The organism is Megasphaera sp., from assembly GCF_047831605.1.
GTDB lineage: Bacteria > Bacillota > Negativicutes > Veillonellales > Megasphaeraceae > Megasphaera > Megasphaera intestinihominis.
In genome coordinates, this window is record NZ_CP181255.1 from 574,542 (window position 1) to 630,689 (window position 56,148).

A 56,148-nucleotide genomic window follows, 5' to 3' on the forward strand; every position below is an offset into this window, starting at 1 on the left:
TACTATACGCCTTTGTCTGTCCATTGTCAATAGAGTATCCACGTGTTTGTCCATTATAAAGAGACTCATGTTTACTGAACCAGAAATCATCATTGCTTATTTTGCATAAGCTGGCATCGAACGATGCGAAAGGAAGAAGCTTCCTTTATGGCAGTTTCTTCGTGACTCGTAATCAGCAGTCAGCCGTTAGCAGTCAGCCATTAGTAGCTCGCAAGCGCTTTACTAACTACGAACTATAAAAGGGACTGTCACACGAAGGCTTATGCCATCATGCGAAGTCCCTTTGCTTCAGAGTTTGTAGTACAGAATTTATGGTTTGCAGAGAAGACCTTTAAATTTAAAGCCATCCGCTAACCCCTAACAACTAGCCACTAACAACTAAAAAAGGCTTGTCGTCGTACGACAAGCCTTTTTTATATGGTGACCCCTACGGGATTTGAACCCATGTTCTCGCCGTGAAAGGGCGATGTCTTAGACCGCTTGACCAAGGGGCCATGGCTCCTCAAGTAGGACTCGAACCTACGACAAATCGGTTAACAGCCGATTGCTCTACCAACTGAGCTATTGAGGAATATCACTTCAAGCTCGTTCCGAATCGGAACAATTAATATTATACTTGAAGAGATAGAAAAATGCAAGTCTTTTTTACGAATTTTTTTGATGACTTTCTCCGGCCCTGCCCAGGAAATGGAAATAGGCCGTAAAGCAATACACGGCAGCGACTAAGCCGATGGCTGCGCCGGCATAGCCGATATACGGTAGCAGGCCATGGGCCGTGACCTGCCCGCCAATCCAGGTCCCGCCGCCGATACCGACGTTGAAGATGCCTGAAAAGATGGACATGGCCACCGGGGCTGCCCCCATCGGGACGTGGCGGATGAGTTCGGCCTGGAAGGTGACGTTGAACAGCGTCGACGCACAGCCGACGACCAGGCAGGCGGCGACCATCGTCCCTGCCCTGCCCGCAGCGGCCTGCCACAGGAGGAACGGGATGACCAGGCCCAACAGACCAGCCCGGATGACGCCATAGCGGAAATGATTGTAAAACCGGGAAAAGACGAAACTCCCCAGGAGGCCGCTGACGCCAAGGAGCATGAGCGTCGACGTGATGCCCTGGTCGCTAAAGGCAGCAACGGTCTTGAGAAAGGGCTCGATATAGCTGTACGCTGTAAAATAGGCCGTCGCGAACAGGACGGACAGGATATAGACGCTGATGACGACGGGATTCTTGAGCAGCTTGGGCAATTCGTCGCGGGAAAAAGAGGCGTCGCTGGCCAGCTTGGGAAAGACAAAGGCCAAATAGATGAGCACGGCTAAGGCCGTTACCGTAATGACCAGAAAAGTCATGCGCCAGCCGGCATAGAGGCCGATGACCCGTCCCAGGGGCAGGCCGAAGATCATGGCGACAGCCGAGCCAGTGACGATCATGCTCAAGGCCAGGGGCCGATGAGTCCGCGTGACCAGGCGCGTCGCCATCGGGGCCGCAATGGACCAGAAAATAGAATGGGCGCAGGCGACGCCGATGCGGGCTGCCATGAGCATGGGAAAATTCAGGGCCAGCCCCGATGCCAGCTGTCCCAGGACAAAGAGCCCCATCGTCCCCAGCAGGAGGCGCCGCATCTCCATCTGGCAGACGAGGAGCATGAGCGGCAGGGACAGCAGGGCCACGACCCAGGCGTAGACAGTGATCATAATGCCCGTCTGGGACTCGGTCATCGCGAAGGACTGAGAAATGTCCATGAGCAGGCCGATAGGCATGAATTCCGACGTATTGAAGATGAACGCCGACACAGTCAGGCCCAGGAGGGGCAATACATATTTCAGAGGAATAGCGCGAAACATGATTCATTCTTCCTTTGCATAGATTTAGAACGATTCCATCGTACGCTGTCCCCGGGAAAAAGTCAAGAGGGCAAAAAAAAGGCTTGTCGTTATACGACAAGCCTTTTTAAGTTGTTAGTGGTTAGCAGATGGCTTTAAATTTAAAGGCCGTCTCTGCAAACTACACACTACAACCTAATCTTACATCATGCCGGGCATACCGCCGCCCATGCCAGCCGGGGCTGCCGGAGCCGGTTCCGGTTTGTCAGTGACCAGGGTTTCCGTCGTGAGGACGAGGGCTGCGATGGAAGCTGCGTTCTGGAGAGCTGTACGGGTTACTTTAGCCGGGTCGACGATACCTGCTTTGACCATGTCAACGTATTCTTCTTTGAGGGCGTTGAAGCCTACGCCGTCTTCGGAAGCTTTGACTTTAGCGACGATGACCGAGCCTTCGAGGCCAGCGTTTTCAGCGATCTGGCGGAGCGGAGCTTCAATAGCGCGTTTAACCAGGTTGATACCGGTCTGTACGTCGCCGTCTTCATCGAATTCGTCGAGAGCCGGGAGGATGTCGATGAGGGTCGTGCCGCCGCCGGCTACAATACCTTCTTCAACAGCTGCACGCGTAGCGTTGAGGGCATCTTCGAGACGATATTTCTTATCTTTCAATTCGACTTCCGTAGCAGCGCCGACTTCGATGACAGCTACGCCGCCGGACATCTTAGCCAAACGTTCCTGCAATTTTTCTTTATCGAAATCAGACGTCGTTTCCGCAATCTGAGCTTTGATCTGAGCGACACGGTCTTTGATGGCCTGGGGATCGCCGTGGCCTTCGACGATAGTCGTTTCACCTTTGGTTACGCGGACCTGACGGGCAGTGCCGAGGTCTTCCATGGTAACGCTGTCGAGTTTACGGCCGACATCTTCCGTGATGACCGTAGCACCCGTGAGGGTTGCGATATCCTGGAGCATTGCTTTGCGGCGGTCGCCGAAGCCCGGAGCTTTGACAGCGACGGCTTTGAAGGTGCCACGGAGTTTGTTGACGACCAAGGTAGCCAATGCTTCGCCTTCGACATCTTCAGCGATGATGAGGAGTTCTTTACCAGCCTGGACGACTTTTTCCAGGACCGGGAGCATTTCCTGGATAGAAGCGATCTTGCGGTCCGTAATGAGGATGTACGGTTCGCTCATGACGGCTTCCATTTTATCCGGGTCCGTTACCATGTATGGGGAAATGTAGCCGCGGTCGAACTGCATGCCTTCGACGACAGAGAGCTGTGTGCCCATGGTCTTCGATTCTTCGACAGTGATGACACCATCTTTGCCGACTTTTTCCATAGCGTCAGCGATGAGGCCGCCGACTTCTTCGTCACCTGCCGAAATGGAAGCGACCTGAGCGATGGAAGCCTTGTCGGATACGGCGATGGAACGTTTCTTGATTTCTTCGACGAGTTTAGCGACGGCTTTTTCGATACCGCGTTTGAGGATCATCGGGTTAGCGCCGGCTGCGACGTTGCGCATGCCTTCCTGAATCATGGCCTGGGCCAGGATAGTAGCTGTCGTCGTGCCGTCACCAGCGACGTCGTTGGTCTTGGTTGCGACTTCTTTGACGAGCTGAGCGCCCATGTTTTCAAAGGGATCTTCCAATTCGATATCGCGGGCAATGGTGACACCATCGTTGGTGATGGTCGGAGCGCCGAATTTCTTGTCGAGAACGACGTTGCGGCCTTTAGGCCCTAAGGTAACTTTTACGGCATTTGCCAAAGCGTCTACGCCTTTGCCGAGAGCGCGGCGTGCATCTTCATTGAACAAAATCTGTTTAGCCATGTTGAACACACTCCTATGTGAAAGTTAAGTATTTTTTAGTTTGATTCGAAATGATTTATTAGATGATAGCCAAGATGTCGCGTTCGCTGACGATCAAATATTTAGTGCCTTCGAACTTGACTTCTGTGCCGGCATATTTGGAGAAAATAATCTTGTCGCCTACTTTGACATCCAAAGCAACGCGTTTACCGTCGTCCTGCAGTTTGCCCGGACCTACGGCTACGACTTCACCCTGGCTCGGTTTTTCTTTAGCAGTGTCCGGTAAAAAAATACCGCTTGCAGTTTTTTCTTCCTGTTCCAATACACGGATAACTACGCGATCTCCTAACGGTTTTAACATTTTACATTCCTCCTTAAAAGTAAGTTGCTACTCTTTATTAGCACTCCATACTTCCGAGTGCTAACTTACAATATATATATTAGCCATTAAAGGTAAAAAAGTCAAGGCTTTCACCCTGACTTTTTCATCAAACGTTTTATTTTTTTTTGACTTTTTATCTTTTCCGCACTGGCAATGACCGCCTCGGACACGGCTTTCAAGGATTTCCGGTTCTTCATGCTGTACTGCTGCAGCCGTCGGTAGGCTTCGTGTTCCGGTATATGATAAAGGTCCATGAGGCAGCCCTTGGCCCGGTCGACGGCTTTGCGCGTCTCGATGCGTTCGTTCATGTCATCGAGCTGCTGTGCCACTTCGCGCTGGTGGCGGAACTGGGAAATGGCGATTTCGATGGCCGGGAAGAGGTTGACCGGACTGACCGGTTTGACCAGGTAGCCCAGGACGCCGGAGTCCTTGGCCTTGTCGACGATATCCTGCTGACTGTACGCCGTGAGCAGCAGGACCGGTGCCAGCCCTTCGTGGCCGATCATGCGGGCCGCGTGGATGCCGTCCAGGCGGGGCATCTTGATGTCCAGGAGGACGATGTCCGGCTTTTCTTTGCGCACTAAATCGAGGGCCTCGACGCCATCAGCGGCTTCTCCGACGACGGTGTGGCCGGCATCTTCCAGCATTTCACATAAATCCATACGGATGATCGATTCGTCATCCCCTATTACAACGCGATATCCCATTGGTTATTCTCCCCTCTCTGGTAACGGAAAACGGATGGTGACGACGGTCCCTTCAGGCACGCCGTCATCGAAATCAATCGTCCCCTGCAGATCTTTTTCAATGAGCGTGCGCACGATGGCCATGCCCAGATGTTTGCGCCCCGTATCGACGGGTGCGTGGGACATGCCGACGCCGTCATCACAGACGATGATGACCCCGTCCGGCCCGTCGCGGCGGATGGTGACGGCCAGGAGGCCTTCCCGTCGGCCTTCAAAGCCGTGGATGATGGCATTGGTGATGAGTTCGTTCAGGACCAGAGCCAGGGATGTCGCCGCATCAGACGGCATGGGCAGGGTGTCGCCGGAAAACTTCGTCTCCACGTGGCAATCCTTGCTGACCAGGCTGTGCGCCAGGAGGCCCAGCAGTTTCTGGGCGACGTCGGAAATGTCGATGTTCTCTTCATCGTGATGGGACAACGTCTCGTGGACCAGGGAAATGCTGAGGATCCGGTTCAGGCTCTCGTTGAGGACATCCCGCGCTTCGTCGCTCGTCGTGCGCCGCATCTGCATGCGCAGGAGGCTGGCAATGGTCTGCAGGTTGTTCTTGACGCGGTGGTGGATTTCCTTGATGACCGACGTCTTGACCATGAGTTCTTCTTCCTTGCGATGCAGTTCCGTCCGCTCAGTCAGGATGGAAATGACCCGGCGCACTTTGCCGCGCTGCAGAATAGGGATGACCCGGCGGGAAACGACAGCATCGCCTAAGGTCACGTCATCGGCCAATCCCTCGGCCTGGGACAGGGCTTTCTTGGCACCGGTCAGGTCGAGGCGGGTATTATAGATATTGGTACCCGTAATGGCCCCGCGCTGGCCGCACATGTGCAGGATGCTGTCGGCCATATCGTCGGCATAGATGACGACGCCGTTGCAGTTAACCAGGACGACGCCATCCTGGATGGACAGGGGCCGGTACATGGAATGGAAATCCATGGGCACCTGCAAAGATAAGAAGGCTGTTTCCGTCAAAATCTCCCGATTGTCTTCGACTGTGCCGACAAAGGAAATGACGGCAATCGTCCCGCCGCCGTTATCGACGAAGGGATAAGCCACGATGGGCGCCATGCGGCCGTATTCGATTTCTTTCTCACCGCTCATGGCCGTTCCCGCCTGAAAGACCTGATAATTAAGCGGTTCTTCATAACGGGAAAAGGCAGCGCCAGGATCAGTCGTTTCCGTCTGCCTCCCCTTCTGCAGGAGCGGCGTCCGGTGCGCGGCCAGGACCAGCGTCCCCGCTTCCCGCCCGGGCACATAGACGAAGAGTTCCCGGTGCGACAAGTCGCTGGCGAACTGCAAGAGTTCTTCACTGTTCTGTAAAATATGGATCTGCACGGGCGACAAGGTGCTCCTTGTCCGGCAGACCGCTTCGAGTGTAGCCATAGAAGATTCCCCCATCTCTTCTCAGGATTAGTCCGATGTAATCGGCAGGGCCGGCTTGGCGTTGAGGGTCAAGTCGGCAAAGCGGCCGTCCAGGGCCATATAATATGCCCGGCAGCCGATCATGGCGCCGTTGTCGGTGCAGAGTATCGGTTCCGGCCGGTAGAAGGCATAGCCCTTGTCGGCACAGGCCGCACTCATGGCCGCAGCCAGGCCGCTGTTGGCCGAGACGCCGCCGGCGACGGCGATTTTCCTGGCTCCGCAGTAGGCCGCGGCATCCATGGTCTTTTCGACGAGCGTTTCGACGACGGTCTTCTGGAAGCTGGCCGCCACGTCGGCGGCATTATAGGACTGGCCCCGCTGTTCCTGTGTGTGCAGGTAGTTGAGGACTGCCGATTTGAGGCCGCTGAAGCTGAACTCGAAATTGTGCTTTTCATGGAGGGCCTTGGGAAAGGCGATGGCGTCGGGATCGCCTTCTTTGGCCAGTTTGTCGATCTGCGGACCGCCCGGATAGGGATAGCCCATGACGCGGGCGATCTTGTCGAAAGCTTCGCCGGCGGCATCGTCGCGGGTCTGGCCCATGAGTCTGAACGAATTATAGCCATTGATCTGGACCAGCTGGGTATGGCCGCCGGATACGACGAGGGCCAGGAACGGCGGTTCCAAATCGGGATGGCTGAGGAAGTTGGCAAAGATATGGCCTTCCATGTGGTTGACGCCGACCAGGGGCTTATCGGCAGCAAAGCTGATAGCCTTGGCCGCTGCGACGCCGACCAGCAGGGCCCCGACCAGGCCGGGACCGTAAGTGACGCCGATATGGTCGATATCTGCCAAGGTGACGCCAGCCGTATCAAGGGCTTCCTTGATGATGGGCATGACGTATTCGATGTGCTGGCGCGACGCGATTTCCGGTACGACGCCGCCGAATTTCCGGTGGATCGGCACCTGTGTCGATATGATGTTGGAGCAGATGTGGCGGCCATCTTTGAGGACAGCAGCCGACGTTTCGTCACAACTCGTTTCTAAAGCTAAGGTATACATAGATTTCATCCTTTTTTCTATAGTGAATGGCCGAGCCATTGATACTTCTCTTTTTGACAATGCATGATGCACGCATCTTCCACAGGCTGGGAATAATAGTCCTTGCGGACAGCAAGGGCTTCATAGCCCAGCTTGCGGTACAGTCCCTGGGCCGGCGCGTTGGATTGGCGGACTTCCAGGAAGAAACTCGTGCAGCCTTCCCGGAAGAGGGCTTCCATGGCCGTTCGCAGGAGAATCTCGCCATAGCCCAGGCCCCGTGCTGACGGATGGATGGCGATGTTGGCCAGCTGGCCTTCATCGGCGATGAGCCAGACGTCGGCATAACCGGCGACGCTCCCGTCTTCCTTTTCCAGGACATAATAACGGGCTACGGGATTGTCCAGTTCCGCTGCCAGGGACTGATGGGACCAGGGCACGGAAAAGGACGCCTCTTCGATGGCGATGATATCCGGCAGGTCCTCCCGACAGGCCTGACGGACCGTTACTGACATGGGACACCGCCGTGGCGTTTTTCCCAGAGCACTTCGGCTTCGCTGCGGCGCAGGTACGACGGCGTCAGGGTCATGCAGTCATCGTAGTCACCGGCGGCAAAACGGACATTGGCTGCCAGGGCGACGCTGCCGGCACGGGGAATGACCATCGTCGGCGGCGCCATGCGGAACAAGGGGCTCCGGCCTTCGATATCCCGGCGCCCTTTGAGGGAGCCGTCACCGCAGAAGACGACGGGCTGGCCTTCCCTTTCCAGGGTATCCAGGACTTCCGTCCGCGGCGCGATGTAGATTTCTTTTTCCGTCGTCAGCGTCGTCCGGTCCCAGCGATAGACACCGGCATAGACATTGCCTTTCTGGGCGTCGATGAGGGTGCAGATGCGGTCAGAGACGCCGACGAAGTTCCAGGCCAGGCTGACCGGCGTCGTGACGCCGACGATAGGCACGTTCCAGGCAAAGGACAGGCCTTTGGCCGTGGCCAGGCCGATGCGCAGGCCCGTAAAGGAACCGGGGCCGACGGCAACGGCGACGCCGTCGATCTGGCTTTTCTTGACCGACGCCTTGTCGAGCATGTCGGCAATATGGGGCATGAGCTGTTCCGAATGGGTCAGCCGTGCCTGGATGGTGAGTTCAGCCCGCAGCGTGTCGTCATGGAGCAAGGCGACACTCGATACGAGGCTCGATGTTTCAATGGCTAAGAGCATATTTTTTTACCTCATTTTCTACAGCTTGCCAACGGCTGCCGTGGAAGTCAAAATGGAACAGGCGGTCCGTGGGACTCGTCTTTTCGATGGTGACGACAGCCGCATCGTCAGGCAGGCGGTCCGGGAATTTTTCCGACCATTCGATGACGGTCACGCCGCTTTCGAGATAGTCGTCGAATCCCAGATCGTCTAATTCATATTCCTCTTCCAAGCGATAAAAGTCGAAATGCTGGAGAGGAATGGTATTTTCATAATAATTCAGGATGGTAAAGGTCGGACTGACGACGACGTCGTCAATGCCCATGCCCTGGGCGATGCCCTGGACGAAATGGGTCTTGCCGGCGCCGAGGTCGCCGCGCAGGGCCAGGACATCGCCGTCGCTGAGGACCGGCCCCAGGGCTTTGCCCAAAGCGATGGTGTCCGCTTCTGAATGAGTTGCTACATCAAAGCTCATGATATCCTCCTCCTAAAAATGGGTCCAGCCCGTCGGCGGCAGGACCTGTTCGCCCCCATCGTGGCGGAGCAGGACCCGGCCCGGCCCCTGGCGGACTGTCCCGATAGGCGTCACAGCCGGATAGACGGCCTGCAAAGCCTGGAAATCGTCCGGCGCCATGGTAAAGACCAGTTCATAGTCTTCGCCGCCGTTAAAGACGAATTTCCAAATATCCTTGCCCGATGCCGCAGCCCAGGCTTTCAGCTCAGCGCTCGTCGGAACCTGGTCCCGGTCGATGACCAGTTCGACGCCGCTGGCCTTGGCAATTTCATTGGATTCACTAGCCAGGCCGTCGCTGATGTCGTTCAGGCTGTGGCAATGATGCTGTACCAGTAAGCGTCCCAGGGAAATCTGCGGTTCCGGATACTGGTGGGCTTTCTTCAAATGTTCATATCCGTCCTGTCCGGCCAGGAGGACGTCGAGGCCGCCTGCCGAATCGCCGATCGTATGGGATACGGCGATGACGTCGCCGGCCTGGGCTCCGCTGCGCAGCAGGGCCTTTCCGGCTTCGATTTCGCCAAAGGCAGCGACAGTGATGACGACGCCTTCTTTGGACATGACCGTATCGCCGCCGAGGATATTGACTTCATACGTGCGGCAAATATCCTTGATGCCGCGGTACATGTCAATGACGTCATCGACGTCCATCTGCGGTGCCAGGGCTGTCGACAGGACGATATGGGTCGGCACGGCCCCCATGGCGGCGATGTCGCTGAGGTTCGAGGCTACGGCCTTGAAGCCGACGTCATGCCAGGTCGCCGTCTGACCGATGATGAAATGACTGTTCTGGACCATCGTGTCGATGACAGCTACCTGCTGCCAGCCCGGCGTCGTCGTGTAGACAGCACCGTCATCGCCGATGCCGACGGCGACGTTTTCCGGATGGAAGAGGGTATGATCTTTAATAGCATCGATGAATCCGAATTCACCGATATCTGAAATCTTCGTCATCTCCGAGCTCCCCTATTCTTCATAATCAATGTGGTTGTCTTCACACCACTTCTTAGCGATCTTGCGGAATTCCATGCGCTGGAAGGTATACCAGAACTGGACCAGGCCCATGTCCTTCAATTCCCGTTCCAGCTGGGAAACGGTCTTGCCCGCTTCGATGGACTGCTGAAAAGCCGCCCGCTGCTTCGGGTCTTTCATCATGGGGACGAAGCCCTTGATCATTTCCGGCAGATCCAGGTCGGCCTGGGTCGGCAGCTTGATATACGCATCGGGATTGGCTGTGACTTCATTTTCCGCCTTGTCGTCACCGGGGATTTCCGTGACCAAGGCCATATGGCCGTCATTTTTATTTAAATAGAACTTGAGATAGGGATTATTCAGTTCAAAGGCTTTCAATAATTCTTCGAGCTGTACTGTCATAGCTTACACTTCCTTTTCACAATTTGCGATGTCTCTATTATAGCATGGATAGGGCCGGGCCTAAAGTAGGCAAAAGAGGCTGTCTTCGTGCGACAGCCTCTTTTGGGATTTTAAGTTTACAGTTTGTAGTTTGTAGTGAAGGTTTTTAAATTTAAAGCCACCTTCTACAAACTCCGTACTACAAACTATAAAAAAGCTCACGCAAAATGCGTGAGCTTTTTCCTATGGTGACCCGGTAGGGATTCGAACCCTAGACCTACTGATTCGTAGTCAGTCACTCTATCCAGCTGAGCTACCGAGTCATGTGGGAATGAAGGCGGACCTTCATTCCGTTTTTTCTGGCAGGGGCAGAAGGAATCGAACCCTCAACCAATGGTTTTGGAGACCACTACTCTACCAGTTGAGCTATGCCCCTACAAAAATCAGCGGCTTCCTATCCTCCCAGGGGGCCTCCCCCCAAGTACTTTCGGCGTTTGCGGGCTTAACTGCTGTGTTCGGCATGGGAACAGGTGGATCCCCGCAGCTATCGCCACTGAATTATGTTATTCAGGCGTCGGACAAGTCCGACATAAGCGATTCACACAGTTTTGCGTGTCGTCTCCGACTCCTTCAAAACTGGTTCTCTGCTTATCGTATCCTGACAACTGCATAAAAATGTTTCATACATCCAACGAACTATCAAGAATCTTTCCGCTCGTCTCCGAATCGTCGTTCTCTCTGTGTATCTGTTTCCAAATTCACAGCCTCCTGAGATTCGGAGTAAGCGATTCGCACATGTTTGTGCGTCGCCTTTCGGCTCCTTCAAACATGGCTCTCTGCTTAAGTCAAGTCCTCGGTCTATTAGTACCGGTCCGCTCCGTACATCGCTGTACTTCCACTCCCGGCCTATCAACCACATCGTCTTTGTGGGACCTTACTTACTAATGTAACGAGAAACCTCATCTCTAGGCTGGTTTCACGCTTAGATGCTTTCAGCGTTTATCCGTCCCCGACGTAGCTACCCAGCTGCACGGCTGGCGCCATGACTGGTACACCATTGGTCGGTCCACTCCGGTCCTCTCGTACTAGGAGCAGCCCCTTTCAAGTTTCTTACGCCCGCGATGGATAGGGACCGAACTGTCTCACGACGTTCTGAACCCAGCTCGCGTACCACTTTAATGGGCGAACAGCCCAACCCTTGGGACCTACTTCAGCCCCAGGATGTGATGAGCCGACATCGAGGTGCCAAACCTCCCCGTCGATATGGACTCTTGGGAGAGATAAGCCTGTTATCCCCAGGGTAGCTTTTATCCGTTGAGCGATGGCAATTCCACTCTCTACCACCGGATCACTAAGCCCGACTTTCGTCCCTGCTCGACCTGTCCGTCTCGCAGTCAAGCTCCCTTCTGCCTTTGCACTCTTCGCGCGGTTTCCGTCCGCGCTGAGGGAACCTTTGGGCGCCTCCGTTACTCTTTCGGAGGCGACCGCCCCAGTCAAACTGCCCGCCTGAGACTGTCCGCAAGCTCGTTACGCTTCTCGTTAGAATTCCAATAAAACAAGGTTGGTATCCCACCAGCGGCTCCGTGAATACTGGCGTACTCACTTCTCTGCCTCCCAACTATCCTGTACATCTCTTACCGGAATCCAATCTCAGGTTACAGTAAAGCTCCATGGGGTCTTTCTGTCCAGTCGCGGGTAACCTGCATCTTCACAGGTACTTCAATTTCACCGGGTCCCTCGTTGAGACAGTGCCCAAATCGTTACACCTTTCGTGCGGGTCGGAACTTACCCGACAAGGAATTTCGCTACCTTAGGACCGTTATAGTTACGGCCGCCGTTTACTGGGGCTTCAATTCACTGCTTCGCTTGCGCTAACACTTCCTCTTAACCTTCCAGCACCGGGCAGGTGTCAGCATCTATACATCAGCTTTCGCTTTAGCAGACGCCTGTGTTTGTGGTAAACAGTCGCTTGGGCCTCTCTTCTGCCACCCATCTCCGCTCCATGCGTTTCTGCACTTCACGTACGCTGGGTTATCCTTTTCCCGAAGTTACGGATATATTTTGCCGAGTTCCTTAACGAGGGTTTTCCCGCGCACCTTAGAATTCTCATCCTGCCTACCTGTGTCGGTTTCGGTACGGGTGCCTGAGTCCTCACTAGAAGCTTTTCTCGACAGTTTAGTGCCAGCCCCTTCGCTTCTGTCTCCAGAAGCTCCCCATCGCATCTCGGCCTTACGGGAAACGGATTTGCCTGTCTCCCGACCTACCTGCTTGGACGTGCTCTTCCATTCGCACGCGCGCCTTCCTTCCTGTGTCACTCCTTCGCTCAAACGGCCTCAGCCAGTACAGGAATTTCAACCTGTTGTCCATCTCCTACGCGTCTCCGCCTCGGATTAGGTCCCGACTTACCCTGGGACGACGATCGTTGCCCAGGAACCCTTAGGCTTTCGGTGGAAGGGATTCTCACCCTTCTTTTCGCTACTCATACCGGCATTCTCTCTTCCTGCCTGTCCACCTGTCCTTCCGGTCAGGCTTCTCCCATGCAGGAACGCTCCCCTACCCAATTAACTTATGTTAATTGCCAAAGCTTCGGTTCCGTACTTTAGCCCCGGACATCTTCGGCGCAGAGTCTCTCGACCAGTGAGCTATTACGCACTCTTTTAATGGTGGCTGCTTCTGAGCCAACATCCTGGTTGTTTTCGAAATTCCACATCCTTCGCCACTTAGTACGGCATTGGGGACCTTAGCTGTTGGTCTGGGCTGTTTCCCTCTTGACTATGGGCCTTATTACTCACAGTCTGACTCCCATGGATAAGTACAGCCATTCGCAGTTTGATTAGGTTCAGTAGCCGGATAGGCCCCTACCCCGTTCAGTGCTCTACCGCCTGTACTCTCGCCATGAGGCTAGCCCTAAAGCTATTTCGGGGAGAACCAGCTATCTCCACGTTCGATTGGCATTTCACCCCTACCCACATCTCATCCAAAAGCTTTTCAACGCTCACTGGTTCGGTCCTCCACACATTTTTACCTGTGCTTCAACCTGGACATGGGTAGATCACTGTGGTTTCGGGTCTACTCCAACTAACTATACGCCCTGTTCAGACTCGCTTTCGCTGCGGCTCCGCATTTCCTGCTTAACCTCGCTAGCTGAAGTAACTCGCCGGTTCATTCTTCAATAGGCACGCCGTCGCACCTAAAAAGTGCTTCGACTGCTTGTAGACATACGGTTTCAGGTTCTCTTTCATTCCCCTCCCGGGGTTCTTTTCACCTTTCCCTCACGGTACTATGCGCTATCGGTCCATATCAGTGTTTCGCCTTGGAGGGTGGTCCCCCCAGCTTCCCACAGGGTTTCTCGTGTCCCGTGGTACTCCGGATCCTGCTCCATGCATTCGCTTACGCCTACGAGGCTCTCACTCTCTCTGGCTGAGCTTCCCAGCTCATTCTGCTTCACTCATGCATTTGATAGCAGTCCACAACCCCGGATTGGTTTCCCATCCCGGTTTGGGCTCTGCCCCGTTCGCTCGCCGCTACTAGGGGTATCTCTGTTGATTCCTTTTCCTCCGGCTACTTAGATGTTTCAGTTCACCGGGTGCCCTTCCTCATAGAGGATGACAGCACTACTGCTGCCGGGTTTCCCCATTCGGAGATCTGCGGGTCAAAGGTTACTTGCACCTCACCGCAGCTTATCGCAGCTTATCGCGTCCTTCTTCGGCTGATATGGCCAAGGCATCCGCCGTACGCCCTTACTTACTTGACTATTTTTTCATGTATCACGCCATCCACACGGGATGTCATGATGAACAAGAATTCAAGGTTCGTTAAGATCTCTTTTTAAAAAGAGGTATTTTCTAACATTTTTATGCAGTTGTCAAGGTACGATGATAAAAAAGTTTGGTGGAGATGAGGAGAATCGAACTCCTGACCCCCTGCTTGCAAGGCAGGTGCTCTCCCAGCTGAGCTACACCCCCACTGATGCATGGCTTCCTCTCATAGAAAGAGGTGTGTCGATGCAATCTGGAATGGCTCGCCGATTGTCCGTACTCTACAGCGTATTTCGGGTATATCGGTTTGCCCTGGTGGGCCTAGGTGGACTCGAACCACCGACCTCACGCTTATCAGGCGTGCGCTCTAACCAGCTGAGCTATAGGCCCATGTATGGGATTGAGAGGATGACCTCTCAAAACTGAACAATGAATGAATTGCCTCCGTGCCGACTTCTTAGGTTTTCCCTAGAAAGGAGGTGATCCAGCCGCACCTTCCGATACGGCTACCTTGTTACGACTTCACCCCAATCATCACCCCCACCTTCGACGGCTGGCTCCTTGCGGTTACCTCACCGGCTTCGGGTGTGAATGACTTTCGTGGTGTGACGGGCGGTGTGTACAAGGCCCGGGAACGTATTCACCGCAGTATGCTGACCTGCGATTACTAGCGATTCCTGCTTCATGCAGGCGGGTTGCAGCCTGCAATCCGAACTGGGACTCTGTTTTTGGGGTTTGCTCCGGATCGCTCCTTCGCTTCCCTCTATTAAGAGCCATTGTAGTACGTGTGTAGCCCAAGCCATAAGGGGCATGATGACTTGACGTCATCCCCGCCTTCCTCCGCATTGTCTGCGGCAGTCTCTCCTGAGTCCCCGGCCGAACCGCTGGTAACAGAAGATAGGGGTTGCGCTCGTTGCGGGACTTAACCCAACATCTCACGACACGAGCTGACGACAGCCGTGCACCACCTGTTTTCTTGTCCTCCGAAGAGGAACAGGGTATCTCTACCCTTAGCAATCAATGTCAAGGCTTGGTAAGGTTCTTCGCGTTGCGTCGAATTAAACCACATACTCCACCGCTTGTGCGGGCCCCCGTCAATTCCTTTGAGTTTCAGCCTTGCGGCCGTACTCCCCAGGCGGGATACTTATTGCGTTAACTCCGGCACAGAAGGGGTCGATACCTCCTACACCTAGTATCCATCGTTTACGGCCAGGACTACCGGGGTATCTAATCCCGTTTGCTCCCCTGGCTTTCGCGCCTCAGCGTCAGTTGTCGTCCAGAAAGCCGCTTTCGCCACTGGTGTTCCTCCTAATATCTACGCATTTCACCGCTACACTAGGAATTCCGCTTTCCTCTCCGATACTCTAGCATCGCAGTTTCGGTCCCCTCACGGGGTTAAGCCCCGCACTTTTAAGACCGACTTACGACGCCGCCTGCGCGCCCTTTACGCCCAATAATTCCGGACAACGCTTGCCACCTACGTATTACCGCGGCTGCTGGCACGTAGTTAGCCGTGGCTTTCTCTTACGGTACCGTCACTTACGACGGGTATTGGCCGTCGTACCATTCGTCCCGTATAACAGAACTTTACAACCCGAAGGCCGTCATCGTTCACGCGGCGTTGCTCCGTCAGACTTTCGTCCATTGCGGAAGATTCCCCACTGCTGCCTCCCGTAGGAGTCTGGGCCGTGTCTCAGTCCCAATGTGGCCGTTCATCCTCTCAGACCGGCTACTGATCGTCGCCTTGGTGGGCCGTTACCCCTCCAACTAGCTAATCAGACGCAAGCCCCTCCTCCAGCGAAAGCTCCGAAGAGCCTCCCTTTCTTCCTTCTGCCATGCGACAGAAAGAACGTATTCGGTATTAGCAGCCGTTTCCAGCTGTTGTCCCCATCTAGAGGGCAGGTTGCTTACGCGTTACTCACCCGTTTGCCACTCGAATCGATAAGAAGCAAGCTTCTCATCTCTTCTCGTTCGACTTGCATGTGTTAAGCACGCCGCCAGCGTTCGTCCTGAGCCAGGATCAAACTCTCCATGATATATGGAAGAGCGTTTGGCTCTTGTTTATTGATTGGTATTACTCATTGTTTGACGTTCTATACAATAGAACCTCGCACGTTGGCGTTCATTCAGTTCATTGTTCAGTTTTCAAAGGTCATCGCCATCACCGCTTGTCGCGGCGACTTGCTTATTTTAACAAACTCAGAAGAGCTTGTCAAGGATGTTTTTTGAACTTTTTCAAAGCTCAATCCCATCCTCAAGTGCCAAGGCCTTCGCCCTAACAGCTTGTTTAGTATATCACATTATGTCGTTTTGTCAAGAACTAAATTTTAAATCCTATAAAACTTAAAACTTCATTTCCGAGCATTTCCGAACTCATGCGACATAAAGTATTTTATCATTGAAAAAAAAAGCTGTCAAGCAAATTTTGACAGCTTTTTACATTTTTTTCGAGATTACCTTACTTGGCTTTGACCAGTCCTTCGCTGATGCTTTCCAAGTCCTTCTGCTTGCTTTCGACGCCGAGGCTCAAGACGATGACGGCAACGGCTACGAAGACCAAGGCGAACATGTAGAAGACACTGCCGAAACCGAAGTTCCGGGCCAACAGGGCTCCGACCATCATGGGCGCAGCCATGCCGCCAAAGCGGCCGAAGCCGGCAGCCCAGCCGCTTCCCAAGGCTCGGATAGCCGTCGGATACTGTTCCGGCGTATACGTATAGAGGACGCCCCAGGCACCGAGGTTGAAGAAAGACATGACGGAGCCCCACATCATGAGGGTCGCTGCCGTCGACGCATGGCCGAAGAAGTAGCTGGCGACGCCGCTGAACAAGAGGAACGTCGACAGGGTATACTTGCGGCCGATCTTATCGACGAGCCAGGCCGCGCAGTAATAGCCCGGCAGCTGGGCCAGGGTCATGATGAGGACGTATTCAAAGGTCTTGACGACGGTAAAGCCCTGCTGGAAGACCAGCGAAGGCAGCCACATGAAGATGCCGTAGTAGCTGAAGTTGATGCCGAACCAGACCAGCCAGAGCATGATCGTCCGCGACGCAAAGGGCTTTTTCCACAATTCCCGGAACGAAGCCTTGGCGACGACCGGCACGGTTTCCTTTTCGCTGACGAAGGGCGCTACGGGTACGTGCAGCTGCCGCTCCAGGGAGACGACGATCTGCCGGGCTTCGCCGACGCGGCCATGAGCCAGCAGGTAGCGGACCGATTCGGGCATATGCAGGCGGATCAGGCAGACATAGAGTGCCGGCAGGGCGCCGATGAGGAAGGCCATGCGCCAGCCATAAAGGGGAATGAAGAAATAGGCGATGCAGGCTGCTGCAATCCAGCCGAGGCCCCAGAAACTTTCCAAGAGGACAATGAAGCGGCCCCGTACGCGGGACGGCGCATATTCGGAAACGAGCGTCGCCGCTACGGGCAGTTCTCCACCCAGGCCGAAGCCGACGAGGAAGCGGAAGACGAGCAGGGATTGATAATTCCAGGACAAGGCGCAGAAGGCCGAAGCAATGCTGTACAATAAGACCGTAATGGTGAAGACCTTCTTGCGGCCTATGCGGTCGGCGATGGTGCCGGACACGACGGCGCCCAGGGCCATGCCGATGAGGCCGATGCTGCCGATGAGGCCCATCTGCCCCGGTGCCAGGCCCCATTCTTTGGCCAGTACAGGCAGGATAAAGGCGATGAGCCCTGTATCCATCGAGTCGAAGAGCCAGCCAAGGCCCGTGACCAGCAGCAGTTTATAGTGGAAACGGCCCAGGGGCAGCGCTTCCAGTCGTTCTAATACCATAACAACAGTTCCTCCTATCTGTACATATGTCATGACAGTTATATTTACATGGTCTTATTGTACCGATATAGAGGGGAAATGTCAATCCTTATATAAGACGCCGACGTCGCGCAGGGCCTGGCCGATGGCATCGAGTTCTTCTTCCGTCGCCGCTTCGACGAGATGCGTATGGATGCCGCCGCTGATGGTACTGAGCATTTCCGCATGGGAATCATGCATGCGCTTGATATACTGCTGGATATCCCGGCGGGAATGAAGGTTCAAGGTCCCTTCCAGGTTGCCATAGACGTCGTGTTCGATGACGACGTTGTGGACGATGCCGCCATTATCGACGATGGCATTGAGCTCTGCTTCCATCAAATCGCTGCCATGGCAGCAGACGAAGACCCGCGTACAGCCCGGTGCGGCCGGTGTGACCAGCTGATAGCCCCGGGGCGTCGAGATGATGGCAATCCCCTGGGCGCGCAAAATAGCCACGTCGCCGACGATGATCTGCCGGCTGACGTTGCAGGCTTTCGATAAGGCCGTCCCGGTGACGGCCGACGACGATTCTTGAAGAATCTGAAGAATCTTTTCTCTCCGTGCACTACTATCCATAAACAAAGTCCCTCCTAAATATCTTTATAGACCTGCTGTCCCCGCGTGGGAATATCGAACAGCATGGCCAATCCCCGTCCCCACAGCCAGCCCATGCCGATGCCCGGCGCAAAGCCCAGGACCTCGTTGAACAGCCACGAATGGGTGATGAAGGGCATGTGGTAGGCCACGGCCTGGAACGAGGCGAAAATCAGGCAGAAAAAGAGATTCACCGGCAGGGCCGTCCGCAAGGGCGGACAACGAAGGCTGTGCTGCTTGCGGCAATAGGTCAGTTCCGGCAGGCCCTTCTTGAACCACAGGCCCAGACCCAGGCCCAGGAAAAAGGCCATGAGGAAACAGAGGGTCGTCAAAAAAGGATATTCCGTATAATAATATAATACAGCCGCTGCCCAGATGGCAACCAGGACGCAGGGGCCTGCGAACCACCACAGGCGGCACATGCGGCTCTTCCGGAAGTAAATGCCATAGGCGATCATGGCCATAGCCATGCAGAGTTGTATCCCCGTCAGGATATCATAGGCGCTCATCACGGTCGGCTCCCCCTTTCTGTTCCTCTTTGAACGATGAGATGATGTATGTTCAGTATATAGGGTAAAGATTAAAAGGAGATTAAAATTCAAAAAAATTTTACAATAAAAAAAGGGTATCCCATGAAAATTTTTAATTCATGAGATGCCCTTCATTCATATTCGATTATAAATCAGAGAAATTAAGGGTAGCGAAGAGGTCGTCTAGTGTTTCAGCCCGGCGGATCTGGGTGACGCTGCCATCAGCATGGAGCAGGAGTTCAGCCGAACGGAGCTTGCCGTTGTAGTTGAAGCCCATGGAATGGCCGTGTGCGCCTGTGTCGTGGATGACCAGGATGTCGCCGTCGTCGATTTCCGGCAGGCTGCGGTCGATGGCGAATTTATCGCAGTTTTCGCAGAGCGAACCGGCGACGTCATAGACGTGGTCTTTCGGTGCATTTTCCTTGCCCATGACCGTGATGTGATGGTACGAACCGTACATGCCCGGACGCATGAGGTTGGCCATGCAGGCATCGACGCCGATGTATTCCTTCCAGATGTGCTTGTGATGGATAGCCGTCGTGACCAGGTAGCCGTAAGGGCCGGTGATGGCACGGCCACATTCAAAGGAGATGCGGCATTTGCCGAGGCCAGCCGGTTCCATGATTTCTTCAAAGTGTTTCTTGATGCCCGCACTGAGTTCGTCATAGTCGATGAACGATTCTTCCGGACGGTAAGGAAGGCCGATGCCGCCGCCGAAGTCGAGGAATTCGATATTGATACCCAGCATGTTCTGTACTTCGACAGCCAGTTCAAACATCATCTTGGCCGTGTTGATCAGGCCGTTGACGTGGAGTTCGTTGGAGACGACCATGGTGTGCAGGCCGAAGTGTTTGACGCCTTTATCCTTGAGGATGCGGAAGGCATCGATGATCTGTTCGCGGGTCATGCCGTATTTGGCTTCTTCCGGCGTGCCGATGATGTCGTTGCCGCCTTTGAGGAGCGGGCCCGGATTGTAGCGGGCGCAAATCCATTCAGGCAGGGGTCCGCGTTCTTCCATGAATTCGATCATGGAAATATCGTCGAGGTTGACCAGGGCGCCCAGTTCCATGGCCCGCTTGAATTCAGCATAGGGCGTGTCATTGGACGAGAAGACGATGTCATGGCCTTTGATGCCGACTTTGTCGCACAGTTCCAGTTCTGCCAGGGAACTGCAGTCTGCACCGACGCCTTCTTTCTGCAAGAGGCGCATGATATACGGGTTCGGCGTAGCCTTGACGGCAAAATATTCTTTGAAGTCATAAGCCCAGTCAAAGGCTTTGATCAATTTACGGACATTATCGACGATGGCTTTTTCGTCGTAGATATGGAACGGTGTCGGGTGTTCGGCAATGATAGAACGGATTTGTTCTTCGTTAAAGGGGACAGTTTTTTTGTTCATCCTATTTCAGCTCCAGTTTCTTGTAATTGAATTCATTGTTTCTCTACATGGGTTATTATATAATACAAGTAGACAATTTGTGAAATAGATTATTTTAATTTATTTCATTCGATAATCAAATTAAATCAAATTATCTGAAGGAGGTCCGGCCATGGACACAACGACACTCCGGACGTTCATCGCCCTGGCACAAATCAAGAACTTCACCAAAACGGCACAACAGCTCTTCGTCGCACAATCGACGGTCACCAACCGCATCCGCGACCTGGAAATGGAACTGGGCGTGCCCTTATTCATCCGAAGCCACAAGCAAGTCGACCTGACACCGTCGGGCCAGAAATTCCTGGACTATGCCCAGCGCTTCGTCTCACTGGAACTGGCAGCCCTGCAGGACATCCAGTCGTCACCGACGTATGCCCAGAAAATCAGCATCGGCACGACCAACACCATTTACGAATGTCACCTCCAGCGCCGCATCCGCAGCTTCCTCAAAGAGAAGAAGGACCTGTCCCTGCACGTCACCATCGGCCATACGACGGCCATGATGCACCAGCTCCAGGACGGGACGCTGGACGCGATCTTTTCCTTCAGCGCCATGTTCCGCGACGGCTATATCTGCCGCCCCTACCGGACGGACTCGCTGGTCCTGGTCTGCCAGGCAGCCAATACGGAATATGCCAACGGTATTTCCAAGGACGACCTGCAGAAAATCGACTACCTCTTCTGCAATTTCGCCCTCCAGGGCGTGGGCCTCTACATCCAGGACCTGTTCCCACGCCATCACCGCTTCCCCCTGGAAATCGACAACAGCACCAAGCTGCCCCAGTACGTGGCCGACGGCATCGGCTATACCTTCCTGCCCAAGAGCCTCATCGAGGAGGACCTGGCCGAAAAGCGCCTGCGGGCCATTCCCCTCCTCGATTTCGAGCCGCCAAAAGTCGACAGCTACTACATCACGCGCAGCCCATCGACGATTCCGGCCGACCTGGAAGAAGAATTACTGGCCGACTGCTCATACGGACTGCAGGGCGATGATCATGGCCGACATGACGACGATGGACAAGAGGATATAAAATGAGCTGATGCAGGCAGCCACTTCGATTTTGAGCTTCATCTTGGCCGTGTAGTAGCAGGCCATGCCGGCGACCGGTGCAAAGACCAGGACCATGATGACTTTCTTGATGGCCATGGGATAATCGAGGGCAAAATAGACGAAGGCCGCTATAACGACGGATGCCAGCAGGCGCAGGCCACATCGGTATAGATGAGATGCAGGTATTCCTTTTTCAAGGACAAGCCCAGGGCGACGCCGATCATGAGCATGGACAAGAAAGTATTGGCCGACGCCGGGATCTTGGCCCAGTCGATGACGACCTGGGGCAGGGAGAAACCGGCCAGGGACAAGGCGATCATGGTGATATACGATAAGACCGGGATGGACGAAAAAATCGTCTTGGCCAGGATCATGACGATGCTCTCCCCTTTCTCACCGCGCACACAGCGGGCCAGGCCATAGGCCCCGCCGAGGCACATGAGGGAGTTGCCGGCATCGAAGATGCAGACGATGAGGACGGCGGCGCTGTCGAAGAAGTAGGACACGAAAGGCAGGGCGAAATTGCCGATGTTGTAGCCGTTCATGTTGAGCATGTAAAAGGCTTTTTCGTCCTTCGTCCGGCCGGCGGCATAGCCCATGGCGACCATGACCAGGTTGAAGATAATGGCCAGGAGACTGATAAGCAGATAGCGCGTGTCGAAATGGATGCCATTGAGGTTGACGACGATGACCGACGGCAGGGTGATGTTGAAGACGATCGTCGAAATGGTATTAAAAGTGCTGCGCCCGAAAAGGCGCAGCTGTTTTAAGGTATAGCCGCAAAAGATAAAGGATACGAGGATGGCGGCTTTGATAATCGTTTCTTCCATGGCCTATGGTTTGACGATGCGGTTGGCCGTGCGCATCATTTCGACGATACGGAACATGTTGGTAATGGAGCCGACGGCGACCTTGTCGGTCAGGCCATAGTAGTTGAGGCAGGCTCCGCAGGCGTAGATTTCGACGCCCTGGGCTTCGAGGTTCTTCAAATCTTCCAGCGATTCCGAACCTTCCGTGACCAAGGGGACACCGCCGTTGTAGAAGATGACCCGTTTCGGCAGGACATCCTGTTCGGTCAGGGTGTAGATGAAGGTCTTGAGCAGGTTCTTGCCCAGCTGGTCGTCGCCGACGCCCATGACAGGTGCATTGATGACGACCGTGTAGTCCGAGCCCGACGTGACCGGCCCTTCGTCTTCGCTGACATCGGCCCCTTCCTTGACCAGGCGGACCGTGTAATGCGTATCCGATTCCTGGCTCATCGTATAGGAGCAGTTCATTTCCTGGGATAAATTCTTTAGGTTTTCCGTAGCGATTTCGTTGTCGACAATGATTTCGACAGCATCGTGGTCCTTCAAAGCCTTGTGGGCTTCAATGACCGGGAGCGGGCAGGCTTTGCCCAAAGCATTGATCTTAAACATCGTGATTCCTCCTTGTTTTAAGAGTTAGGGGTTCGTGGCTCGTGGCTCGTGGCTCGTGGTTCGTGGCGGGCCGCCCTTTGGGACGGCCCCCACAATATTAAAACCATCCACTAACTGCTAACCACTTAAAAAGGGCTGTCGTACATGCGACAGCTCCTTTTTATGCTATTCTTCTGTTTCTGCCGGTTCGGTTTCTATGGCTTTCGGGCCGCGTTTATGAGAGGTATGGTTCTTCCATACGACCCACAGGGACGTATCAACGCAGATGGACGAATAAGCCCCGCTGATGAAGCCGATGAGCATGACCAGGGAGAAGTTCTTCGTCGAATCGCCGCCAAAGAAGTGCAGGGCACCGCAGGCGAAGAGTACTGTCGTCAGGGTATAGATACTGCGATGGATACTCTGGGCGATACTGTCATGGGCCAGTTTTTCATACGAGTCCGTCCGGCGGTGGGTCCGCGTGTTTTCACGGACGCGGTCGAAGATGACGACGGCTTCGTTCATGGAGTAGCCGACGACCGTCAGGATGGCCGCCAGGAAGGACGCGTCGATTTCCAGATGGAAGAACGAGAAGAAGCCCAGGACCATGATCAAGTCGTGCAGGATCGACACTAAGGCCGAAATGGCAATCTTATATTCAAAGCGGAAGGAAATGTACGCAGCCAGGGCGATAAAGGCTACGGCCAGGCTGGTAATGGCATTTTTCGTGACTTCCGAGCCGATGACGGCGCCGACCGATTCGGTCCGCTTGATTTCAGCGCCACCTAAAGAATCGCTCAGTTTATCTGAGACGGCCTTGCTTTCGTCACTGGACAGGTTGCGCATGCGCAGCATGACGTCAGTCGACGAATCCTGGTCGGTGACGCCCGTCAGCTGGATGACCGTGTTGCCCAGATCCATGTCGGCATTGTCGATGACCTGGCGGACTTCCGAAACGGTGACGGCTTTATTGAACTGCATATCGAGGATGGTGCCGCCCGTATAGTCGATGCCGAAGTTGAAGCCATTGACAAAGATGGATATCAAACTGGCAATGACGAGGACAGACGATAAGGTGAACCACCATACGCGATGTTTGACAATATCAAAACTCATTTCTGTCCCCCCTTTTTCAACATATGTTCAGGCGGTTTGCGGTTCAGGCCGTAGAACCAGGGATTGGTGATGAGGCCTGTATTGATGAACCACGTGAGCAGGGACCGGCTGACGACGATGGCCGTGAACATGCTGACCACAAGGCCCAAGGCCAGGTTGACGGCAAAGCCTTTGACCGTGCCGCTGCCCATGACGATGAGGACGATGGCGGCGATCATGACCGACACGTTGGCATCGAGGATGGTATTGAAGGCCCGGCGGAACCCGGCTTCCATGGACGTCCTCAGGCTCTTGCCGATGAGGACTTCTTCCTTGAACCGTTCAAAGATAAGGATGTTGGCATCGACGGCGAAGCCCATGGACAAGATGATACCGGCAATACCCGGCAGGGTCAGCGTCGCGTCGAGGTATTTCAGGATGCCCAGCAGGATGAGGACGTAGACCAGCAAGGCGACGTTGGCTACGACGCCGGACATACGGTAAATGACGATCAAGAAGATCATGATCAGGACGATGCCGATGGCAAAGGCCTTTTCACTTTTGATCTTGGAGTCGAGGCCCAGGCTCGGGCCGATGGTGCGGACTTCCATGACTTTCAATTTGACAGGCAGGGCACCGGAACGCAGGAGGATAGCCAGGTTCTTGGCGTCTTCCAGAGTCTGGCTGCCGGTGATGACAGCTTTACCGCCGGTAATCGGTTCGTTGACGACCGGATTGGTGAGCAATTCACCGTCGAGGTAGATGCCGATTTTATGGCCTACATTGGACGCCGTCAGGTCGGCGAACTTCTTCGCCCCTTCGTCGGTAAATTCAATGGCGACGACATTCTTATGGCCCTGGTCAATCTGTTCTTTGGCAGTCTTCAGATCATTCCCGGTCATACGGGTCGTGCCGCTTTCATCCTTGAACTCCATGACAGCCGTTTTCCCGATTGTCTCGATGGCTTTTTCCGGATTCTTTTCACCGGGCAGCTCGACGATGATACGGCGGGCGCCTTCCTTCTGGACAAGCGGTTCGGTCAGGCCCATTTCATTGATACGGCGTTCGACGATGGTGACGGCACGGCTCAAGGAGTCTTCCGTGACCGGAGCGTCCGGCGTATCTTCGGCTTCCAAGACGATATGCGTACCGCCCTGTAAGTCCAGGCCCTGTTTGATGGAGTTGGCAAGCGGATAAATCAAGGTAACAAAGGCGGCCAGGATGATGATGACTGCCCCGAAAAATTTTATCATGTTACGAGTCCGCAACAATACTCCCCCCTCTGGGTAATCTTCAATAGTTTTTTATGGATGGATAATGAGATGCTGTTTGTCCGTGACGATATCGGTCATGATGACGTCATGGGCTTCGACGGGCACGTCGGGGATGATCTGGACATCCCAGGCCGCAGCAATCGCGGCTGCTCCGCCCTTTCCGGCCAGGAAGCGGTCATAATAGGACGCCCCATGGCCCAGTCGGTGGCCCTTGGCGTCAAAAGCCAGGCCGGGCACGAAAATGACATCGAGCTCATCGGCTTCGATGCGCGGATTGTCCGGCGGTGCCGTCCGGATGCCGTAGGCGCCGCAGACAGCCTGTTCCAGCGTATACAGGCGCCGCCCTTCGATATGCTGTTTATCGACGCAGACAGGGACGTAGACTTCCTTGCCGGCAGCCAGGGCGTCCTTGATCAGGGCATCGAGGCTGACTTCGTCGGGCATATGGAGAAAAGCCATGATACTGCTGGCCTGCCGATACTGCGGCAGGGCGGCCAGACGGGCGCAGACAGCGGCACTGGCCGCTGCCTTTTCTTCCGCCGTCAGCCCGTGGAGGCGGGCATTCATGGCTTTGCGCAGTTCTTTTTTACTGGCCATCTTTGGCTTCGGCTTCCTTCGTTTCACCAACGGCTTCGCTCTTGGCTTCAGCCGGAGCTTCTGCTTTGGTTACAGCGGCTTTTTCGGCAGCTTTTTCAGCCTTTTCCGCTTTTTTGGCTGCTTTCTTGCCTTCGGCCTTGCCCAGGACCTGGGCTACAGCAGCGCGGGTGACTTTGATTTCGACGCGGTCAGCAATGCGGACGACGAGGTAATCGTCGTGCAGGGAAACGATATTCCCCATGACACCGCCGACGGTGACGATCTTAGCACCGGGCTTCAAGCTTTCCAGCATTTCCTGCCGTTTTTTCTGCTGTTTCTTCTGCGGACGCCATAAGAGAAAGTAGAAAATGACGACCATGAGGATAATGGGCCAAAAAGCATTGAGCTGTTCCATAATATCCATGTCTTACACCTCCGTGAAATAAAAAAATAGTCTATATGCAAGCGCTTACGCGTCTTGATAACGTTTCCAGAAATCCTGGCGGAACTGGCGGAACGTGCCGTCGAAGATGGACTGGCGCATATCCCGCATGAACTGCAGCAGGAAGTACAGGTTGTGGATGCTGACCAGGCGGTATGCCAGGAGTTCCTCGGCCTTGAAGAGATGCCGGATATAGGCGCGCGAATAATTGCGGCACGTATAACACTGACAGCCTTCTTCAATGGGATGGAAGTCGTGGGCATACTTGGCGTTGCGCACGGTCAGGCGGCCCGTATGGGTCATGGCCATGCCGTTGCGGGCAACGCGCGTCGGGAAGACGCAGTCAAACATATCGACGCCGCGGGCGACGCCTTCGAGCAGGCAGTCCGGCGTGCCGACGCCCATGAGATAGCGGGCTTTATCCTTCGGCAGGTACGGTGTCGTATGCTCTAATATATCATACATTATATCCTTAGATTCGCCAACACTCAAGCCGCCAATGCCATAGCCGTCGAAATCCATGTCGACCAGGTCCTGGCAGCTCTGCTTGCGCAGGTCCTTGTACATGCCGCCCTGGACGATGCCGAACAGGCCCTGCGTATCGCTGTGATGGTGGTCCAGGCAGCGCGCAGCCCAGCGGCTGGTCCGTTCCGTCGACATCTGGGTGTATTCATAGTCCGACGGGTAAGGGATACATTCGTCGAAGGCCATGGCGATGTCCGAATCGAGGGCCATCTGGATATCCATGGAAACTTCCGGCGACAGGAATTTCTTCGACCCGTCCAGGTGGGACCGGAAGGTGACGCCTTCTTCGGTGATCTTGCGCATCTGGCCCAGGCTGAAGACCTGGAAGCCGCCGCTGTCGGTCAGGATGGCCTGTTTCCAGTTCATGAATTTATGCAGGCCCCCCGCTTCCTGGACCAGGTCGTGGCCGGGCCGCAGGAACAAGTGGTACGTATTGCTGAGAATGACCTGGGCGCCCATATCGTAGAGTTCTTCCGGCGTCAGCGTCTTGACCGTCGCCTGCGTGCCGACAGGCATGAACATGGGCGTCTTGAAGGTGCCGTGCGGCGTGCGCAGTATCCCGGCGCGGGCGCCGTCACATTCGGCCTGCTGTTCGTAGGTAATGACCATATAGCTTTTCCTCCCTTAGTGAATGAACATGGCGTCGCCGAAACTGAAGAAACGGTATTTTTCCTGGACGGCGATTTCATAGGCTTTCAAGATTTTTTCCCGCGTCGACAAGGCGCTGATGAGCATGAGCAGCGTCGATTCGGGAAGATGGAAATTAGTGACCAGGGCATCGACGATGTGGAAGGTGAAGCCCGGATAGATGAAGATATTCGTCCAGCCCGAACCGGCCTGCAGGGTCCCTGTCGTGCCGGCGCTTTCCAGAGTGCGGATGCTCGTCGTGCCGACGGCGATGACCCGGCGGCCTTCGGCCTTGGCCTTGTTGATCTTGGCCGCCGCTTCGGGCGTGATGCTGTAGAATTCACTGTGCATCTGGTGGTCTTCGATGTTTTCTTCTTCGACCGGCCGGAACGTCCCCAGGCCGACGTGGAGAGTGACGAAGACTTCTTCTACGCCTTTATCGCGGATCTTCTGGAGCAGCTCTTCCGTAAAGTGCAGGCCTGCCGTCGGAGCCGCTGCGCTGCCGCGTTCGTTGGCATAGACCGTCTGGTATTCATTGGGGTCTTCCATCTTTTCGTGGATATACGGCGGGAGCGGCATTTCACCGATCTTGTCGATGATGTCGTCGAAATTGCCCTGGTAGGCGAACTTGATGATACGGCCGCCGAAATCGGTCCGGTCTTCGACGGTCCCCGTCAGGCCTTCGGGAAACTCGATGGTCGTCCCCGGCAGGGCCTTCTTGCCCGGTTTGACCAGGACTTCCCAGCGGTCGTCGCCGACAGGCGTCAAGAGCAGGACTTCGACCTTGCCGCCAGTCGGCACCCGTTTGCCGTGGAGCCGGGCCGGGATGACGCGGGAATCGTTGAAGACCAGGACGTCGCCTGGGTGCAGTTCGTCGACGAGGTCGTAGAAATACTTGTGTTCCACGGCGCCGGTCTGACGGTCATAGAGCATGAGGCGGGCGTGGTCCCGCGGTTCGGCCGGATGCTGGGCAATGAGTTCTTTCGGTAAATCGTAGTAAAAATCTGTCAGTTTCAAAATAATCTTCCTCTTTTTAGCTTAATATAATTTTTCAATCTTCGTCCCCGTATAGTAATGGGTCAGGATGTTGCGGTAATAATCCTTTTCACTGGCATGGCTGCGCGCCATCTGATAGGCGCCGTACTGGCTCATGCCCAGGCCGTGGCCCCAGCCGAAACCGTAAATCGTCACGGGCTGGCCGGCTTTGACCTTGAAATCGGCCTTGCGGGCGACAGCTCCGGAATCGGGATCCGGCGCCGTACCGCGGCCGCTGTAAAAATCGAAGAGCGTACTGCGCAGGCCAAAGATGGACTGGAAGGCCGAACCCTTGACGGTGACGCTGCCCTTCGTCCCCTTGACGACCATGGACTGGACCCGGCCGGAAACGCCGCGGTCGGCCGTCGTCATGGGCCGCTTGGCCAGGGGCGACAACTCGATGGCCTGGATGCGGCCGACGCCCTTGCCGGCAGCACTCAGTTTGGCCGCCATCTGTTCCGGCGTCGTCGTCACAGCCCAGCGATAACCCGGCATCTCATCGCTGGCATCGCTGACACCGCGCAGATACGGGATATGGGAGCCCCAGACATTTTCACTGTTTTCCGTCCAACCGCCGGCAGTGGAGCAGAAAAAGGCGTCGATAGGCCGGCCCTGATAAGTGATTATCTCCCCTTTTGTCGCATTGACGGCCTTGATGATCGACGGCGATTCGCCATTGATGCCGGCATAGACCTGGCTCGACGTATCGTCGGTAAGGTCGAAGCCGCGCTGGCTGAAGCGGCTCTTATGGGCAATGGCATAGGTCCGGGCGGCGACGGCCTGGGCCTTCAGGGCCTCTTCGCTCCACGACGGCGACATTTCCTTGCCGACGACGCCGTAGAGATACTGTTCCACCGGCAGGACGTTGACGACGGTCAGGCCCCAGCGGCCGGGAGATTTCATCATTTCCAGGGCGCCGCGGTAGGCGTAGCCGTCAGTGATCTTGACGGAGCCGCCGTGGACCAGGGACCGGACCTGGACCGGTACGGTACTGATGTCGCCGTTGACGGTCAGGTTCGTCCCCGACAGGGCAATGGTGACGGGCACGTTGGCCGCCGCTTTCTTCCAGAGCATGTCGCCGCGATAGACGCCCAGACCCTGCGGCCCGGTGACGGCCACACTGCCCCGGCCTTCGCGGATGCCGATGCGCAGGGTAGCGCTATCGTGGACGGCTTGTTTATGTGTATATCCAGCCGGCGCCTTGGCCGTCTGCCGCACCGCTTTGACGGGCTGGCGGGGATGGCTTTTGGCCTTGGCCTTGGTCGGCGACGCAAAGACACTCGTCGTCACCAGGGCACAGAGGGCCGTGCATAAGGCCAGGCGGGCTATCTTTTTTTTATACATAAAAATCCTCCTCACAGGCGAAAGAAGAGATTGAGGACAATCGTAAGGACTGCACTGATGATGAGGCAGGTCACGATGGGAAAATGGAAGGACGTGTTACCTTTGGTAAAGGAAATATCGCCAGGCAGATGGCCCAGGAAATTCCCCAGTCCCAGGGAATCACCGGCCATCCATAAAAGGCCGGCGACGATGAAAAAGAGACCCGTAAGGATGAGTAATTTCGCCATAATCGTCCCTCCTATCCTTCTGATGGCGCAGGCAGGCCCAGATGGCGGTAAGCGGCGTCGGTGACGACGCGGCCCCGGGGCGTGCGGTTCAAAAAGCCCTGCTGCATCAGGAACGGTTCGTACACGTCTTCGACGGCATCGACGGATTCACTGATGGCGGCGGCAATGGTGTCGAGGCCGACGGGACCGCCGCCGAATTTATCGATGATGACCTGCAGGACCCGGCGGTCCGTCCGGTCGAGGCCGCACGAATCGACTTCCAGCCGGTTCAGGGCATCGTTGGCCAGGGACGCCGTAATCGTCGCGGCTTCGGCGACCTGGGCGAAGTCGCGGACGCGCTTCAGGAGGCGGTTGGCAATACGTGGTGTCCCCCGCGAGCGGCGGGCGATTTCCAAGGCGCCGTCGTCATCGATGGCCATGTCGAGGATATCTGCCGTCCGCTTGATGATGAGGACCAGGTCCTCCGGTTTATAGAATTCCAGGCGGCAGATGACGCCGAAGCGGTCGCGCAGAGGCGGTGCCAGGCGGCCGACCTGGGTCGTCGCCCCGACCAGGGTGAACGGCGGCAGGTCGATGCGCACCGACCGGGCACTGGGGCCCTTGCCGATGACGATATCCAGAGCATAGTCTTCCATGGCCGCATAGAGGACTTCTTCGACACTGTGCGACAGGCGGTGGATTTCGTCGATGAACAACAGGTCCCGTTCCTGAAGATTCGTCAGGAGGGCGGCCAGGTCGCCAGGCCGTTCGATGGCCGGCCCCGACGTGATGCGCAGGTTGACGCCCAGTTCGTTGGCGATGATGCCGGCCATGGTCGTCTTGCCCAGGCCCGGCGGGCCGTACAAGAGGACGTGGTCCAGGGCTTCCTTGCGCAGTTTGGCCGCCTTGATGAAAACTTCCAGATTGTCTTTGACCTTATCCTGACCAATATATTCGCGTAAATAATGAGGACGCAGGCTATACTGCCAGGAATCGCCCGGCAGGTCTGTCGTCTCGATGATGCGATTTTCTTCCATGGCTTACCTCCCACTCCCCAAGGCCTTCAGCGTCTCTTTCAGCAGTTGTTCCACTGTCGTACAGCCGGCCAGGTGCGATTCGGCGACGGGCAGGACTTCCTGTTCGCTGTAGCCGAGACTGGTCAGGGCTGCCAGCGTTTCTGCCAGGATGCCCGACAGGCCCGGCGCGGCCGAACCGCCCAGGTCCGCAGCCCCGGCGTCTTCACTGGCGACGGGACCGATTTTATCCTGCAATTCCAGGACGATGCGTTCAGCCGTTTTCTTGCCGATACCGGGCATCTTGGTCAGGCCCTTGATGTCCTTCTGATGGACGGCCAGGCGGAAACTGTCGGCCGTGCCGGCGCTGAGGATGCCCAGGGCCACTTTGGGTCCGACGCCGTTGACGCCGATGAGGAGCATGAACAAATCGTATTCATCCTGCGTGGCAAAGCCATACAAGACGATGGCGTCTTCGCGGACGCTCATATAAGTATAGAGCATGGCTTCCTGGCCGACACAGAGCGTGTCCAGCGTCGAAGCCGGTGCATAGGTCCGGTAGCCGACGCCGTGGACGTCGATGAAACAGGAATTGACGAAGATGTGGCTGATCACGCCTTTCAGATAACCGATCATAACTGCACCTCCCTTTTCAGACTCATAGAATGACTGGAATAAATCGCGTAAATGGCCATGGCCAGGCCGTCGGCCGCATCGTCGGGCTTGATTTTCTGGCGGATGCCGAGAAGGCGCATGGTCATGTCGATGACCTGTTCCTTCGTCGCCCGGCCGTAGCCGGTGACACCCTGCTTGACCTGGAGCGGTGAAAATTCCAGGATAGGGATGCCCGCCTGCTGGGCCGTCAGGAGGATGATGCCCCGCGCCTGGCCGACGGTAATGGCCGTCGTGACGTTGCGGTTAAAAAAGAGCTGCTCGACGCCGATGACGTCGGGCTTATATTTCCGATAGAGTTCATTGAGGCCGTCAAAGAGCATGACCAGCCGTTCGGCATCGGTATGGTCCGGCGTCGTCTGGATGGTCCCATAAGTCACCGGTTTCAGACGGCTGCCGTCGGCGTCGATGACACCAAAACCGCAGATAGCCGTCCCCGGATCGATTCCCATTGCCCGCATCTTCACTGCCTCCCTTGTCTTCCATACATACCATAAAATAGAAATAAATAGACTAACGTTCATTATATCATGAAAGAGGCCGTTGCACAAAGATTTTCCCTTGGGCTTCGACCTCTTTTGACTCAATTTTTACACTAAGACGACCTGTTTCCCGTAAAAGGCGATACCGTATTTCAGGACTTTCGTAATGCCCCGGTCCTTGAAATCGGTTTCATAGCCCTTTTCATCAATCTGACGGCGGGTTTTCCATGGTCGTCATCAGATACGACGTCGTCCGTCCAGGGCTCAGGCGGCTCGCCGGTGGGATACGATTTTCAAATACCCTGCCAGCACGAGAATCGTATTGAACCTCTCCCGCTTATAGAAGCGGGAGATTCTTGAGAAGACTGCTGTTTAAGTTCCCTCCTGAAATCAGGATAGCCTTATTCTCAAAGGGCTGTCCAAAAGCCCCTTACACAGTCCCTCGAAATCGAAGTTCTGCTTACTTTTACGGAGTATGTTGGCGGCGCCGTTGATGTCGGCATTAGCCGTCCTGCCGTTGGCGAAACGGTACAGGCCGCGCTGGACTCGTTTCCCGCTGAACGTTCCTGTATAGGGGGCATCCGGCTGGTATACGGGAATGTCGTCCAAATCCAGGCAGCTGGCCTGAGAGGTATACGATTCTTCCTGTTCCAGATAGGTTATCCCATAGCGTTCACACAGCTGTTTCAAGGTACTACGCAGATAGCTCAGGCTGATTTGGGTGAAATGTTGATTCGTCACTTTGCCCAGTTTTAGTCCTCGTTTGAAATCTCGATTATAACCGCAAACAAGGGTCCCTATCTGATGGTCAATGCAGAAATTAACAATGTAACGGGCTGTCTTGCGGAGGATGTCCTGCATCCGGAAATGGCGTTTCTTCGCTAACTGACAGAGCTAGAAACTGTGATAAACAAAAAAAATGCCGATAGTTATTACAACTATCGACATCTTTCGTCTACATCTCTTCGCTATATAGTTATGACTTCACAATGCAAAAAGTCTGGAATGTTTTCCAGTGTTTAACCAATAATATCATGAATTGGGATTTCATTCCAAAGTTAAGTTCAGTTTTCTTCCTTCTCTTCATCCTCATCGACAATGACGCTGAGGATGTTGGCTTTGGTATCGATGATGCGGCTCAGGGAGCGGTCGTATTTCCGGACGGCCAGAGCCGAGACGATGAGTCCGGCGATGCCGCCGACGACGGCACCGGCAGTATGGCCTATGATGAGATAGCCTAAAAGGGCCGTGATGAGCAGCATGGCGACGGGCAGGATGAAGCAGACAAAGGCACCGGAAATGAGGTGCGAGTCATCGACTTCATAGCGGACGTGGTCGCCTTCGGCAGCGCCGATGGAATTATAGGCCAGAAGCTTGACGTGATCCGCTGCGGCGCAGACACTGCAGGCCACATAAAGCGAATCGCGGCTGACCCGTACTTTCGCCAAGCCATTATCCTTGATTTCTTCGACAAAACCTTCACCAAAACGCATATCTTATGCCCCCTTCCGAATTAGTAATCAATAATAATTATTTGTTAATTTGATTATATCATAATATACGTTATTAATCAAGTGTAGGCTGATTGCATCTCATCACTTGAGGAGTTAGCAGTTAGTGGTTCGTAGCTAGGGGCTAGGGGCTAGGGGTTAGGGGCTAGGGGCTAGGGGTTAGGAGTTAGGGGTTAGAGGCTAGCGGCTAGCGGCTGGAGGCTAGTAGCTGGCGGCTGGTAGCTGGCGGCTGGTGGCTAACGGCTACCGCTCACTCAGCAGGCCCCGGACGATGTGCTTGCGGCAGGACTGGTAGACGAAGGTCAGGACAATGGCCGTGACCAGCCAGCTGGCCGGGTAGGCCGCCATGAGGACCAGGAAGTCGCGGTGAGCGGCAAATACGGTGTACAGCCAGGTGATGCGGACGCCGCAGATACCGACCAGGACGACGACAGCCGGCGGCAGGGAATATCCATAGCCGCGCAGGGATCCGGAGACGATGTCGATGATGCCATTGAGGTAGAACGTCCCGGCTACGTAAAAGAGGCGCTTCGTCCCCAAGACGACGACGTTCGGGTCGCCGTTGAACAGGCGGATGAGTTCCGGCGAAAAGAAGAGGACCGGCACGGTGACGACCAGGAGGAACGCCGCTTCGACGCCAAAGGCGATTTTGGTGATGCGGAAGCAGCGGCGCAGGTTGCGGGCGCCGTAGTTCTGGCCGACGAAGGTCGTCGTCGCCTGGCTGAAGCCGTTGACGAAACAGTAGATATTGCCTTCGATGATGAAGGCCGCAGCCGACGCTGCCATGGCTTCCGTCCCCAGGCTGTTCAGGGCCGACTGGATGAGGACGTTGGACAAGGCAAAGACCATGCCCTGGATGCCGGCAGGCAGGCCGATGCGGATGATGTGATGCAGTTCTTCCCGGGAAAAGCGCATGTGATGGCGTTCCAGGCGGATGCGGTCCGTCGTCCGGCACAGCAGGACCAGGAGGATGAGCGAATTGACGGCAAAGGCGATGACCGTCGCCCAGACGACGCCGGCCAGGCCGAAATCAAAGACCAGGACCGACAGCAGGTCGAGGACGATATTGACGATATTGGCTGCGACCAGGCTGTACAGCGGCGTCTTGCCATCGCCGCAGCTGCGGAAGATGGCCGCCTCGAAGTTATACAGCGACAAAAAAGGCAGGCCCAGCAGGAAGATGCGCAGATACTGTTCGGCCATATCGTAGACGTCTGGCGGCACTTCCAGGACCCAGAAGGCCGGATAGACGATGAGTTCGCCGATGACGGCCAGCAAGGCCCCCAGTCCAAAAGACATCAAAATAGCCGTCTGGACCGTCCGTTCCACTTTATCGTCGCGGCGGGCACCGAGATACTGGGCAATGGTGACATTAGCCCCCAGGGAAATCCCCATGAGCAGCATGACCAGGATGCCGATGACAGGCATATTGTTGCCGACAGCAGCCATGGCGCTCTTGCCGACAAAACGTCCCAAAATAAAGACGTCGGCACTGTTGAAGAGCTGTTCAAATAAGCCCATGAGGCCGATCGGCATGGCAAAAAAGAACAACTTGTCGGCAATAGAGCCGTGCAGCATATCCATGCCGCGGCGGCCCTTATTTTGTGTATTTTCCATAATTATGATTACCTCTCGTTCTCGTGAAGGATGCTTTCTTCCCTTAGTATAGCATAAAAGAGCTTGCCGCACATGCGATAAGCCCTTTTAAGTGGTTAGTGGCTAGTGGTTAGTGGTTAGCGGATGGCTAAAAATTTGAAATCATCTTCTACAAACTCCGTACTACAAACTATATATGTCAATCGTGGCGGATGAGGAGCTGGATGTTTTCTTTTTTATAGGTCGTATAGATGCTTTTGATGAACTGGTGCTTGAGGACGGCTTCGTCGACGATGTTGCGGATACGCAGGACGACTTTGAAGGAAATGCCGTATTCCCCCATCTGGTCATAGCGGACGAGGGGCTCGAAGCCGGTGACGCCGTATTCACTGTGGTCGAGGATGTGCCGGGCCACGCCGAGGGTGACGTCTTCGACACGCTGCAGGTCATTGTCATAGGTAATGGTCAAGGGAATGGAAATGGTACATTCTGCCAAAGGCTGTTCGTCGTTGGTCAGCGTCGCCGTGGCAATGCTCTTGTTGGGGACGATGACCATATTCCCCGTCGCCGTGCGAATCGTCGTATTACGCCAGTTCATATCGACGACGCGGCCGGCTTCGCCGCTGGACAGGCGGATGTAATCGCCCATGTGGACCTGTTTCGATACCAGCGTCGTAATGCCGGAAAAGAGGTTGGCCAGTGTATCCTGCAAGGCCAGGGCCGATGCCAGGCCGCCGGCGCCGAGAGCTGTCAGGAGCGGCGAAATGGAAATGCCATAGGAACTGAGGATGAAAAGGATGCCCATCAGAGTCGGCATGAAACGGAAGATATTGCGCCAGCTGTCGCGCGGGATTTTCGTCACGCGGCTCAGCACTTCGATGACGATCCGGAAGACGCCGTGCAGGATGACAATGCCAATGAAGATGAATAAAAAAAAGCTAGGAAATGAACGTGCGGCCCGCCATATTCCATTTCATAGGAAAAAGTATTCACAATGGATTCCATAAAAAAAGCCTCCTCCGAAGCAATAAATCTAAAATAATAATGATTTATTATACTCCGGAGAAGGTACTACCACCATATGGCAACGGTTACAGTTTCATGTCATTTTGGGCATGAAACCTTTGTTGTAAGGCCCTTTCAAAAGTCGTATACTAAAGAAAACCCATACCCTAGGAGGAAACCCATGGAAATACGGACACTGCAATACTTCCTGGCCGTCGCCAGGGAACAGAATATGACCGGTGCAGCCAATATGCTGCATATCACACAGCCGACGTTGTCCCGGCAGATGGCCGATCTGGAAAAGGAATTGGGCAAGCAGCTTTTCATCCGGACCAACCGCAGTACACTGCTCACGGAAGAAGGCATCCGCCTGCGCCAGCGGGCCGAGGAAATCGTGTCCCTCGTCCAGCAGACGAAAGCTGAAATCAGCGACGACCAGCCGGAACTGACGGGCTGTATCCGCATCGGTGCCGGCGAAACACCAGTCATGCACTTCCTAACCGACACCTTTGCCAAACTGCAGCGGAAACATCCGGGCATTACGTGTGAACTCTTTACGGGTAACGCCGATACGGTCGAAGAGAAACTCTCCCGCGGCCTCATCGACTTCGCCCTCTTCATCGAGCCTTTCAATCCGGAAAAATACGAATTCCTGCGTCTGCCTGAAAGCAACCGGGTCGGCATCATCACCCGCAGCGATACGCCCTGGGCCCGGCTGCCAGCCATCACGGCCGACACTCTGAGCCAGATTCCCCTGCTCGTCTCGTCACGGACTGCTACGGCAACCTTCGATATCCGTCAGTGGTCGCAAGGAAGCGTAACGGCCGAAGACTTGAAGGTCGTCGGAAAATTCGACCTCATCGCCAATGCGGCCCAGCTCATCCGGACGGGCATTACCAGTGCCCTCGGCATCGACGAGCTCTTCCAGCTCCATACGCCGGACCTGGCCTTCGTCCCCCTGAAACCAGCCGTCACCTTCTCGTGTCTCGTGGCCTGGAAAAAATACCAACTCCTGTCACCGGCGTGCGAAGCCTTTTTGAAGGGCCTGAAAGAAGAAATCCATTGGCAAGGAAAGGACTGATTCGGATGTTAGATTTACGGGTACTCAATTATTTCCTCACCGTCGCCCGCGAAGAAAGTATCACCCATGCTGCCGAGGCACTGCACCTATCCCAGCCGACGCTGTCGCGGCAGCTGCGCGACATGGAAGAGATGCTGGGAAAAGAACTGATGATTCGCGGCCCCCGGCGCATTACGCTCACCGAAGAAGGCTTATTCCTGAAAAAGCGGGCTGAAGAAATCCTCTCCCTGGCCAGTCATACGGAAGAGGAACTGCGCAGCGACGACACCGAACTGAACGGGACCATCCGCATCGGCTCGGCCGAATCGGACAGCGTCCGCTTCCTCATGCACGCCGCCCATGACATCCAGGCCAGGTATCCCCACCTGCATTTCCATATCACCAGCGGCGATGGTCAGCAGATGATGGAACTCCTCGACAAGAGCCTCATCGACATGGCTGTCGTCTATGGCCACGTCGATATGGATAAATACGAAGTCCTCCCCTGCCCAACTGTCGACCGCTGGGGCCTCCTCCTGCGCCGCGATAACCCGCTCTCGCAAAAAGAAAAAATCACCCCGCAGGACCTGTGGGATGAAAAACTCATCGTATCCAATCAGGTCCTGCAGGATGACAATCAGGCAGACAGGCTGCGAGTCTGGCTGAAAAAGCCCTTCGCTGACCTGCATATCAGCGCCACGTACAACCTGGCCTATAATGCGTCCCTCATGGTCCGCGAAGGGCTGGGGTCCTGCATCATGCTGGAAAAGATCATCCGTGTCCCGGAAGACGATGATACCCTCTGTTTCCGCCTCCTGGACCCGCCCCTTTCGGACAGGCTGCTCATCGCCTGGAAGCGTTTTCAGCTGTTCTCCAAAGGGACGCAGCAATTCATCCAGCTTTTAAAGCAGGAAAAGGATGCGCTGGAACCTATAGATTGAGGCTCTGGACCCACTGCTGGACCGTACTTTCCGACACATTGGACGGGAAGCGTTTACCTTCCAGCCAGTTGCCCGTACCAGCCATCTGCTGCAGCTGTCTGCCGCTGTCGCCGAGGCCGGAGCTGGCCGACGTGGCAAAGGGGATGACCGTCTTGCCACTGAAGTCATTGTGTTTGACGAAAGTATCTACCGGCCAGGCAGCGATCCCCCACCAGATAGGATATCCGATAAAGACCGTATCGTAGCCTTCCCAGTTGTCTGCCTTATCCTTGACCAGAGGGATGTCACGCAGGCTGGCATCGTCGCGTTCGCGCGAAGTCCGGCTGTCTTTATTGTTGTAATCCATGTCGGCTTCGGTATATTCCTGGACCGGCTTCAATTCCATGACGTCGCCGTTGGTCGCTTTGGCAATGTAGTTGGCTACATTCTTGGTATGGCCGCCGGCCGAAAAGTAAACGACCAGCGTTTTGCCATTGCCCTTGACCGGGGCCTGGGCCGCCGTATCCGTCTTTTTTGAGGCGCTGGAAGACGCATCGGCGCCGTTCGTATTGCCACAGGCAGCCAGGCCCAGGACCATGAGGCTGCTCAGGGCAAGCATTAAAACTTTCTTCATCATCTGATTTTTACCTCCTGATTATTTCAAATAGAGACATTTACTCCCCGTACACTTCCTTGGCATAACCGAAGGCCGCCCAGGCCTTGGGCCAGCCGCTGTAAAAGGGGAGAAATCCGATTCCCGCCAGGACCATGAGCCCGGCCGCTAAGAAGTGCTTACGGAAGGGCATCATAATCGGCCTCCGCTACGGCTTCACACCATTCCGTACTCGTATCAGTCCCGTCGACTTCAATGGCCAGATGCTGGAAGGCACTGTCCTTGGCAGCACCGTGCCAATGCTTGACGTTGGCCGGGATGTGGACGACATCACCGGCGAGGAGGGCCTGGGCCGGTTTCCCCCATTCCTGATACCAGCCACGGCCGGCCGTGACTAACAGCATCTGACCGCCGCCCTGGCTGGCATGGTGGATGTGCCAATGATTGCGGCAGGCCGGTTCAAAAGTGACATTGCCGACGACGACCTGTTTTAGGGACAACATGTTCAAATAACTGGTGCCATCAAAATACTGGGCATAGTCGACGTTTTCTCCGCCCATGGCAAAGGGGCTCGTCTGCTTGATTTCTTCTAAAGTCATTTTCTTTCGTCTCCTCTTTTTCGTAACACATATAAGAAATAATCCAGCCGGTCCAGCTGAAGCTGTTTGTCATGAATAGCATCGAGCAAGTACCGGCGATGGCGCTGCAGGCACGACAACTGCTCTTCCTCGGGCAGGGCCTCATACTGTTCGATAAAAGCCGCCGAACAACCGGCATCGATCAAATTCTGCCAAACCTTCCCTTCCATCATCGACCTCCTCTCTCCTTGCTTACTACGCCTTTATCTTAACAGACGGCCAGGGGAATGTAAAACGCTTATATTTCATGTCTGGATATGTGTTTTTCGTATGGCAATGTAGGGGCCGTCCCAAAGGGCGGCCCGCGTGGCTCGTGGCTTGTGGCTCGTGGCTAGGGGCTAGTGGCTCCTCCACGAAGGTTTATGCCATCATGCGAGATTCCTTTGGCTCTATAGTTTGTAGTACGGAGTTTGTAGTTTGTAGATGATGGCTTTAAATTAAAAAACATTCACTAAAAACTGCAAACTTAGTACTCAAAAAAGAGCTATCGCCTAAGCGATATCTCTTTTTTATGTACAACTCTTATTCAGCTGTTGTGTTGTTGACAACCTGTTTGCCTTTATAGTAGCCGCAAGTCGGGCATACATGATGAGGCATCATTGCTTCGTGGCACTGCGGGCATTCTACGTAGCCCGGTGCGGTCAATTTCCAGTTTGCGCGACGCATCTTCTGACGAGTCTGGGATAATCTGTTCTTCGGTACTGCCATGTTCTGCACCTCCTTAAATCACATGGTACGTTATTTCTAGCGCTTTTCTTTGGATCGCAACAATTGAGCCAGGCCTTCGAGTCTTGGGTCAATCTTGTCGGTAGGACAACTACAGGGTCCGTCGTTCAGGTTTGCACCGCACTGCGGACAGAGTCCTTTGCAGTCTGGCCGGCACAAAACCCTCATTGGCTCGCTGAGGATCAACGTTTCTCTAATTGTCTCCGTCAAATCGATGTACTCCCCATTATAGGGCAATACGTCCTCGGGAAGCTCTGCTTCCGTACCATAGACTTCAGACAGTGTTTCCTTCCGATCCACCGATACCGGTGACAGGCAGCGGCTGCAGGTGTATTTGCCAGAGGTCTGTATGGTTCCCTGTACCACCATGTGGTTACCATCGAACCAATAAGCCCCATCCACAACTACTGTGGCGTCCTTCCAAGGAAGGTCCTCCACTTCACCTAGCTCGGCAGCCGGACATTCAAAAGAAAAGGGGAAAGACTTCCCGGCTTCTTTTAGTGCTTCTTCGACTTGTAGTTTCATATTTCTACCTCGACTATACTATTATATCTATCTACTTGGGCTTTGTCAATCATTTTTTCCGGTCTGGCCCGATGAATTCCCGCAACAGCGAATTGGGCGGTACGACGGACGAGTCGATGCCCTTGAAGGGCTTGAGGAACCGCAGGAGCCGCCGGGCTTCGGCGTAATGGACGCTGCCCTTGTCGATAGATTCCAGGAGCGGTTCGGCATAGGGCTTGAGGACAGACAGTTCATAAGGCAAAGCCGTGTTGAAAATCGTATCGGCATCTTCCTGATAGGGATAGATGTTCTTTTCTTCGCCGCGGCGGACGTCAGTCCAGATATCCATGGTCGCCATGGGCCCGCGGTCGCGGAACTGCTGGTCCCGGACCATGCGGCGGATGATGCGCGTATCCGACGTGGAAATGCGGTTGTGGTCGTTAATGCGTATCTGCGTCAGGACGCCCAGGGAAATCTTGACCTTTTCATAGCGCGGCAGCATGTAGGTCAGGGAATCGTTCAAGGCGTGGAGGCCTTCGACGACGATGGGCTGGCCTTTTTCCAGGACTGTCGGCTTGTCGTCGAAATGGCGGTGGCCTGTGACGAAATCGAAGCGGGCCAGGTGGACTTCCTTGCCCTGGTTGAGGTCATCGATCTGCTGGTTGAAGAGCGGTACGTCGATAGCCCGCAGGGACTCGAAGTCATAGCTGCCGTCGGGATTCTTCGGCGTATCTTCGCGGTTATAGAAGTAATCGTCCAAGGAAATGCCGATAGGCCGCAGGCCGTTGACGCGGAGCTGCGTCGTCAGGCGCTTGCAGAACGTCGTCTTGCCTGCCGACGACGGGCCGGCGATGAGGACGACCTTGACCTTCGGCCGGCGGCTGACGATATAGTCGGCCAGCTGGCCCAGCTTCTTTTCCTGCAGGGCTTCGGCCATGTCGACCATATCCTGTATGGTCCCGTTCTCGATGTAATGATTCAAGTCATAGACGTATTCGCAGCGGACGATGCGCCCCCATTCTTCAGCATCCAGGAAGAGGCGGGCCATCTTGGGGATTTCCTTGTATTCCGGCAATTCATTGGGATTGTCGACGGTCGGCGTTTCCAGGATGACGCCGGGCGCATAGGACCGCAGGTTGAAGCAGGTCACATAGCCCATGCTGGGCAGGAGAGGCCCCATATAGTAGTCAAAGGTCTGGCCGCACTGATAGGCCATGATATGGGTGACGTCGACGTGGCGCAGGAGTTCCGCTTCCCGCATCATATGGCGGTTGCGGCACATTTCCATAGCCGTTTCGGCGCTGGCGATGACCTGGGAAATGGGTTCATCTTGTTCGACGATTTCGTGCATGCGCTTCTTGATGATGTCCACGTCGTGGACGGTGACGGTGTGGCCGATTTCCAGTTCGCAGTACAAGGCCTTGCGCAGGGCATGCTTGACCAGGACCTTGCCGTCGGGATAGAGGTCGCTGACGGCGCGGACCAGGAGGAAGATGGCCGTGCGGATGATGCACTGATTGCCTTCCATGGTATTGATGGGCAGCCAGTCTACGTCGCCGCTCTGGCCGACCTTGGTCTGGAGGCCGACACATTCGTTATTGTATAAGGCCGCTGCAATGGGCATGTCGTCGTGCTGGCAATACTGTTCACAGACCTGCTGCAGCGTCACTCCTTCCTTGACTTCATAGGAATTCCCTGATTTCACATCGTGTAAAGTAATCACAGGAATCACGCTCCTTTTCTTTCGGTAATAGCATATTCATTATACCATATTTTTGCAGCCTGCGGCAGATGCGCCGAAAGGCTGAACGCCTAACGCAGACTGTGGTATAATAAGAAAAATAGGATTTCGTGTAGTAAGGAAGGATAATCTATGAGAAAAAGAGTGCTTACCTTATGGGATGGCAAAGTCTTCCTGGCCCTGGTCGTCCTCATGGGCTGTATCCTAGCAGGGATTGCGTCATATCAGCACGTCTATATGAAAACGCCCGATTATGCCGTCTCCCAGGTCATCCGTGCCGCCCGGGACGGGGATATGGAGACCTTCAGCCGCCACGTCGATGAAGGGGCCCTGAGCGGCCAGTTCTTCGATGCCCTCGTGTCCCATACGTCGGACAGTACGGATGAATTCTTTTTGCTGAATATCATCCGCTCGCCGTTGCGGGCTTCTTTCATCACCACAGCCGACCTCTACCTGAACTGGACGCTGGCCGGGAGTACGGACAATGACGAATATCAGAAGACGGCCGATAACCTGCAGCGCACCTTGAAGAGTGCCGGCCTGGCCGTCCCCCTGGCGGGCTGGCACCTCGACGGCGCCGACTGGAGCCATGACAATACAGTGAAGCTCTACTTGTACAACGACCGCCTGGGCGCGACCGTCCCCTGTACGGTCACGCTGGAACAGACGCCGTCCCAGACCTGGATGATCACGGGCCTGGCCGACCCGGAAGCCTTCCTCAACGACTTGCGCGATGTCATGAAGAAAGAATTGGCAGCCTACAACAAGCCGGTCCAGCAAAAAATCGACGCCATCATGACTGTCCGCGACGTCTCTTCCAAAATCGTCACCGGCCAGGGCCGCACCTTCCTGCGCCTGAGCTATACGCCGGTCTTCCGCAAGGACCGCAATGACATCGCTTCTGTCAAAGCCGTCTACACCCTGCGCCGGGACAGCGATAAAGCCGTCCTCTATACGTCGCCCCTGCGCCTGTCGACATCGGCGGAAAAACGGACCCATGAGAGCCAGTTCCTGCTCAATCCCCTCATCCCGTCACAGTACAGCCTCATCCGTTCGCAGACCCTGGACGGCATGACCAGCGAACTCCACCTCACGGCCATCACCCTCAAAGACGGCACAGAATTGGCATTGGCCGACACGTTGCCGGAAAAATAAGAAAAGGGCCTGTCGCATGTGCGACAAGCCCTTTTTAGTGGCTAGTGGTTAGCTGTTAGTGGTTAGCGGATGGCTTTAAATTTACTGTAGGGTCGCCACGTGGGGCGCCCGCTCTGTGATATGTACGATTTTATTACCCAACCAGTTTGCTAGAAGAATCGTCCAAATCCCTAACGGGTCGCCCACGCGGCGACCCCTACAAACAAAGCCTTTATACACTAATTCCCGCCTGAACAGATTTCGATGATCTTCGGTTTGGAATTTTCGGCTTTCGACAGGGAACGGTCGAAGAGTTTGACGCCGACGGCGCCGATGAGGAAGCCGATGATGCCGCCGATGACAGCCGTCTGGACTGTATCGAAGCCCTGGGCCAGGGCCAGGAAATGACCGGCAAAGGCGCCGGCGGCACAGACCAAGAGGGGCATGACGAAACAGATGAAAGCGCCGATGACGATGTTGACATCGCGGAATTCGAATTTGACGTGCTGGCCGACTTTGACGCCTAACGGGTCGACAGCCGTGACGACGATGTTTTCAGCCCCTTCGCAGGCGCCGCAGGCGATGCAGTCGGAATGGCGGCCGACCTTGATTTCGGCCGTGCCTTTTTCTTTTATAGAAATAATCGTACCTTCTTCAATTTTCATAGGAATCCCTTCTTTCTGTGCCTATTATAGCATGGCCTTTTCATTCAATCAATACTATTTTCGTGTAGTTTCAAACATAGCACCATCAGGAGATTCCCCCTTTATTCCATAGCGGGCGCCCCACGGGTCGCCCCTACTAGCCTTATGGCATACGCCTATTCCTTCAATCATTCTATTTTCGTGTAGTTTATAGTCGTCGTAAAAAAAGGCGCTGTCCCATGAAGACAGCGCCTTTTTTCTGTAGGGGCGCCCACGTGGGGCGCCCGCTCACGCAAATCATCCAGTTCACAAGTATCTCACATATACCTACAAACTCCGTACTACAAGCTTTAAAGAGAAAAGAGCCTTGCATGATGGCAAAAGCCTTCGTGCAACGGCCCTTTTTTAGCAGTCAGCTGTTGGTTGTGAACGTACTCCCGCCTAGAGAGGCGGGAGCTTCCTGCTTCAACGAGAACAGCGCTACTGACTCCAAAGAGTTGCGGCGGCTTACACTCTCTCCACAGGCGTAGATTCCCGTGCGCCCCACGGTATTTTATGGATTACGTCAGGCAGATATCCGCCTGGCTTCTTCCCGAATATTTATGGCAGCGTTCTTATCGCGATTATGGTGACTGCCACATTTCGGGCAATCCCATTCCCTTACAGATAAGTCCTTGGTTTCGTGGTTCTGATATCCGCAAACATGGCACAGTTGGCTGCTTGGATACCACTTGTCTATCTTGATAAGCTGTTTGCCTTGCCAAGCCAACTTATATTCCAGCATGTTCGTGAACAGATTCCAGCCATTGTCAGCTACGGATTTGCCAAAACTGAACTTGCCACCCTTTTTCCGCTTTGCCATCGCTTTGACGCTAATATCCTCAATGCCAATGACATCATAGCGGTCTGCAAGGTAGCGAGCCTTCTTATGCAGGAAATCCTGCCGTTGATTGGCCACTTTCTCATGGAGAATAGCTACACGCAGCCTTTGTTTTTCTCTGTTATGACTTTCTTTCTGCTTTTGGGATAGCTTCCGCTGTGCCTTAGCCAATCTCTTCTCTGCCTTTCGCAGGAAATCGGGATACTTAGCCTCATCCTCATCGGAAGCCACATACAAGCCGTGCATCGCAAAATCCAGGCCCAGGAAGGTCTTCGGTATGACAGGGAGTATTTGGTTTTCATACTCCACCAGCATACTGATATAGTACTTTCCGGATGGCGTCTTGCTGATGGTCACGGTCTTTATGATACTGTTCTCCGGCAAGGGACGATGCTGGCATAGTTTCACCCAGCCGACTTTCGGCAGTTTCACCTTATGGCCCTCGATTCGGACAGAGCCTTTCTGGTTGTTCGTAGAATACGAAGCACGACAATTTTTCTTTGACTTGAAGCGCGGCTTGCCGAAATGCTGGCTGTCATTCCAAAAGTGGCTGTAGGCCTTATTCAGGTTCATTTGGGCATTAGCAAGGGCTAAACTATCTACTTCCTTTAACCAAGGGAATTCTTCCTTGTACTGCGCAGGCGTGTTATTCAGCTTTTGGCCGGTTTCCTTATAATAGTCAATGCGGTCACTCAGCATCTTGTTGTAGATGAATCGGACACACCCAAAGGTCTTGGCAAACGTAATTTTCTGTTCCGTTGTCGGATAGATTCTGTATCGGTATGCCTTATTCACTATCATCACCTGCCTTGACTTTCCAAATCCTTTCACTCTTACTACTGATTATACTGCAAATCAACTTGTGAAGCCATTGTTTTTCTGATGGCATCGAGCCCTCAGAAAAACCTGCAATTCATCTCACCGCCTAAAGAGGCGGGAGACTTCTTGCAGAATCAGGTTAAATTTTTAGCCACCCACTACAAACGATAACGTCATACAAAAAATTCACGCGGTCCGCCCGTTGGGACGGCCCCTACGAGTCACGAGCTATAACGTTATTACACAGGATTCACGCGGGCCGCCTAGCCTCTGCTGTCCGTTCCAGCAACCATCTTGCGCCTTCCGTTGGTCGGCACCCGATGGGCTGGAAAGGCTTCAGGACGGCCCCTACGAACCACGAACAACTTCCTTCAGGAACTGGCGGAACGGGGCGGCCAGGTCCGGGCGGCGCAGGGCGTATTCGACGTTGGCTTTGAGGAAGCCCAGTTTATCGCCTACGTCGTAGCGTTTGCCTTCAAAGCAGTAGGCATAGACGGCTTCGCGGCTGGCCATGGTCTGCAAGGCGTCGGTGAGCTGGATTTCCCCGCCCTTGCCCGGCTGGGTATGGGCCAGGATTTCAAAGATGTCCGGCGTGACGATATAGCGGCCCAGGACGGCCGTCCGGCTCGGTGCTTCTTCGATGGCCGGCTTTTCGACGACGCGGTTGACTTTCAGGATGTCCTTCCCTTCGACAGGTGTCCCCTGGACGATGCCGTAAGACGACACTTTTTCTAAAGGCACTTCCTGACAGCCCAGGATGGTCGCATCGAGGTCGTTGTACAAGTCGATCATCTGGCGCAGGGCCGGATTGGTTTCATTGTAGACGACGTCGTCGCCGAGGAGGATGGCAAAGGGTTCATCGGCAATGAAGGACTGGGCGCAGAGAATGGCGTCGCCCAAGCCCCGCATGTGTTTCTGCCGGATGTAGTGGATATTGATTTCAGAGATACTGCGGACCATGTTCAGAAGCCCCATCTTATGGCTTTCTTCCAGGTGCAGTTCCAGGCCCGGATTGGTATCGAAATGGTCTTCAATGGCCCGTTTGGCATGGCCGCTGATGATGAGGATTTCTTCGATGCCGCTCTGCAGGGCTTCTTCGACGATATACTGGATGGTCGGTTTATCGACGATAGGCAGCATTTCTTTCGGTGTCGCCTTCGTCGCCGGCAGGAAACGGGTGCCGAACCCGGCCGCCGGGATGACGGCTTTACGGATTTTTTTCACAACGATGCTCCTTATTCAAACCAGCGGGACAAATCGAATTCTTCGCCAATGATTTCCTTGACGAAGCCCTGAGCCAAGTACAGGCCCAGGAGCGACAGCGTCGATACGCGCAGCAGCGAGCTGTCCCAGATATCGCCCAAGTCGGCCAGGACCGGCGAAATATCTTCCATGATGTCCAGGGCTTCTTCGCCGCTGAAGTTGGCCGGGCGTTTCTTGGCCAGGCGCAGGATGTGGTCCTGCATGTTGCGGTCGTTGATGCCGGTCATGCGGAAGAAGCGTTTGGCCATGCTTTCATCGACCATGGCCAGTTTGACCAGTGGCGAATTGAAGGACGGGACGATGAATTCATCGGGGATGCGCTTGCCTTTGAGGGCTTTGCGCAATTCTTCTTCTGTGAAACCGCGGTAGCGGAACAAGAGCGGATACGAATCGGACAGGATTTCGGCAAAATGCGTTTCCTTGGCTTCAAAAGCCGTGCAGTGCAAGTAATCGAGCTGCTGGTAGTAAGGCCGTTCCGTCGGGAATCCATCCAGGAAGGGATAGACGTACTTGTCGATATAGCGGCAGAACGAATCCTTGTCGACGTTATGGGAGTTGCGCGAATACAGGAACAATAAGAGAATCGCCAGGATCTGGTAATGGCCCTGGGTCAAATAGGGCATGACCTTCAAGGCATCGATGGCGACCAGATGGCGCGTCGAAATGGGCGAGCAGTGGACGATATCGTAAAAGGCCTGCAGGGCAATGGTGCCGACGTAATCATCGGGATGAGCGGCATAGGCTTTCTGGACGTTCTGCAAGGCTTCCTGGACGATGAGCGGTGCCAGGGCCTGCTGCCGTTCCGTATCGGTCTGGCAGCCGATCTGGTCAAAGGCCGCCGACGTGATGTATTCCGTCTGCTGCTGCAGTTCCGGTGAAACGACGCCGTACTGGCGCAGGAAGTGAGAGACGCACTGGCGGACGACAGGCGAATCGACAGTGCTTTCCGATTCCCATACGGACGCATAGTGCGGCGCATTGCCCAGTGACGGGTTGCGCGTATCGGTCCCGGACGTATTGGAATCCCACGACGTCTGGGACGGTTTGACGACCGGTGCCGGCTTGACGACAGGTGTCGCTTTTTCCTGGGACTTGTGGGCCCGGATGGGCGGCATAACCATCGTTTCTTCCGGGACGGCTTTCTTCTTGGCCGTCATGGCCGAGTCGATGTGGATCGGTTCCATGCGCTGGGTCTGTTCCAGCTGGGAAGCGACGGCTTTCATGCCTTCGCTGACGACAGGTCCTTCCAGGACCTGTGTCGCTTCGGATACGGCCCGTTTCTTGGCGGCAGCCGGTGCGTCGGTGACGGCTTTGGCTGTGCCGGCGGCTTTGGCCGTTTCGGCCATGACGTCGCGGAGAATGTGCTTGCGGTGCGTGTCTTTCGGCGCTTCTGTTTCAGATGCTGCCGGTTCAGCTGCCGGGGCAGCCTGTTTCCTGGCGGCCGGGGCGGCGCCGCCATCTTTAGCGGCCAGGTCAGCCGAGACGATGGCGGCCATATCAGCCAGGGGCGGCTTGTCTTCTTCGGTCTGGGCTACTTCTTCGGCCCAGCGTGCCCGTTCTTCCCGGCGGGCATTGGCTTCCTTGGCCGCAGCGGCTTCGCGGCGGGCCTGTTCGCGCCGTTCCCGGTTGCGGGCCAGCTGCTGTTCCTGGGCTTCTTTTTCCTGTTCGGCCTGGCGCTGACGGGCTAGTTTGGCTTCTTCCTCGCGGGCCTTATAGGCAGCGGCTTCTTCTTTGTCTACCTTTTCCATGGCTTCCAGGATTTCATCGCGGGACAGGACGCGCGTCGCATCGAGGTCATCCGCATTGGGGCCCTTGTGGACCGGAGGTTCCTGGGCTTTGGGAGCTTCTTTATAGACGATTCGGCTATTGCGGCGGACGGCTTCGCCTTTGGTCGTGACAAAGGCCGTTTCTTCCGGATGCTCCCGCCGTTCGCCCAGCGTCATTTTCGGGACCTGCGGCAAGGGGGCTGTTTCTTCGTCGTCCGCTTCCTTCGGTAATTGTCTGGCATGCTTAACTGTTGCCGGGCTGCGGTGCTGGACCCTGCGCAGCGGCTGCGGCTCGCCGTCGTAGCGCGTCTTCGTCTTCGTGTTCCCTTTCTTCTCCGTTTGGGGACTACTCTCGGAGTGCCCTCCGCCGGAATACATAATATAACAAATTACAAAAAAGACGATTGCTATGCCCGCTATGATAGCGTACGGCAAAAAGTTTGTCATGTCATCCTCTCCTCTATTTTATCAAACTTCTTTCCCCATTGTAGCATAAGATGACGGCATGAGCTACTCCCTATTGCCGATTAATTCGCACTTTCGTATAATAAAAGAGTAAACTGATTTTTTGTCCTTCAAAGGAGTCTTTTTCATGGAAAAATATAAAGCCATCGTCTTCGACATGGACGGCACCGTCCTGGACACGCTGGACGAATTGACGAAAAGCCTGAACTATGTTTTTGCCCGTCACGGCCTGCCTGCCCTGACGCAGGATGCCATCCGTCCCTGCCTGGGCTTCGGCTACGACGGCTTCATCGACAAAGCCGCACCGGACGCGCCGGAATCCCTGCGGCGGACGATGACGGAAAAGTTCATCGCCTATTACAGCGCCCACTGCCAGACGACGACCTTTCCCTACGACGGCATTCCCCAGGTCCTGGGCCGGCTCAAGGCGGCCGGCTACCACATGGCTATCGTCTCCAACAAAGGCCAAGGTGCCGTATCGGAACTGCACGATGAATACTTCAAAGACTATGTCGATTTCTCCTTGGGTGAAACGCCGATGTACCGCAAAAAGCCGGCTCCGGACATGGTCTGGGAAGCCCTGAAGCGCCTGGGCTGTGCCAAAGACGACGCCATCTACGTCGGCGACTCGGAAGTCGACAAAGAAACAGCCGATAACGCCGGCCTCGACGCAGCCCTGGTCACCTGGGGCTTCCGCGACCGGGACTTCCTGGAATCCCTCCAGCCGACATACCTCATCGACACGCGGGAAGAATTGGGAGAACTCTTCGGAGTATGAGGTTCCGTGGCTCGTGGCTCGTAAGGGCCGTCCCAAAGGGCGGCCCGCCTTGGGGCTAGGGGTTAGGGGCTAGGAGTTAGTGGCTCGTGGCTCTGCACTAGTCAACAAAAACTGGACACAAAAAACAAAATTTTTTTCAGATTCAATCCTAAGTTTGGACAGCTCCGTATTGTTCACGATACTGTCGTGGTGTTAAGTACCCTAAGGAATAAGCTGGTCGCTCTTCATTGAAGAACTGGACGTATCGGGCTACGCTCTTGGGGACGTCTGTCTTATCTTCAAGATGGAAATCCACGGAGAGCTCGGTCTTGATCCAGCCATTGATGGACTCCATCGCTGCGTTATCTGTCGGCGTTCCGGCCCGTGACATGGAGTGCTGGATATTGTACATGGGAAGCAGCTCGTTAAAGGCCTTAGAGGCGTAGACAGAGCCTTGGTTCGTGTGCAGGACCATCTTGCAATCCGGGCATTTTGCTTTCAGCTCCAGGATGTCCCGCAGGCCGCTCAGATACGTTTCCCGGTCACCGCGTTTGCTTGAAAGGGAATACGCCAGAATCTCATTATTCCAAAGATCCATGTACAGCGTCAGTTCATAATATTCGTCCTTCACCCGGAAGGCTGTCATATCACTCACCACACACTGCAGTGGTCCGGTAATATTGAGTCCAGCCATTAACAGATTGGGGAATACGCGATTCCTGGCACCGGGTTTCCAGTAATGACAGCGCCGGCTTTCGCTCTTGATACCAACCGCCTTGCAGCATTTATGTGCATAGGGATTCGACATGACCCGACCTGTATCCAGGCGAATCTTAGCATTCAACCAACGATATCCATGTGACGGAAATTTCTTATGGTAACAGCAGTTTACAGCTTTTAAGCCGCTTGCGAATCGCCCCAAGCCAATGCTTTGCAAGGCTTTGAGCAATGCGCTTGAATTTATGTTACTTTGGGCTTTGGACACCAAAGTGGCGAAAAATACTTCCTTGTGGATCTGTCGACTCAGCGCGTGCCGCAGCTCTTGTGGGCTCTTGTCCTGGTAGGTGCTTAGTTTCTCGTCCTCGTACGGCAGGATCTTCATGAGAGCGTGCCCGGCATTCGTCAGGTTCAGCAGATGCTCAATCGCAGTCTTTGTGCGAACTTTGTAACTGCCAAGCTCCCAAAACATCTTCTGCTCGTAGTAATTCGTCTCAATGACCCAGCGAAGCTTGTAGAGCTTGAGCGGGTAAAACGTCATGAGCTTGGAGCTGGTGTCACGGAGGGTCTTGCTTTCCTGCCAAGCAATACTCATGTGCAGGGCCATCGGGTCCACGGTGCTGAAAAAGAGACGGCGAGAACCGCTCTTGCTCAGGGTCACATAGGCATGGACGGTTCGATCACCAAAGATGTGTGTCTTCACCAGCTGGTGGGAGACAAGATAACCATCCATTTTGTAAGGGTAGTTCTCGGGCGCAACGGGAATCTCGTCCAGCTTCAAGCGCCTGCAGTACTTTGGCGGACGGCCGCGGCGGCCTGCCGTCGAAGTTGGCAGCTCAAAGATGGCTGTATCGCGACGTGCATTGCAAATCACGTTGAGATTCGGGTAACTGAGCGCACGCGAGATCAGTTCACGCTTGGCGTACCAACTGTCAAAGAGCAGGATGACCTGGCGCTTTTCAAGGATTGGCATGACTTCATCGAGAAGTTGGCAGGCAAGTGTCAGCTTCGAGACCTCGCCGTTGCTCATGATGTAGCCAATCGGCACCGCTACATAGCGGATTTGCGACTTGCCTGCATTCTCATGAAGGACCGGCACGCTCATCGTCAGGCTGACGAAGGCATGTCCATTGAAATAGGACTTGCCTTCGTGCTTGGCGTGGTCGTACAGGATGCCCACTCCGTCGAAGTGCTTGCCCCACTTGGCAATAGTTGTGTCATCCACGCTGAGCAAGATAGGCTCCTGCCACAGCGCCCCAGGCACTATGGTAAGCGCCCGTAACGCCAAGGCTTGGCGAATGGACGCATCCGTAACAAGTCTGTTGCCAAGGGCGCGGTAATAGCTGTTGAGCGATGCGTCCGTCTGCTTCGACAGGAACTGCCGGAACAGGCAGCGCACCGACGGCGCCGACTCCAGAGCCAGTTGAGCAATGAGTAACCATGCCAGCAAATGGCGCGTCGGCCTCGTCGCAGCGGGAAACAAGGAAGAAAAAATCGTCAGGAGTTTGTCAACTGTCGACTGACTGGTGTATAATTGAGACATCACGTAGCACCTCTCGTGTTTGGTTTGTGGTGAATCTATTATACACCTGCAGGAGCTACGTGATTTTATTATGTCTTAAAAGCTGTAAACTGCTGTATTCATACAGATTTATCGTAGCGAGATGTAATGGTTTCGACAAAACATAGAGACAATGAAAGAAGCCGCTTATAAAGCGGCTTCTTTGAACATCAAGACAAATATTTCAGATATGAAAAACGCTCTTTTTTACTCAACACGATGATGATGTGGCTCGACAAAAAAGACAGAGATAACGCTATCAGGTAGATTCCCATCGACCCCAAATGAACAAAAGCATGCTTCGAACCGCCGAAAGCGATTCCAGCCAGGAAGAGCCACCATGCATGGATGTAAAAGACGAACATACTCTGCTTTCTAAGGTATCCAAAAATGGGAGAATCTTTTAGTTTGACAGCTTTTGTATACAAGAAGGTATAGTATGTAAGCGGCACTAAGAAAATGTAGCAATCATGAGAATAGCTGATTTTTGTCAGGCCGAAGAAACTACTCCCCATTGCCTCTATCATCAATAGGACAAAGAACACGGCAATGTACTGTTTCAGTCGCCGGATAGGGATATCACATGTCTTTTGTGACAGATATGCTCCCATAAAGAAGTACAGCGCACCGAAGCAGATACCATTGCGCGGCGTAACAAATATAAGCCGTAATGCCTTAAAGGCTTTATACCCCATACTACCTTCAGGGAAAATGCAGTCGAAAATTGTATAGTACTGAACACCTATGACTGCAATCATGTACCCGAACAAGGTCAGCATGAAGATTTTCCTGATACTGATCTTGAGGTACAGCAGTGTTGTCACTAGGATAGCTGCGACAAGCAACGCCTGTAAGAACCATAACTGCAAATAGGAGCCTACCATAATGGTGTCTCGAACCACCCTCACTGCTCCATGCAAGATTCCCCTATCAGGCTTCAAGACACCTGTATAGATAATAATAGGCAAATAGATGATTGTCCAAACTATATACAATCGGAAGATATGGATGAGATATTTCTTTATCCGCGGCATATCCAATTCGTGAAATGACATCTTACGGAAGAGAAGAAAGCCAGAGGCCATAAAAAAGTACGGTACTGCCACCCGTGTCAACCCGTTTGTTACAGCATAGTTCAGATTAAAGGATATATCTAAGAGTGGATGTGCATGTAGTGTCACTACAAAAATGGCCATGATGAACTTAGCGATATCAAAGCCGTTATAGCGAGTATTTACTTGTCCTATTGTATTCATTTGTCTTCCAGTACACTTCCTTACTATGAATTTGATTTCTGTGAAATTCATGTGAACATAAGAAAGTATAGCATATATGTCCCCCCCCCGCAAGACAAAACGAAGTGCACTAGTCAACAAAAACTGGACACAAAAAACAAAATTTTTTTCAGATTCAATCCTAAGTTTGGACAGCTCCGTATTGTTCACGATACTGTCGTGGTGTTAAGTACCCTAAGGAATAAGCTGGTCGCTCTTCATTGAAGAACTGGACGTATCGGGCTACGCTCTTGGGGACGTCTGTCTTATCTTCAAGATGGAAATCCACGGAGAGCTCGGTCTTGATCCAGCCATTGATGGACTCCATCGCTGCGTTATCTGTCGGCGTTCCGGCCCGTGACATGGAGTGCTGGATATTGTACATGGGAAGCAGCTCGTTAAAGGCCTTAGAGGCGTAGACAGAGCCCTGGTTCGTGTGCAGGACCATCCTGCGGGCATTTTGCTTTCAGCTCCAGGATGTCCCGCAGGCCGCTCAGATACGTTTCCCGGTCACCGCGTTTGCTTGAAAGGGAATACGCCAGAATCTCATTATTCCAAAAATCCATGTACAGCGTCAGTTCATAATATTCGTCCTTCACCCGGAAGGCTATCATATCACTCACCACACACTGCAGTGGTCCGGTAATATTGAGTCCAGCCATTAACAGATTGGGGAATACGCGATCCCTGGCACCGGGTTTCCAGTAATGACAGCGCCGGCTTTCGCTCTTGATACCAACCGCCTTGCAGCATTTATGTGCATAGGGATTCGACATGACCCGACCTGTATCCAGGCGAATCTTAGCATTCAACCAACGATATCCATGTGACGGAAATTTCTTATGGTAACAGAGAAACAAGGTGATGTTCTGAAGGAATGCTGTCCTCCGCTTTGATGGGTGCATGCAGGAATGGCGCCAGTTGTAGAAGCTGCTCCGCTGAATCCCCATGATCCGGCAAAGCCGTTTTACTGGGACTTGTCCGGAAAGCTCCGCGATTATTTGGTATTCTTCTTGACGAGCCGAAAATATTCCTTGTGCGCACCACTCCCCTTCACGATGTACCCTTTTTTTAAGCGAGCCTCGTTGACTTTCGATTTGATTAACTCATCCAAGAGCTCATCTTTGGACATATTCTGATAACTTTCCCAGGATTCTGGCAAGACGGTTTCCGTGTGAATATGGCAGGGATGCTCGTGAGCTTTCTTTGGCGGCAAGTGAGACGTGTCACGATACTCTCGCATATAGCTTCTCGCGGTTTCTGCACTGATACCGTAGATGGAAGCAGCTTCGTAACGAGTGAGCTCGTTATGGTAGGTCTTACGGCCGATGTCCAGCCGCTCTTCCGGTGTGTATTTCATGGCAAACCTCCTGACTAAAAGGGAAAATGATTCAAAACGGACATTTCTTAGCATTCATGATACGCTTGTACATGCCCATTTTCTACCCCCTTAGTGTCCAGTTTTAGTTTACCACTTCACTCGTAGGGGCCGTCCCAAAGGGCGGCCCGCCTTGGGGCTAGGGGGTAGTGGCTCGTGGTTAGTGGCTCGTGGCTCGTGGCTAGCGTAAAAAAAAGCTGTCCTATGAGGACAGCTTTTTTTTGCGGCCTGCGAACTGCGGCCTGCGGGACGCCCTTTGGGCGTCCCCTACAAATCACTTCATCACATCGTTCTGGACGGAGGTGATGGCGCTCGATGTGGCGTCGTCTAAGAGTTTGGAATAGAGTTGTTTCGTTTCTTTTTTCGTGTTTTCTGTCGTCACAGGGGCTTCTTCCGCAGTGTCTGTCTGTCCGGCTACCTGGACGATGGGAGCTTTCCCGGCGATGGGAGCCGTTTCCAGGCGGACCCGGCCGGCGCCGACGCGTTTGGCCAGTTCAGCCAGCGTCGCCTTGCTGACGGGATGGCGGACGGTGAGGACGACTTGTTCATTGACGTAGTCCGGCAGGGCGCCGACGTAGTTCTGGACGCCTTCGTTGTCGACGACGCAATGGATGGCCTTATTCATGAGCTGGCTGTAATCGCTGTGGCTCAGGGATACGCGGCGTATCTTGACGGCCTGCGGTTTGGCTACGTCCGTGTTGATGCGCTGCTGCAAGTATTTGCTGGGAGCGCCTTTGATGCCCAGGACCAGCGTATCGCCATCCCAGTACATCGTACCGCTGCGGAAGTAGATCGGCACTGAGCCGTATTCGGCATTGATGGCCTTGATGAGCTGCGATTCGACCTGGACATGAGACGTATAGTCCCCGTCGGAGTGCATGAGGCGGTAAAATACCTGGGCGGCATCGGCCCGGGTCATGCCTTCTTTGGGATGGAAATAGTTATCTGCCGGCACCATGATGTTCTTGCTGTGCAGGACGTCGATGGCCCTGGCGTAAGCCGGCGCAATCGACGCGGCATCGGCATAGGGCTTGACGGCCTGGTCCGGGTCGGCCAGCTGATTGTACTGCAAGTAGCGGTAGATGACGTCGGCAA

At 54.5% G+C, this 56,148-nt stretch carries 55 protein-coding genes, 6 tRNA genes and 3 rRNA genes (1 of these 64 cut by a window edge); 5 read left to right on the forward strand and 59 right to left on the reverse strand.

Annotated features, from left to right (window positions below; genetic code table 11):
• Positions 1-418: 418 nt before the first annotated feature.
• From ACFWUB_RS02815 to ACFWUB_RS02930, 24 genes are all read right to left on the reverse strand, one after another.
• Positions 419-494: transfer RNA gene (locus ACFWUB_RS02815), tRNA-Glu, on the reverse strand.
• Position 495: 1 nt separating this feature from the next.
• Positions 496-571: transfer RNA gene (locus ACFWUB_RS02820), tRNA-Asn, on the reverse strand.
• A 74-nt stretch (positions 572-645) separates the two neighbouring features.
• Positions 646-1,842 (reverse strand): MFS transporter, encoded by a 1,197-nt coding sequence (locus ACFWUB_RS02825; protein WP_020309909.1) that lies wholly within the window; start codon positions 1,840-1,842, stop codon positions 646-648.
• A 180-nt stretch (positions 1,843-2,022) separates the two neighbouring features.
• Entirely contained in the window at positions 2,023-3,645 is a 1,623-nt protein-coding gene (gene groL / locus ACFWUB_RS02830; RefSeq protein ID WP_302681303.1) for a chaperonin GroEL, read from the reverse strand.
• Between the two features lie 58 nt (positions 3,646-3,703).
• The gene (gene groES / locus ACFWUB_RS02835) at positions 3,704-3,985 is read right to left on the reverse strand and encodes a co-chaperone GroES (RefSeq protein ID WP_020723787.1); all 282 of its coding nucleotides are present in this window, start codon (positions 3,983-3,985) and stop codon (positions 3,704-3,706) included.
• 110 nt (positions 3,986-4,095) lie between these two features.
• Entirely contained in the window at positions 4,096-4,713 is a 618-nt protein-coding gene (locus ACFWUB_RS02840; protein WP_416184194.1) for an ANTAR domain-containing response regulator, read from the reverse strand.
• Between the two features lie 3 nt (positions 4,714-4,716).
• The gene (locus ACFWUB_RS02845; protein WP_292299176.1) at positions 4,717-6,129 is read right to left on the reverse strand and encodes a histidine kinase N-terminal domain-containing protein; all 1,413 of its coding nucleotides are present in this window, start codon (positions 6,127-6,129) and stop codon (positions 4,717-4,719) included.
• 27 nt (positions 6,130-6,156) lie between these two features.
• Positions 6,157-7,167, reverse strand: a complete 1,011-nt coding sequence (tsaD, locus tag ACFWUB_RS02850) for a tRNA (adenosine(37)-N6)-threonylcarbamoyltransferase complex transferase subunit TsaD (RefSeq protein ID WP_020310828.1) — start codon at positions 7,165-7,167, stop codon at positions 6,157-6,159.
• Positions 7,168-7,184: 17 nt separating this feature from the next.
• A complete protein-coding gene (gene rimI, locus ACFWUB_RS02855; protein ID WP_292261799.1) occupies positions 7,185-7,658 on the reverse strand; it encodes a ribosomal protein S18-alanine N-acetyltransferase in 474 nt (157 codons plus the stop codon).
• Positions 7,649-8,359 (reverse strand): tRNA (adenosine(37)-N6)-threonylcarbamoyltransferase complex dimerization subunit type 1 TsaB, encoded by a 711-nt coding sequence (gene tsaB / locus ACFWUB_RS02860; RefSeq protein ID WP_416184195.1) that lies wholly within the window; start codon positions 8,357-8,359, stop codon positions 7,649-7,651. The genes rimI and tsaB overlap by 10 nt, the downstream gene beginning before the upstream one ends.
• On the reverse strand, positions 8,343-8,813 hold the full coding sequence (tsaE, locus tag ACFWUB_RS02865) for a tRNA (adenosine(37)-N6)-threonylcarbamoyltransferase complex ATPase subunit type 1 TsaE (RefSeq protein ID WP_292261801.1): 471 nt from the start codon (positions 8,811-8,813) through the stop codon (positions 8,343-8,345). The genes tsaB and tsaE overlap by 17 nt, the downstream gene beginning before the upstream one ends.
• Positions 8,814-8,825: 12 nt before the next feature.
• Positions 8,826-9,803, reverse strand: a complete 978-nt coding sequence (gene thiL, locus ACFWUB_RS02870) for a thiamine-phosphate kinase (RefSeq protein ID WP_292282393.1) — start codon at positions 9,801-9,803, stop codon at positions 8,826-8,828.
• 12 nt (positions 9,804-9,815) lie between these two features.
• Complete coding sequence (locus ACFWUB_RS02875) at positions 9,816-10,223, reverse strand: UPF0158 family protein (protein ID WP_020310833.1); 408 nt, start codon at positions 10,221-10,223, stop codon at positions 9,816-9,818.
• 225 nt (positions 10,224-10,448) lie between these two features.
• Positions 10,449-10,525 (reverse strand) — tRNA-Arg (locus tag ACFWUB_RS02880).
• A gap of 37 nt (positions 10,526-10,562) precedes the next feature.
• Positions 10,563-10,638: transfer RNA gene (locus tag ACFWUB_RS02885), tRNA-Trp, on the reverse strand.
• Positions 10,639-10,643: 5 nt separating this feature from the next.
• Positions 10,644-10,760 (reverse strand): 5S ribosomal RNA (gene rrf / locus ACFWUB_RS02890).
• A 283-nt stretch (positions 10,761-11,043) separates the two neighbouring features.
• A 23S ribosomal RNA gene (locus ACFWUB_RS02895) occupies positions 11,044-13,956 on the reverse strand.
• 135 nt (positions 13,957-14,091) lie between these two features.
• Positions 14,092-14,167: transfer RNA gene (locus ACFWUB_RS02900), tRNA-Ala, on the reverse strand.
• Between the two features lie 106 nt (positions 14,168-14,273).
• Positions 14,274-14,350, reverse strand: a tRNA-Ile gene (locus tag ACFWUB_RS02905).
• A gap of 82 nt (positions 14,351-14,432) precedes the next feature.
• Positions 14,433-15,996, reverse strand: a 16S ribosomal RNA gene (locus ACFWUB_RS02910).
• Together the 16S, 23S and 5S rRNA genes with 4 tRNA genes alongside form the textbook arrangement of a ribosomal RNA operon.
• A 422-nt stretch (positions 15,997-16,418) precedes the next feature.
• On the reverse strand, positions 16,419-17,756 hold the full coding sequence (locus tag ACFWUB_RS02915) for an MFS transporter (RefSeq protein WP_292108275.1): 1,338 nt from the start codon (positions 17,754-17,756) through the stop codon (positions 16,419-16,421).
• Positions 17,757-17,837: 81 nt separating this feature from the next.
• Positions 17,838-18,353, reverse strand: coding sequence for a transcription repressor NadR (locus tag ACFWUB_RS02920; protein WP_020311126.1), 516 nt, complete (start codon positions 18,351-18,353; stop codon positions 17,838-17,840).
• 14 nt (positions 18,354-18,367) lie between these two features.
• On the reverse strand, positions 18,368-18,880 hold the full coding sequence (locus ACFWUB_RS02925; protein WP_020723844.1) for a hypothetical protein: 513 nt from the start codon (positions 18,878-18,880) through the stop codon (positions 18,368-18,370).
• Between the two features lie 166 nt (positions 18,881-19,046).
• Positions 19,047-20,300, reverse strand: a complete 1,254-nt coding sequence (locus tag ACFWUB_RS02930; RefSeq protein WP_416184196.1) for a diaminopimelate decarboxylase family protein — start codon at positions 20,298-20,300, stop codon at positions 19,047-19,049.
• Positions 20,301-20,451: 151 nt separating this feature from the next.
• On the opposite strand from ACFWUB_RS02930, the gene ACFWUB_RS02935 reads away from it, so the two are divergent.
• Positions 20,452-21,378 (forward strand): LysR family transcriptional regulator, encoded by a 927-nt coding sequence (locus tag ACFWUB_RS02935; protein ID WP_020311123.1) that lies wholly within the window; start codon positions 20,452-20,454, stop codon positions 21,376-21,378.
• Here ACFWUB_RS02935 and ACFWUB_RS02940 read toward each other — a convergent pair.
• The 18 genes from ACFWUB_RS02940 to ACFWUB_RS03025 all read right to left on the reverse strand — a co-directional run bounded on the left by ACFWUB_RS02940 (position 21,313) and on the right by ACFWUB_RS03025 (position 36,050).
• Positions 21,313-21,489: a hypothetical protein gene (locus tag ACFWUB_RS02940; RefSeq protein ID WP_416184197.1), complete on the reverse strand. Its 177-nt coding sequence runs from the start codon at positions 21,487-21,489 to the stop codon at positions 21,313-21,315. The two genes, ACFWUB_RS02935 and ACFWUB_RS02940, sit on opposite strands and share 66 nt — an antisense overlap.
• A 32-nt stretch (positions 21,490-21,521) precedes the next feature.
• Positions 21,522-22,223 (reverse strand): AEC family transporter, encoded by a 702-nt coding sequence (locus ACFWUB_RS02945; RefSeq protein WP_416184198.1) that lies wholly within the window; start codon positions 22,221-22,223, stop codon positions 21,522-21,524.
• 3 nt (positions 22,224-22,226) lie between these two features.
• On the reverse strand, positions 22,227-22,811 hold the full coding sequence (yedF, locus tag ACFWUB_RS02950) for a sulfurtransferase-like selenium metabolism protein YedF (RefSeq protein WP_416184199.1): 585 nt from the start codon (positions 22,809-22,811) through the stop codon (positions 22,227-22,229).
• Positions 22,812-22,976: 165 nt separating this feature from the next.
• Entirely contained in the window at positions 22,977-23,906 is a 930-nt protein-coding gene (gene secF, locus ACFWUB_RS02955) for a protein translocase subunit SecF (protein ID WP_416184200.1), read from the reverse strand.
• The gene (gene secD / locus ACFWUB_RS02960; protein WP_416184201.1) at positions 23,903-25,138 is read right to left on the reverse strand and encodes a protein translocase subunit SecD; all 1,236 of its coding nucleotides are present in this window, start codon (positions 25,136-25,138) and stop codon (positions 23,903-23,905) included. Before secD ends, secF begins: the two co-directional genes overlap by 4 nt.
• 51 nt (positions 25,139-25,189) lie before the next feature.
• Positions 25,190-25,756, reverse strand: coding sequence for a 5-formyltetrahydrofolate cyclo-ligase (locus ACFWUB_RS02965; RefSeq protein ID WP_020311118.1), 567 nt, complete (start codon positions 25,754-25,756; stop codon positions 25,190-25,192).
• Positions 25,746-26,159 carry a preprotein translocase subunit YajC gene (gene yajC, locus ACFWUB_RS02970; protein ID WP_416184202.1) on the reverse strand — a complete coding sequence of 138 codons (414 nt, stop codon included), beginning with the start codon at positions 26,157-26,159 and terminating at the stop codon, positions 25,746-25,748. Before yajC ends, ACFWUB_RS02965 begins: the two co-directional genes overlap by 11 nt.
• Before the next feature lie 45 nt (positions 26,160-26,204).
• Positions 26,205-27,311 carry a tRNA guanosine(34) transglycosylase Tgt gene (gene tgt / locus ACFWUB_RS02975; RefSeq protein WP_020311116.1) on the reverse strand — a complete coding sequence of 369 codons (1,107 nt, stop codon included), beginning with the start codon at positions 27,309-27,311 and terminating at the stop codon, positions 26,205-26,207.
• A 15-nt stretch (positions 27,312-27,326) separates the two neighbouring features.
• Positions 27,327-28,346, reverse strand: coding sequence for a tRNA preQ1(34) S-adenosylmethionine ribosyltransferase-isomerase QueA (gene queA / locus ACFWUB_RS02980; RefSeq protein WP_020311115.1), 1,020 nt, complete (start codon positions 28,344-28,346; stop codon positions 27,327-27,329).
• Between the two features lie 21 nt (positions 28,347-28,367).
• A complete protein-coding gene (locus tag ACFWUB_RS02985) occupies positions 28,368-29,708 on the reverse strand; it encodes a SpoIID/LytB domain-containing protein (RefSeq protein ID WP_301877465.1) in 1,341 nt (446 codons plus the stop codon).
• Positions 29,709-29,719: 11 nt separating this feature from the next.
• Positions 29,720-29,935 carry a DUF2905 domain-containing protein gene (locus ACFWUB_RS02990; protein WP_020311113.1) on the reverse strand — a complete coding sequence of 72 codons (216 nt, stop codon included), beginning with the start codon at positions 29,933-29,935 and terminating at the stop codon, positions 29,720-29,722.
• An 11-nt stretch (positions 29,936-29,946) separates the two neighbouring features.
• Positions 29,947-30,951, reverse strand: coding sequence for a Holliday junction branch migration DNA helicase RuvB (gene ruvB / locus ACFWUB_RS02995; protein WP_020311112.1), 1,005 nt, complete (start codon positions 30,949-30,951; stop codon positions 29,947-29,949).
• A 3-nt stretch (positions 30,952-30,954) separates the two neighbouring features.
• Entirely contained in the window at positions 30,955-31,563 is a 609-nt protein-coding gene (gene ruvA, locus ACFWUB_RS03000) for a Holliday junction branch migration protein RuvA (protein WP_020311111.1), read from the reverse strand.
• Positions 31,560-32,060 (reverse strand): crossover junction endodeoxyribonuclease RuvC, encoded by a 501-nt coding sequence (gene ruvC / locus ACFWUB_RS03005; protein WP_020311110.1) that lies wholly within the window; start codon positions 32,058-32,060, stop codon positions 31,560-31,562. Before ruvC ends, ruvA begins: the two co-directional genes overlap by 4 nt.
• Before the next feature lie 411 nt (positions 32,061-32,471).
• A complete protein-coding gene (locus ACFWUB_RS03010) occupies positions 32,472-32,942 on the reverse strand; it encodes a transposase (RefSeq protein WP_292299183.1) in 471 nt (156 codons plus the stop codon).
• 203 nt (positions 32,943-33,145) lie between these two features.
• Entirely contained in the window at positions 33,146-33,574 is a 429-nt protein-coding gene (locus ACFWUB_RS03015) for a SoxR reducing system RseC family protein (RefSeq protein ID WP_020311281.1), read from the reverse strand.
• A 261-nt stretch (positions 33,575-33,835) separates the two neighbouring features.
• Entirely contained in the window at positions 33,836-35,209 is a 1,374-nt protein-coding gene (locus tag ACFWUB_RS03020; protein ID WP_416184203.1) for an MATE family efflux transporter, read from the reverse strand.
• 178 nt (positions 35,210-35,387) lie between these two features.
• Positions 35,388-36,050, reverse strand: coding sequence for a mechanosensitive ion channel family protein (locus ACFWUB_RS03025; RefSeq protein WP_292299187.1), 663 nt, complete (start codon positions 36,048-36,050; stop codon positions 35,388-35,390).
• A 324-nt stretch (positions 36,051-36,374) separates the two neighbouring features.
• Here ACFWUB_RS03025 and ACFWUB_RS03030 point away from each other — a divergent pair, with 324 nt between their 5' ends.
• Both ACFWUB_RS03030 and ACFWUB_RS03035 read left to right on the forward strand, forming a co-directional pair.
• Complete coding sequence (locus ACFWUB_RS03030) at positions 36,375-37,274, forward strand: LysR family transcriptional regulator (RefSeq protein WP_292105995.1); 900 nt, start codon at positions 36,375-36,377, stop codon at positions 37,272-37,274.
• A 5-nt stretch (positions 37,275-37,279) separates the two neighbouring features.
• Complete coding sequence (locus ACFWUB_RS03035) at positions 37,280-38,194, forward strand: LysR family transcriptional regulator (RefSeq protein ID WP_416184204.1); 915 nt, start codon at positions 37,280-37,282, stop codon at positions 38,192-38,194.
• On the opposite strand, the gene ACFWUB_RS03040 is transcribed toward ACFWUB_RS03035, so the two are convergent.
• The 7 genes from ACFWUB_RS03040 to ACFWUB_RS03070 form a co-directional block, all read right to left on the reverse strand.
• Positions 38,184-38,810, reverse strand: coding sequence for a flavodoxin (locus ACFWUB_RS03040; protein ID WP_416184205.1), 627 nt, complete (start codon positions 38,808-38,810; stop codon positions 38,184-38,186). The two genes, ACFWUB_RS03035 and ACFWUB_RS03040, sit on opposite strands and share 11 nt — an antisense overlap.
• Before the next feature lie 37 nt (positions 38,811-38,847).
• Complete coding sequence (locus ACFWUB_RS03045; RefSeq protein ID WP_239639685.1) at positions 38,848-38,982, reverse strand: carboxymuconolactone decarboxylase; 135 nt, start codon at positions 38,980-38,982, stop codon at positions 38,848-38,850.
• Positions 38,966-39,385 (reverse strand): cupin domain-containing protein, encoded by a 420-nt coding sequence (locus ACFWUB_RS03050; RefSeq protein ID WP_020311274.1) that lies wholly within the window; start codon positions 39,383-39,385, stop codon positions 38,966-38,968. The genes ACFWUB_RS03045 and ACFWUB_RS03050 overlap by 17 nt, the downstream gene beginning before the upstream one ends.
• Positions 39,382-39,597, reverse strand: a complete 216-nt coding sequence (locus tag ACFWUB_RS03055; protein WP_020311273.1) for a hypothetical protein — start codon at positions 39,595-39,597, stop codon at positions 39,382-39,384. Before ACFWUB_RS03055 ends, ACFWUB_RS03050 begins: the two co-directional genes overlap by 4 nt.
• Before the next feature lie 349 nt (positions 39,598-39,946).
• Positions 39,947-40,132: a 50S ribosomal protein L32 gene (gene rpmF / locus ACFWUB_RS03060; RefSeq protein ID WP_014016180.1), complete on the reverse strand. Its 186-nt coding sequence runs from the start codon at positions 40,130-40,132 to the stop codon at positions 39,947-39,949.
• A 36-nt stretch (positions 40,133-40,168) separates the two neighbouring features.
• Positions 40,169-40,675 (reverse strand): YceD family protein, encoded by a 507-nt coding sequence (locus tag ACFWUB_RS03065; protein WP_370856757.1) that lies wholly within the window; start codon positions 40,673-40,675, stop codon positions 40,169-40,171.
• A gap of 49 nt (positions 40,676-40,724) precedes the next feature.
• A complete protein-coding gene (locus ACFWUB_RS03070; RefSeq protein WP_020311435.1) occupies positions 40,725-42,377 on the reverse strand; it encodes a nucleoside kinase in 1,653 nt (550 codons plus the stop codon).
• Between the two features lie 150 nt (positions 42,378-42,527).
• Between ACFWUB_RS03070 and ACFWUB_RS03075 the strand changes: the two genes are divergently transcribed.
• Positions 42,528-43,550, forward strand: a complete 1,023-nt coding sequence (locus tag ACFWUB_RS03075) for a hypothetical protein (RefSeq protein WP_239639698.1) — start codon at positions 42,528-42,530, stop codon at positions 43,548-43,550.
• A 218-nt stretch (positions 43,551-43,768) separates the two neighbouring features.
• Here the strand turns inward: ACFWUB_RS03075 and ACFWUB_RS03080 are convergent, their stop codons facing one another.
• The 4 genes from ACFWUB_RS03080 to ACFWUB_RS03095 all read right to left on the reverse strand — a co-directional run bounded on the left by ACFWUB_RS03080 (position 43,769) and on the right by ACFWUB_RS03095 (position 49,348).
• On the reverse strand, positions 43,769-44,194 hold the full coding sequence (locus tag ACFWUB_RS03080; protein WP_292282035.1) for a SoxR reducing system RseC family protein: 426 nt from the start codon (positions 44,192-44,194) through the stop codon (positions 43,769-43,771).
• Between the two features lie 544 nt (positions 44,195-44,738).
• A complete protein-coding gene (locus tag ACFWUB_RS03085) occupies positions 44,739-45,854 on the reverse strand; it encodes an RNA-guided endonuclease TnpB family protein (protein WP_416184206.1) in 1,116 nt (371 codons plus the stop codon).
• 366 nt (positions 45,855-46,220) lie between these two features.
• On the reverse strand, positions 46,221-47,096 hold the full coding sequence (galU, locus tag ACFWUB_RS03090; RefSeq protein WP_292108371.1) for a UTP--glucose-1-phosphate uridylyltransferase GalU: 876 nt from the start codon (positions 47,094-47,096) through the stop codon (positions 46,221-46,223).
• Positions 47,097-47,107: 11 nt separating this feature from the next.
• Positions 47,108-49,348 (reverse strand): LPO_1073/Vpar_1526 family protein, encoded by a 2,241-nt coding sequence (locus ACFWUB_RS03095; protein WP_292108372.1) that lies wholly within the window; start codon positions 49,346-49,348, stop codon positions 47,108-47,110.
• 145 nt (positions 49,349-49,493) lie between these two features.
• On the opposite strand from ACFWUB_RS03095, the gene ACFWUB_RS03100 reads away from it, so the two are divergent.
• Positions 49,494-50,144 (forward strand): HAD family hydrolase, encoded by a 651-nt coding sequence (locus ACFWUB_RS03100; RefSeq protein WP_292108373.1) that lies wholly within the window; start codon positions 49,494-49,496, stop codon positions 50,142-50,144.
• A 148-nt stretch (positions 50,145-50,292) separates the two neighbouring features.
• Here the strand turns inward: ACFWUB_RS03100 and ACFWUB_RS03105 are convergent, their stop codons facing one another.
• The 6 genes from ACFWUB_RS03105 to ACFWUB_RS03130 form a co-directional block, all read right to left on the reverse strand.
• On the reverse strand, positions 50,293-52,383 hold the full coding sequence (locus ACFWUB_RS03105) for a transposase (RefSeq protein ID WP_416184207.1): 2,091 nt from the start codon (positions 52,381-52,383) through the stop codon (positions 50,293-50,295).
• A 188-nt stretch (positions 52,384-52,571) separates the two neighbouring features.
• The gene (locus ACFWUB_RS03110) at positions 52,572-53,657 is read right to left on the reverse strand and encodes an acyltransferase family protein (protein ID WP_416184208.1); all 1,086 of its coding nucleotides are present in this window, start codon (positions 53,655-53,657) and stop codon (positions 52,572-52,574) included.
• 160 nt (positions 53,658-53,817) lie between these two features.
• Positions 53,818-54,123 carry a transposase gene (locus ACFWUB_RS03115; RefSeq protein ID WP_416184209.1) on the reverse strand — a complete coding sequence of 102 codons (306 nt, stop codon included), beginning with the start codon at positions 54,121-54,123 and terminating at the stop codon, positions 53,818-53,820.
• Positions 54,083-54,451, reverse strand: coding sequence for a hypothetical protein (locus ACFWUB_RS03120; RefSeq protein WP_416184210.1), 369 nt, complete (start codon positions 54,449-54,451; stop codon positions 54,083-54,085). Before ACFWUB_RS03120 ends, ACFWUB_RS03115 begins: the two co-directional genes overlap by 41 nt.
• A gap of 221 nt (positions 54,452-54,672) precedes the next feature.
• Positions 54,673-55,035 (reverse strand): hypothetical protein, encoded by a 363-nt coding sequence (locus ACFWUB_RS03125; protein WP_416184211.1) that lies wholly within the window; start codon positions 55,033-55,035, stop codon positions 54,673-54,675.
• Between the two features lie 292 nt (positions 55,036-55,327).
• On the reverse strand, positions 55,328-56,148 hold the 3' portion of the coding sequence (locus ACFWUB_RS03130) for an S-layer homology domain-containing protein (protein WP_370856760.1). It continues 382 nt past the right edge of the window; only the last 821 of its 1,203 coding nucleotides appear in the window; its start codon lies beyond the right edge, outside the window; it ends in the stop codon at positions 55,328-55,330.

Coding starts and splice junctions, on each gene's coding strand:
- ACFWUB_RS02825 (WP_020309909.1), bottom strand. CDS start 1,842: ATGTTTCGCGCTATTCCTCTGAAATATGTATTGCCCCTCCTGGGCCTG.
- groL (WP_302681303.1), bottom strand. CDS start 3,645: ATGGCTAAACAGATTTTGTTCAATGAAGATGCACGCCGCGCTCTCGGC.
- groES (WP_020723787.1), bottom strand. CDS start 3,985: ATGTTAAAACCGTTAGGAGATCGCGTAGTTATCCGTGTATTGGAACAG.
- ACFWUB_RS02840 (WP_416184194.1), bottom strand. CDS start 4,713: ATGGGATATCGCGTTGTAATAGGGGATGACGAATCGATCATCCGTATG.
- ACFWUB_RS02845 (WP_292299176.1), bottom strand. CDS start 6,129: ATGGCTACACTCGAAGCGGTCTGCCGGACAAGGAGCACCTTGTCGCCC.
- tsaD (WP_020310828.1), bottom strand. CDS start 7,167: ATGTATACCTTAGCTTTAGAAACGAGTTGTGACGAAACGTCGGCTGCT.
- rimI (WP_292261799.1), bottom strand. CDS start 7,658: ATGTCAGTAACGGTCCGTCAGGCCTGTCGGGAGGACCTGCCGGATATC.
- tsaB (WP_416184195.1), bottom strand. CDS start 8,359: ATGCTCTTAGCCATTGAAACATCGAGCCTCGTATCGAGTGTCGCCTTG.
- tsaE (WP_292261801.1), bottom strand. CDS start 8,813: ATGAGCTTTGATGTAGCAACTCATTCAGAAGCGGACACCATCGCTTTG.
- thiL (WP_292282393.1), bottom strand. CDS start 9,803: ATGACGAAGATTTCAGATATCGGTGAATTCGGATTCATCGATGCTATT.
- ACFWUB_RS02875 (WP_020310833.1), bottom strand. CDS start 10,223: ATGACAGTACAGCTCGAAGAATTATTGAAAGCCTTTGAACTGAATAAT.
- ACFWUB_RS02915 (WP_292108275.1), bottom strand. CDS start 17,756: ATGGTATTAGAACGACTGGAAGCGCTGCCCCTGGGCCGTTTCCACTAT.
- ACFWUB_RS02920 (WP_020311126.1), bottom strand. CDS start 18,353: ATGGATAGTAGTGCACGGAGAGAAAAGATTCTTCAGATTCTTCAAGAA.
- ACFWUB_RS02925 (WP_020723844.1), bottom strand. CDS start 18,880: ATGAGCGCCTATGATATCCTGACGGGGATACAACTCTGCATGGCTATG.
- ACFWUB_RS02930 (WP_416184196.1), bottom strand. CDS start 20,300: ATGAACAAAAAAACTGTCCCCTTTAACGAAGAACAAATCCGTTCTATC.
- ACFWUB_RS02935 (WP_020311123.1), top strand. CDS start 20,452: ATGGACACAACGACACTCCGGACGTTCATCGCCCTGGCACAAATCAAG.
- ACFWUB_RS02940 (WP_416184197.1), bottom strand. CDS start 21,489: ATGGCCATCAAGAAAGTCATCATGGTCCTGGTCTTTGCACCGGTCGCC.
- ACFWUB_RS02945 (WP_416184198.1), bottom strand. CDS start 22,223: ATGGAAGAAACGATTATCAAAGCCGCCATCCTCGTATCCTTTATCTTT.
- yedF (WP_416184199.1), bottom strand. CDS start 22,811: ATGTTTAAGATCAATGCTTTGGGCAAAGCCTGCCCGCTCCCGGTCATT.
- secF (WP_416184200.1), bottom strand. CDS start 23,906: ATGAGTTTTGATATTGTCAAACATCGCGTATGGTGGTTCACCTTATCG.
- secD (WP_416184201.1), bottom strand. CDS start 25,138: ATGATAAAATTTTTCGGGGCAGTCATCATCATCCTGGCCGCCTTTGTT.
- ACFWUB_RS02965 (WP_020311118.1), bottom strand. CDS start 25,756: ATGGCCAGTAAAAAAGAACTGCGCAAAGCCATGAATGCCCGCCTCCAC.
- yajC (WP_416184202.1), bottom strand. CDS start 26,159: ATGGATATTATGGAACAGCTCAATGCTTTTTGGCCCATTATCCTCATG.
- tgt (WP_020311116.1), bottom strand. CDS start 27,311: ATGGTCATTACCTACGAACAGCAGGCCGAATGTGACGGCGCCCGCGCC.
- ACFWUB_RS02985 (WP_301877465.1), bottom strand. CDS start 29,708: ATGTATAAAAAAAAGATAGCCCGCCTGGCCTTATGCACGGCCCTCTGT.
- ACFWUB_RS02990 (WP_020311113.1), bottom strand. CDS start 29,935: ATGGCGAAATTACTCATCCTTACGGGTCTCTTTTTCATCGTCGCCGGC.
- ruvB (WP_020311112.1), bottom strand. CDS start 30,951: ATGGAAGAAAATCGCATCATCGAGACGACAGACCTGCCGGGCGATTCC.
- ruvA (WP_020311111.1), bottom strand. CDS start 31,563: ATGATCGGTTATCTGAAAGGCGTGATCAGCCACATCTTCGTCAATTCC.
- ruvC (WP_020311110.1), bottom strand. CDS start 32,060: ATGCGGGCAATGGGAATCGATCCGGGGACGGCTATCTGCGGTTTTGGT.
- ACFWUB_RS03010 (WP_292299183.1), bottom strand. CDS start 32,942: ATGCAGGACATCCTCCGCAAGACAGCCCGTTACATTGTTAATTTCTGC.
- ACFWUB_RS03015 (WP_020311281.1), bottom strand. CDS start 33,574: ATGCGTTTTGGTGAAGGTTTTGTCGAAGAAATCAAGGATAATGGCTTG.
- ACFWUB_RS03020 (WP_416184203.1), bottom strand. CDS start 35,209: ATGGAAAATACACAAAATAAGGGCCGCCGCGGCATGGATATGCTGCAC.
- ACFWUB_RS03030 (WP_292105995.1), top strand. CDS start 36,375: ATGGAAATACGGACACTGCAATACTTCCTGGCCGTCGCCAGGGAACAG.
- ACFWUB_RS03035 (WP_416184204.1), top strand. CDS start 37,280: ATGTTAGATTTACGGGTACTCAATTATTTCCTCACCGTCGCCCGCGAA.
- ACFWUB_RS03040 (WP_416184205.1), bottom strand. CDS start 38,810: ATGATGAAGAAAGTTTTAATGCTTGCCCTGAGCAGCCTCATGGTCCTG.
- ACFWUB_RS03045 (WP_239639685.1), bottom strand. CDS start 38,982: ATGATGCCCTTCCGTAAGCACTTCTTAGCGGCCGGGCTCATGGTCCTG.
- ACFWUB_RS03050 (WP_020311274.1), bottom strand. CDS start 39,385: ATGACTTTAGAAGAAATCAAGCAGACGAGCCCCTTTGCCATGGGCGGA.
- ACFWUB_RS03055 (WP_020311273.1), bottom strand. CDS start 39,597: ATGATGGAAGGGAAGGTTTGGCAGAATTTGATCGATGCCGGTTGTTCG.
- rpmF (WP_014016180.1), bottom strand. CDS start 40,132: ATGGCAGTACCGAAGAACAGATTATCCCAGACTCGTCAGAAGATGCGT.
- ACFWUB_RS03065 (WP_370856757.1), bottom strand. CDS start 40,675: ATGAAACTACAAGTCGAAGAAGCACTAAAAGAAGCCGGGAAGTCTTTC.
- ACFWUB_RS03075 (WP_239639698.1), top strand. CDS start 42,528: ATGAGAAAAAGAGTGCTTACCTTATGGGATGGCAAAGTCTTCCTGGCC.
- ACFWUB_RS03080 (WP_292282035.1), bottom strand. CDS start 44,194: ATGAAAATTGAAGAAGGTACGATTATTTCTATAAAAGAAAAAGGCACG.
- ACFWUB_RS03085 (WP_416184206.1), bottom strand. CDS start 45,854: ATGATAGTGAATAAGGCATACCGATACAGAATCTATCCGACAACGGAA.
- ACFWUB_RS03095 (WP_292108372.1), bottom strand. CDS start 49,348: ATGACAAACTTTTTGCCGTACGCTATCATAGCGGGCATAGCAATCGTC.
- ACFWUB_RS03100 (WP_292108373.1), top strand. CDS start 49,494: ATGGAAAAATATAAAGCCATCGTCTTCGACATGGACGGCACCGTCCTG.
- ACFWUB_RS03105 (WP_416184207.1), bottom strand. CDS start 52,383: ATGTCTCAATTATACACCAGTCAGTCGACAGTTGACAAACTCCTGACG.
- ACFWUB_RS03110 (WP_416184208.1), bottom strand. CDS start 53,657: ATGAATACAATAGGACAAGTAAATACTCGCTATAACGGCTTTGATATC.
- ACFWUB_RS03115 (WP_416184209.1), bottom strand. CDS start 54,123: ATGGTCCTGCACACGAACCAGGGCTCTGTCTACGCCTCTAAGGCCTTT.
- ACFWUB_RS03120 (WP_416184210.1), bottom strand. CDS start 54,451: ATGTCGAATCCCTATGCACATAAATGCTGCAAGGCGGTTGGTATCAAG.
- ACFWUB_RS03125 (WP_416184211.1), bottom strand. CDS start 55,035: ATGAAATACACACCGGAAGAGCGGCTGGACATCGGCCGTAAGACCTAC.